Source organism: Pseudarthrobacter ribosi (genome assembly GCF_055412865.1).
Genome location: NZ_JBVAYZ010000023.1, coordinates 1 through 57,671, shown reverse-complemented (window position 1 = coordinate 57,671; position 57,671 = coordinate 1). Strand labels below are relative to the sequence as shown.

42 protein-coding genes and 3 tRNA genes (1 of these 45 running past the window's edge) are annotated in these 57,671 nt (G+C 68.1%); 27 read left to right on the top strand and 18 right to left on the bottom strand.

Annotated features, from left to right (window positions below; translation table 11 throughout):
* Positions 1–1,355 carry the 3' portion of a RecQ family ATP-dependent DNA helicase gene (locus ACZYZ5_RS17800; protein WP_463903519.1) on the top strand. It extends 859 nt beyond the left edge of the window, so the window shows 1,355 of its 2,214 coding nt (coding positions 860–2,214); its start codon lies beyond the left edge, outside the window; the stop codon is at positions 1,353–1,355.
* On the opposite strand, the gene ACZYZ5_RS17795 is transcribed toward ACZYZ5_RS17800, so the two are convergent.
* The 4 genes from ACZYZ5_RS17795 to ACZYZ5_RS17780 all read right to left on the bottom strand — a co-directional run bounded on the left by ACZYZ5_RS17795 (position 1,300) and on the right by ACZYZ5_RS17780 (position 7,075).
* On the bottom strand, positions 1,300–2,775 hold the full coding sequence (locus ACZYZ5_RS17795) for an MFS transporter (RefSeq protein WP_463903517.1): 1,476 nt from the start codon (positions 2,773–2,775) through the stop codon (positions 1,300–1,302). The two genes, ACZYZ5_RS17800 and ACZYZ5_RS17795, sit on opposite strands and share 56 nt — an antisense overlap.
* 24 nt (positions 2,776–2,799) lie before the next feature.
* Positions 2,800–4,455: a phytoene desaturase family protein gene (locus ACZYZ5_RS17790; RefSeq protein WP_463903516.1), complete on the bottom strand. Its 1,656-nt coding sequence runs from the start codon at positions 4,453–4,455 to the stop codon at positions 2,800–2,802.
* A 101-nt stretch (positions 4,456–4,556) separates the two neighbouring features.
* Positions 4,557–4,644 (bottom strand) — tRNA-Ser (locus tag ACZYZ5_RS17785).
* A gap of 142 nt (positions 4,645–4,786) precedes the next feature.
* Positions 4,787–7,075, bottom strand: a complete 2,289-nt coding sequence (locus tag ACZYZ5_RS17780) for a prolyl oligopeptidase family serine peptidase (protein ID WP_463903515.1) — start codon at positions 7,073–7,075, stop codon at positions 4,787–4,789.
* Positions 7,076–7,194: 119 nt separating this feature from the next.
* On the opposite strand from ACZYZ5_RS17780, the gene ACZYZ5_RS17775 reads away from it, so the two are divergent.
* Positions 7,195–9,174 carry an FAD/NAD(P)-binding protein gene (locus ACZYZ5_RS17775; protein ID WP_463903536.1) on the top strand — a complete coding sequence of 660 codons (1,980 nt, stop codon included), beginning with the start codon at positions 7,195–7,197 and terminating at the stop codon, positions 9,172–9,174.
* Between the two features lie 165 nt (positions 9,175–9,339).
* On the opposite strand, the gene ACZYZ5_RS17770 is transcribed toward ACZYZ5_RS17775, so the two are convergent.
* The 3 genes from ACZYZ5_RS17770 to ACZYZ5_RS17760 form a co-directional block, all read right to left on the bottom strand.
* Positions 9,340–13,899 carry an ExeM/NucH family extracellular endonuclease gene (locus ACZYZ5_RS17770; protein ID WP_463903513.1) on the bottom strand — a complete coding sequence of 1,520 codons (4,560 nt, stop codon included), beginning with the start codon at positions 13,897–13,899 and terminating at the stop codon, positions 9,340–9,342.
* Positions 13,900–14,298: 399 nt separating this feature from the next.
* Complete coding sequence (locus ACZYZ5_RS17765) at positions 14,299–15,108, bottom strand: VOC family protein (RefSeq protein ID WP_463903512.1); 810 nt, start codon at positions 15,106–15,108, stop codon at positions 14,299–14,301.
* 202 nt (positions 15,109–15,310) lie between these two features.
* A tRNA-Ser gene (locus ACZYZ5_RS17760) sits at positions 15,311–15,398 on the bottom strand.
* Positions 15,399–15,569: 171 nt separating this feature from the next.
* Here ACZYZ5_RS17760 and ACZYZ5_RS17755 point away from each other — a divergent pair.
* From ACZYZ5_RS17755 to ACZYZ5_RS17725, 7 genes are all read left to right on the top strand, one after another.
* Entirely contained in the window at positions 15,570–16,553 is a 984-nt protein-coding gene (locus tag ACZYZ5_RS17755) for an NAD(P)H-quinone oxidoreductase (RefSeq protein ID WP_463903510.1), read from the top strand.
* A gap of 129 nt (positions 16,554–16,682) precedes the next feature.
* On the top strand, positions 16,683–17,219 hold the full coding sequence (locus ACZYZ5_RS17750; RefSeq protein WP_463903509.1) for a PadR family transcriptional regulator: 537 nt from the start codon (positions 16,683–16,685) through the stop codon (positions 17,217–17,219).
* A 201-nt stretch (positions 17,220–17,420) separates the two neighbouring features.
* Entirely contained in the window at positions 17,421–19,721 is a 2,301-nt protein-coding gene (locus ACZYZ5_RS17745) for a carbon starvation CstA family protein (protein WP_463903508.1), read from the top strand.
* 13 nt (positions 19,722–19,734) lie between these two features.
* Complete coding sequence (locus tag ACZYZ5_RS17740; protein ID WP_463903506.1) at positions 19,735–19,926, top strand: YbdD/YjiX family protein; 192 nt, start codon at positions 19,735–19,737, stop codon at positions 19,924–19,926.
* A gap of 183 nt (positions 19,927–20,109) precedes the next feature.
* Positions 20,110–20,784 carry a bacterial proteasome activator family protein gene (locus ACZYZ5_RS17735; RefSeq protein WP_463903505.1) on the top strand — a complete coding sequence of 225 codons (675 nt, stop codon included), beginning with the start codon at positions 20,110–20,112 and terminating at the stop codon, positions 20,782–20,784.
* Positions 20,785–20,791: 7 nt separating this feature from the next.
* Positions 20,792–21,247, top strand: coding sequence for a hypothetical protein (locus ACZYZ5_RS17730; RefSeq protein WP_463903504.1), 456 nt, complete (start codon positions 20,792–20,794; stop codon positions 21,245–21,247).
* Between the two features lie 105 nt (positions 21,248–21,352).
* A complete protein-coding gene (locus ACZYZ5_RS17725; RefSeq protein WP_463903503.1) occupies positions 21,353–22,198 on the top strand; it encodes an aldo/keto reductase in 846 nt (281 codons plus the stop codon).
* A 104-nt stretch (positions 22,199–22,302) separates the two neighbouring features.
* Here the strand turns inward: ACZYZ5_RS17725 and ACZYZ5_RS17720 are convergent, their stop codons facing one another.
* Together ACZYZ5_RS17720 and ACZYZ5_RS17715 are read right to left on the bottom strand one after the other, a co-directional pair.
* On the bottom strand, positions 22,303–22,482 hold the full coding sequence (locus ACZYZ5_RS17720) for a hypothetical protein (RefSeq protein WP_463903501.1): 180 nt from the start codon (positions 22,480–22,482) through the stop codon (positions 22,303–22,305).
* 39 nt (positions 22,483–22,521) lie between these two features.
* On the bottom strand, positions 22,522–23,502 hold the full coding sequence (locus ACZYZ5_RS17715; protein WP_463903500.1) for a hypothetical protein: 981 nt from the start codon (positions 23,500–23,502) through the stop codon (positions 22,522–22,524).
* 71 nt (positions 23,503–23,573) lie between these two features.
* On the opposite strand from ACZYZ5_RS17715, the gene ACZYZ5_RS17710 reads away from it, so the two are divergent.
* Positions 23,574–26,474, top strand: a complete 2,901-nt coding sequence (locus ACZYZ5_RS17710) for a cation-translocating P-type ATPase (RefSeq protein WP_463903499.1) — start codon at positions 23,574–23,576, stop codon at positions 26,472–26,474.
* A gap of 144 nt (positions 26,475–26,618) precedes the next feature.
* On the opposite strand, the gene ACZYZ5_RS17705 is transcribed toward ACZYZ5_RS17710, so the two are convergent.
* The 4 genes from ACZYZ5_RS17705 to tmk all read right to left on the bottom strand — a co-directional run bounded on the left by ACZYZ5_RS17705 (position 26,619) and on the right by tmk (position 30,263).
* Positions 26,619–26,691, bottom strand: a tRNA-Thr gene (locus ACZYZ5_RS17705).
* A gap of 96 nt (positions 26,692–26,787) precedes the next feature.
* Entirely contained in the window at positions 26,788–28,353 is a 1,566-nt protein-coding gene (locus tag ACZYZ5_RS17700) for an alpha/beta hydrolase (protein ID WP_463903497.1), read from the bottom strand.
* 114 nt (positions 28,354–28,467) lie between these two features.
* Positions 28,468–29,610, bottom strand: a complete 1,143-nt coding sequence (locus ACZYZ5_RS17695; protein ID WP_463903495.1) for a DNA polymerase III subunit delta' — start codon at positions 29,608–29,610, stop codon at positions 28,468–28,470.
* Positions 29,607–30,263 (bottom strand): dTMP kinase, encoded by a 657-nt coding sequence (gene tmk, locus ACZYZ5_RS17690; RefSeq protein WP_463903494.1) that lies wholly within the window; start codon positions 30,261–30,263, stop codon positions 29,607–29,609. The genes ACZYZ5_RS17695 and tmk overlap by 4 nt, the downstream gene beginning before the upstream one ends.
* Before the next feature lie 88 nt (positions 30,264–30,351).
* Between tmk and ACZYZ5_RS17685 the strand changes: the two genes are divergently transcribed.
* Both ACZYZ5_RS17685 and ACZYZ5_RS17680 read left to right on the top strand, forming a co-directional pair.
* Positions 30,352–31,548: a trans-sulfuration enzyme family protein gene (locus tag ACZYZ5_RS17685; RefSeq protein WP_463903493.1), complete on the top strand. Its 1,197-nt coding sequence runs from the start codon at positions 30,352–30,354 to the stop codon at positions 31,546–31,548.
* Positions 31,549–31,557: 9 nt separating this feature from the next.
* The gene (locus tag ACZYZ5_RS17680) at positions 31,558–31,914 is read left to right on the top strand and encodes a DUF2516 family protein (RefSeq protein WP_463903491.1); all 357 of its coding nucleotides are present in this window, start codon (positions 31,558–31,560) and stop codon (positions 31,912–31,914) included.
* 27 nt (positions 31,915–31,941) lie between these two features.
* On the opposite strand, the gene ACZYZ5_RS17675 is transcribed toward ACZYZ5_RS17680, so the two are convergent.
* Positions 31,942–32,775, bottom strand: a complete 834-nt coding sequence (locus ACZYZ5_RS17675; protein WP_463903535.1) for a class I SAM-dependent methyltransferase — start codon at positions 32,773–32,775, stop codon at positions 31,942–31,944.
* A gap of 201 nt (positions 32,776–32,976) precedes the next feature.
* On the opposite strand from ACZYZ5_RS17675, the gene ACZYZ5_RS17670 reads away from it, so the two are divergent.
* A complete protein-coding gene (locus ACZYZ5_RS17670; RefSeq protein ID WP_463903489.1) occupies positions 32,977–33,723 on the top strand; it encodes a phosphoglyceromutase in 747 nt (248 codons plus the stop codon).
* A gap of 125 nt (positions 33,724–33,848) precedes the next feature.
* On the opposite strand, the gene phoU is transcribed toward ACZYZ5_RS17670, so the two are convergent.
* Positions 33,849–34,511: a phosphate signaling complex protein PhoU gene (gene phoU, locus ACZYZ5_RS17665; protein WP_463903487.1), complete on the bottom strand. Its 663-nt coding sequence runs from the start codon at positions 34,509–34,511 to the stop codon at positions 33,849–33,851.
* Positions 34,512–34,718: 207 nt separating this feature from the next.
* On the opposite strand from phoU, the gene ACZYZ5_RS17660 reads away from it, so the two are divergent.
* Positions 34,719–35,975 (top strand): sensor histidine kinase, encoded by a 1,257-nt coding sequence (locus ACZYZ5_RS17660; RefSeq protein ID WP_463903534.1) that lies wholly within the window; start codon positions 34,719–34,721, stop codon positions 35,973–35,975.
* Positions 35,972–36,652: a response regulator gene (locus tag ACZYZ5_RS17655; RefSeq protein WP_463903486.1), complete on the top strand. Its 681-nt coding sequence runs from the start codon at positions 35,972–35,974 to the stop codon at positions 36,650–36,652. Before ACZYZ5_RS17660 ends, ACZYZ5_RS17655 begins: the two co-directional genes overlap by 4 nt.
* A gap of 112 nt (positions 36,653–36,764) precedes the next feature.
* Here ACZYZ5_RS17655 and ACZYZ5_RS17650 read toward each other — a convergent pair whose 3' ends face one another.
* The gene (locus tag ACZYZ5_RS17650; RefSeq protein ID WP_463903484.1) at positions 36,765–37,316 is read right to left on the bottom strand and encodes a hypothetical protein; all 552 of its coding nucleotides are present in this window, start codon (positions 37,314–37,316) and stop codon (positions 36,765–36,767) included.
* A 300-nt stretch (positions 37,317–37,616) separates the two neighbouring features.
* Here ACZYZ5_RS17650 and ACZYZ5_RS17645 point away from each other — a divergent pair, with 300 nt between their 5' ends.
* The 6 genes from ACZYZ5_RS17645 to rlmB all read left to right on the top strand — a co-directional run bounded on the left by ACZYZ5_RS17645 (position 37,617) and on the right by rlmB (position 42,637).
* A complete protein-coding gene (locus ACZYZ5_RS17645; protein ID WP_024367191.1) occupies positions 37,617–38,099 on the top strand; it encodes a CarD family transcriptional regulator in 483 nt (160 codons plus the stop codon).
* Positions 38,100–38,269: 170 nt separating this feature from the next.
* On the top strand, positions 38,270–39,103 hold the full coding sequence (ispD, locus tag ACZYZ5_RS17640) for a 2-C-methyl-D-erythritol 4-phosphate cytidylyltransferase (RefSeq protein ID WP_463903482.1): 834 nt from the start codon (positions 38,270–38,272) through the stop codon (positions 39,101–39,103).
* Between the two features lie 2 nt (positions 39,104–39,105).
* Positions 39,106–39,642: a 2-C-methyl-D-erythritol 2,4-cyclodiphosphate synthase gene (gene ispF / locus ACZYZ5_RS17635; RefSeq protein ID WP_463903480.1), complete on the top strand. Its 537-nt coding sequence runs from the start codon at positions 39,106–39,108 to the stop codon at positions 39,640–39,642.
* Positions 39,643–39,684: 42 nt separating this feature from the next.
* Positions 39,685–40,014, top strand: a complete 330-nt coding sequence (locus ACZYZ5_RS17630) for a hypothetical protein (protein WP_463903478.1) — start codon at positions 39,685–39,687, stop codon at positions 40,012–40,014.
* Positions 40,015–40,069: 55 nt separating this feature from the next.
* A complete protein-coding gene (gene cysS, locus ACZYZ5_RS17625; RefSeq protein ID WP_463903477.1) occupies positions 40,070–41,527 on the top strand; it encodes a cysteine--tRNA ligase in 1,458 nt (485 codons plus the stop codon).
* A 123-nt stretch (positions 41,528–41,650) separates the two neighbouring features.
* Complete coding sequence (rlmB, locus tag ACZYZ5_RS17620) at positions 41,651–42,637, top strand: 23S rRNA (guanosine(2251)-2'-O)-methyltransferase RlmB (RefSeq protein WP_463903475.1); 987 nt, start codon at positions 41,651–41,653, stop codon at positions 42,635–42,637.
* A gap of 330 nt (positions 42,638–42,967) precedes the next feature.
* Here rlmB and ACZYZ5_RS17615 read toward each other — a convergent pair whose 3' ends face one another.
* Complete coding sequence (locus ACZYZ5_RS17615) at positions 42,968–43,771, bottom strand: carbon-nitrogen hydrolase family protein (protein WP_463903473.1); 804 nt, start codon at positions 43,769–43,771, stop codon at positions 42,968–42,970.
* Between the two features lie 116 nt (positions 43,772–43,887).
* Between ACZYZ5_RS17615 and glgX the strand changes: the two genes are divergently transcribed.
* From glgX to ACZYZ5_RS17600, 3 genes are read left to right on the top strand one after another with little or no spacing between them, the layout of a single operon-like run.
* Positions 43,888–46,002: a glycogen debranching protein GlgX gene (gene glgX / locus ACZYZ5_RS17610; RefSeq protein WP_463903472.1), complete on the top strand. Its 2,115-nt coding sequence runs from the start codon at positions 43,888–43,890 to the stop codon at positions 46,000–46,002.
* Between the two features lie 35 nt (positions 46,003–46,037).
* Entirely contained in the window at positions 46,038–46,532 is a 495-nt protein-coding gene (locus ACZYZ5_RS17605) for a guanyl-specific ribonuclease (protein WP_463903470.1), read from the top strand.
* Between the two features lie 7 nt (positions 46,533–46,539).
* The gene (locus ACZYZ5_RS17600) at positions 46,540–46,896 is read left to right on the top strand and encodes a barstar family protein (protein WP_463903469.1); all 357 of its coding nucleotides are present in this window, start codon (positions 46,540–46,542) and stop codon (positions 46,894–46,896) included.
* Positions 46,897–46,969: 73 nt separating this feature from the next.
* Here ACZYZ5_RS17600 and glgP read toward each other — a convergent pair whose 3' ends face one another.
* On the bottom strand, positions 46,970–49,588 hold the full coding sequence (gene glgP / locus ACZYZ5_RS17595; RefSeq protein ID WP_463903468.1) for an alpha-glucan family phosphorylase: 2,619 nt from the start codon (positions 49,586–49,588) through the stop codon (positions 46,970–46,972).
* A 199-nt stretch (positions 49,589–49,787) separates the two neighbouring features.
* On the opposite strand from glgP, the gene ACZYZ5_RS17590 reads away from it, so the two are divergent.
* Genes ACZYZ5_RS17590 through ACZYZ5_RS17580 form a run of 3 tightly spaced genes read left to right on the top strand, consistent with a single transcriptional unit; the run spans position 49,788 to position 57,317 of the window.
* Positions 49,788–51,812, top strand: a complete 2,025-nt coding sequence (locus tag ACZYZ5_RS17590; RefSeq protein WP_463903533.1) for an alpha-1,4-glucan--maltose-1-phosphate maltosyltransferase — start codon at positions 49,788–49,790, stop codon at positions 51,810–51,812.
* Positions 51,809–53,605: a maltose alpha-D-glucosyltransferase gene (treS, locus tag ACZYZ5_RS17585; RefSeq protein ID WP_463903466.1), complete on the top strand. Its 1,797-nt coding sequence runs from the start codon at positions 51,809–51,811 to the stop codon at positions 53,603–53,605. Before ACZYZ5_RS17590 ends, treS begins: the two co-directional genes overlap by 4 nt.
* A 1-nt stretch (position 53,606) precedes the next feature.
* Positions 53,607–57,317, top strand: coding sequence for a 1,4-alpha-glucan branching enzyme (locus ACZYZ5_RS17580; RefSeq protein WP_463903464.1), 3,711 nt, complete (start codon positions 53,607–53,609; stop codon positions 57,315–57,317).
* The last annotated feature ends 354 nt before the right edge of the window (positions 57,318–57,671 follow it).

The following is a 57,671-nucleotide window of genomic DNA, read 5'->3' as shown; positions in this document are numbered from 1 at the left end:
GGCTCCTCGCCGAAGCCGGCCACGAGGTGCTCGCCTACACCGGACGCACCGACCCCGCGGACCGGGAACGCGCCGAGCAGCTGCTCAAGGACAATCAGGTCAAGGCCCTCGTGGCCACGTCCGCCCTTGGCATGGGCTTTGACAAGCCGGATCTCGGGTTCGTCGTGCACCTCGGGGCGCCGTCCTCGCCCGTGGCGTACTACCAGCAGGTCGGCCGTGCCGGCCGTGGAGCCGCCAACGCCGACGTGCTGCTGCTGCCCGGGTCCGAGGACCGGGACATCTGGCAGTACTTCGCCACGGCGTCCATGCCGTCGGAGGAGAAGGCCGGAGCGGTGCTGACCGCCCTCGCCGAAGCCGGGGCCGCCGTGTCCACGGTCGCGCTGGAGGCCCGCGTGGACCTGCGCCGGACCCCGCTGGAGCTGCTGTTGAAGGTCCTGGCGGTCGACGGCGCCGTGGAACGGGTCGGCGGCGGCTGGCGTTCCACCGGCCAGCCGTGGATCTACGACGCCGAGCGGTACGGCCGGATCGCGGAGGCCCGGGTAGACGAGCAGGACTCCATGGTCATCTACCAGGACACCGCCGGGTGCCGGATGGAATACATCACCTCGGTCCTGGATGACGAGACGGCCCGCGCGTGCGGCCGCTGCGACAACTGCGCCGGGCAGTGGTTCCCGGCGGACATTGCCGCCGCGGCCACCGAAGCCGCGGGCCAGACGCTGAGCCGCGCCGGTGTCCCGCTGGAACCCCGGCTGCAGTGGCCCAGCGGCATGGACCGGCTGGGCGTGCCCGTCAAGGGCAAGATCAAGCCCGCGGAAAGCGTCGCCGGCGGCCGCGCGCTGGCCCGGCTCACGGACCTGGGCTGGGGCGGCGCCCTGCGCGAGGCCTTCGCCGCCGGAGCCCCCGACCGCACCGTGGACCCCGGCATGCTGCAGGCCTGCGTCCAGGTGCTGCGCGAGTGGGGCGCCGGCGACCCCCGCACGCCCGGCTGGAGCGGGGCGGGCCGGCCCGCCGCCATCATCAGCGTCCCGTCCCGCGGCAAGCCTGCCCTGGTGGACTCGCTGGCCCGGGGCATCTCGGAGATCGGCCGGATCCCGTACCTGGGGCAGCTGCAGCTTGAGCACGGCGGACCGACCGGCGGGCGCGGCGGCAACAGCGCCTACCGGCTGGCCGGTGTCTGGGACCGCCTCGTGGTGGGGCCGGAACTGGAAGCGGCCCTGGCCGGGATCCAGGGCCAGAGTGTGATGCTGATCGACGATCTGGTCGACAGCCGCTGGACCGTGACTGTCGCCGGCCGGGCCCTCAGGCTCGCCGGCGCCGGCGCGGTGCTGCCGCTGGTGCTTGGCCAGGCCGGCTGACCTCGGCCCCGGCGTGGCGGGGCAGCGTCAGACTGTCCAGGGTGCTCAGGAGCATGACCAGGGCCAGTACCAGGAACGCCGCCCGGTACGGTGCCGCCGGATCCGCGCCGGCCGTCCCCGCTGCGCCCAGCAGGGGGCCTCCAGCCTCGTACACCCGGATCAGCAGGGCCCCGATGGCGATCCCGGCCGCCGTCGCGAGCTGCACGAGGGTGGCGGAGACGGCGTTGGCGGACGGCAGCTGGGCGGGAACGACGTCGGCGTACTGCACCGAGGCGTAGGCCGAGAAACCGATGGACCGGAAGGCTCCGCTGGCCACGAGCAACGCGAAGATCAGCGGCTCCGGGGTGCCGGCGTCGAGCAGGGCGCACAGCGCGAAAGTCACCGCCGAGGCCAGCGACGCGAAGACCAGTACCGGTTTGAAGCCGAAGCGCCGGATGAGCGGGGTCGTGGCGGGCTTGATCCCGATATTGCCCACGAACACCGCCGCGACGAGGACCCCGGCGCGCAGCGGATCCCAGCCGAAGCCGTTCTGGAACATCAGCGGCAGCAGGAACGGCACGGCGCTGATGGTGAGGCGGTAGATGAACCCGCCGGTCGCCGTGGCGCGGAACGTCCGGGCGGAAAAGACCCCGAGGTCGAACAGGGGCGAGCGGGCCCGCCGCATCCACCAGACCGCCGTGACCAGGAACAGCAGCCCGGCGGTGATGCTGACGGCCGCCAGGCCGCCGGCTTCGCGGCCGCCGGCCAGCTCCAGGCCCACCACGACGGACCCCACGCCCAGGGTCGTGAGGGCCAGTCCCAGCCAGTCCAGCCGCCGTGTCCGGTCACCGGCGGTGCCCGGGACCAGCCGCAGCGCCGCGAGGAACGCCGCGAGCCCCAGCGGGAGGTTGATCAGGAAGATCCAGTGCCAGGACAGGAAGGTGGTGAGCGCGCCTCCCACCAGCGGGGCGAGGACCGGCGCCAGCAGCCCGGGCCACACCAGGTAGGCCGTGGCGCGGAGCAGGTCCTTCTTGGCCGTTCCGCGGAGCACCACGAGGGTGCCCACCGGGACCATCATGGCGCCGCCTGCGCCCTGCAGCACCCGGCTCAGGGTCAGCATGGTCAGGTCCTGGCTGAGCGCGCACAGCAGCGAGGCCGCCGTAAACGTCGCTATTGCCAGGCAGAACACCCGCCGCGCGCCGTAACGTTCGGCCAGCCAGCCGCTGAGCGGAATCCCCATCGCCACCGTCAGGAGGTAGGCGGTCATGGTGATGCTGACGTCCGCGGAGGGGACGGAGAAGTCCGCCGCGATGCTGGGGATCGCGGTGGTCAGGACGGTGCCGTCCAGGAACTCCATAAAAAACGTCGCCGCGACGAGCAGGGCCAGGCGTGGACTCCACTGCTCCGCCGGTGTCCCGGCCGGCGGCGCGGGCTTGCTCATGCGCGGGCCGCCGCGGCGCCGGGTTCAGCCCTGCGGGGCACGGCCCGAGCCCCGCGGGCCGGAGCCCGGCGACCCGGACGCCAGCACTGCCATGGCCGCGTTGTGCCCGCCGATGGCGCTGACGGCACCGCCGCGCCGGGCCCCGGAGCCGCAGAGCAGGAGCTGCGGGTCATCCGTCGCGACGCCCCAGCGCTGCGCCGGGGTGTCCAGCGGCGCGTCGTCCTCGACGAAGGGCCAGTCGAGGCCCCCGTGGAAGATGTTGCCCCGCGGCATGCCCACCGCGCGCTCAATGTCAAGGGTGGTTTTGGTTTCGATGCAGGGCTGCCCGTCCGGACCGGCCAGCAGCAGCTCCTCGATGGGCTCGGCCAGGACCGAGTTCAGGGACTTCAGGACCGCGGCCTGCAGTTCCGCCCGGCGCAGGTCATTGTTTTCCGCTGTGATCAGCCGGTCCGGGACGTGCAGGCCGAACACGGTGAGGGTCTGCGCCCCGGAGGCCTGCAGCTCCGCGGACAGGATGGTCGGGTCCGTGAGGGAATGGCAGTAGATCTCGCAGGGCAGCGGGTCCGGGACCGTTCCGGCCGCGGCGGCGAGGTAGGCGGCGTCGAGCTGCGACCAGGTCTCGTTGATGTGGAAGGTCCCGCCGAAGGCCGCCTCCGGGCTCACATTCCGGTCCAGCAGCCGGGGGAGCCGTTTCAGCAGCAGGTTCACCTTGACCTGGGCGCCCTCCCGGAGGTGGTTCGGGTTCCGGGTGGTGTTCGGGGCGGCTCCGCCGGAAGCCCCGGAGCGCCTGAGCCGGTCCAGCACCACCGGGGCCACGTTGGCGAGGACCCAGGACGCGGTGGCCGTGTGCTCTGCCCCGTCGTGCCGGTAGCTGACCACACCTCCCGGGCGGACGGCGGTGACCTCCGCGGACGTGAGGATGGTCGCCCCGGCCTCACGGGCGGCGCGTTCCAGTTCCCCGGACACCGCGCCCATCCCGCCCACGGGAACGTCCCAGTCGCCCGTCCCGCCGCCTACCAAGTGGTACAGGAAACAGATGTTCTGCTGCAGGTCCTCATCGCCGGCCCGGGCAAAGGTGCCGATCAGGGCGTCGGTCAGCACCACGCCGCGGACCAGGTCGTGCTGCAGCGACCGGGCGATGGAATCCCCGAGGGGCCGTTCGATCATGGCGTCCCACGCCTCCGCCGCTCCGGCGCCGGCCGCGAGGGCCCGGGCCTCGGAGCGGGTCGGCAGCGGGGACGTCATGGTCGGCCAGAGCGCCTCGGTGAGGCGGCGGCAGCCGGCGTAGAACTCGGTGAAGGCATGGAATTCGCTGGCAGAAGCCCCGACGGCGGCAAAGGACGCCGCGGTGGCCGCGGCATCCCCGTTGTCGATCAGCAGGGCGCTCCCGCCGTCATGCGGGTCGGGGGTGTAGGACGAATACCGGCGCCGGGCCAGCCGGATGCGCAGGCCCAGGTCGTCGATGACCTGCTGCGGGAGCAGGCTCACGAGGTAGGAATACCGCGAGAGGCGCGCGTCGACGCCGTCGAACGCCTGGGCGGACACGGCGGCACCGCCGGGGTGTTCCAGCTTCTCCAGCAGCAGGACCTTCCGGCCGGCTTTGGACAGATATGCGGCCGCTGCCAGGCCGTTGTGGCCGCCGCCTACGATGATCGCGTCCAACGCGCTGTTGCTCGACATGGGCTTATCCTGCCATCCGGGCCGCCGGAATGGGGTCCGTGTCCGGCAACCGGACACGCCCGGTACGCAAAAGGCCCCGGTCCAGGGACCGGGGCCAAACGCGGAGACGGGGGGATTTGAACCCCCGGTGGAGTTGTGCCCCACACTTCATTAGCAGTGAAGCCCATTCGGCCGCTCTGGCACGTCTCCAATTGCTATTAACTAGCCAACCAAGGATACGCAGAAGGGGCCATGCAGTGCAAAACGAGCAACGCGGAGTCACTTCCGTCCCGTCCCGGGCCGCCGCAGGGGGCTGGGTGACCCCGCGTAGCTCTTCCGGGGGAGGGCCGGCTCAGGCGCCCCGGCCGGCCAGGGCCCGCCAGAGGAAGTGCTGGCTGCGGCTCTGCAGCGCCGCGGCCTGCCGGTTGTCCGACGCGCCGGCATGGCCGCCTTCCAGTGCCTCGTGGAACCAGACGTTGGGGATGCCCATCGCCTGCATGCGGGCGGCCATCTTCCGCGCCTGGACCGGGCCCACGCGGTCGTCCGAGGTGGCCGTCCAGATGAACGTCTCCGGGTAGTCCACCCCGTCCCTGAGCAGGTGGTACGGGGAGAACGTCTTGATGAAGTCCCACTGGTCGGGAACGTCCGGATCGCCGTATTCGGCAATCCAGGAGTACCCGGCGGACAGTTTGGAGTAGCGGCGCATGTCCAGCAGCGGGACCCCGCAGGAGACGGCCCCGAAGAGCTCCGGGTAGCTGGTGAGCATGTTCCCCACCAGCAGGCCCCCGTTGGATCCACCGACACAGCCGAGCCGCTCGCGGGAGGTCACGCCGCGTGAGATCAGGTCTGCGGCCACGGCGGCGAAGTCCTCGTAGGCCCGGTGCCGCTTCTCCTGCAGCGCCGCCCGGTGCCACGAGGGTCCGTATTCGCCGCCGCCGCGGATGTTGGCCACGACGTAGACGCCGCCGCGGGTGTGCGCGGCTTCCCCCTCATGCCCGGCGGATTCCTGGGTGCGGCGTTCCAGCCAGGCGCGGCCGACCGCGCCGCTGTAGGCGGGGGTCCGGGAGACCTCGAAGCCGCCGTAGCCGGACAGCTGTGTGGGGTTCTGGCCGTCGAGCACAACTTCGCGGGACGCCACCTGGAAATACGGCACGCGGGTGCCGTCCTTGGACACGGCAAAGTGCTGCTGGACCTCGTAGGCGTCGTCGTTGAAGAACGACGGCGAGGTCCGGATCACTTCGTGCGTGCTGTCCACACCGCCCCGGGCGGTGCGCCTGAGGGTGCCGCGGGTGAGGGTGCTGGGCGTGGTGAAACCGGTGGCCACGAGCCAGAAGTCGTTCCCCGCGCCGGGAGCCTCCTCGTCGGCTACCGGTGCGGCGCCGTCGGTACCGTCGTCGTCCGTGTCGTCGTCCGAGCCGGTGGCAGTGTCCTCGTCGTCGACGGCGTAGGCGTTGACGTCGTGCAGCGGCGGGCAGGCGTCCAGCACGGTGGAGGCCCAGGCGGTGTCCGTCCCGGGCACCTGCGGATCGAGGACCCGGATCTCCGAGGAGACGTGGCGGAGCAGGTTCAGCAGCAGGAAATCCCGCGTCCAGCTCCAGGACTGCAGGGAAGTGTGGTCATCCGGGGCGAACAGCACGGACAGTTCCCGGCCGCCGGCCAGAAAATCCTCGAAGGGTGCGGCGAGCAGGGATCCTGCCGGGTGGGTCGTTGCGCCGACGGTCCAGTCCTTTTGCGGCCGGAACAGCAGCCAGTCGCGGTGCGAGCTGAGGTTGACGTCCACCGGCACGTCGAGCTGAACCCACCGGCCGTCGCGCAGCACCGAGGTGGTCCTCTCGAAGAAGCTGATCCAGTCCACGGCAAAGGTCCGCTCGAATCCCGGCGTGGAGTCATGCGCCACGAGGGCCATCATGTGGTCCTCGGGGATTTCGAACAGCCGTTCCGCCGTGGCCAGGGTTCCGCCGCGGCGCAGTTTGACGCCGGTCCGGGCGTAGGAGGACGTGGTGGCAGGCAGGCCTTCGGCGGTGGAGGAGACCAGCAGGGTGTCGGCGTCGAGCCAGGAGGCGTTGCCCTTCGCGGTCGGCAGGTCGAAGCCGCCGGCGGCCGGATCCACGAAGCTGCGGGACTCGACGTCGAACTCGCGGTAGCGGTTCGCGTCGCCGCCGTCGGGGGAGAGCGCCAGCAGCGCCAGCCGGTGCGGTTCACCCGCGGCCGGGCGCAGGAAGTTGGCGCCGTGGAAAACCCACTCCTCGCCTTCGGCCGCGGCCAGCGCGTCCACGTCCAGCAGGACGTCCCACTCCGGAGCCCCGCCGCGGTAGCTGTCCCAGCTGGTCCGGCGCCACAGGCCTTTCGGGTTGCCCCGGTCCTTCCAGAAGTTGTAGTACCAGTCGCCGTGCTTGCCCACCATGGCGATCCGGTCGGTGGAGTCCAGCACCTCCAGGATGCTGCCTTCCAGCGCGGTGTACTCCGCGTCCTCCAGCAGCTCCTCGGTCCGGGCGTTCTGCTCCCGGACCCAGGCCAGCTGTTCCTCGCCGTAGATCTCCTCAAGCCAGATGTTCTCGTCAACGGGTTCGGGCGCGGTGTCCGCGGCGTCCGCGGCGGGACGGTCGGACTCGGGCGGGGGAACAGCTTCAGCGGTGGTCATTTTTCCATCCAAGCAACATCGGCGCGCCAGTAGCAAGTCAAGCCGAAGCCCCGCGGAACCCGTCCCGGGGACATCAGGCAGGTCGGGGCGGTGTGCCCGTAGCGGATACGCTGGATGCCGTGGGCATATCGCAGAGCATCCGGACGGCAGTGATTGGCGCCGGCCCCCGGGGCACGAGCGCACTGGAGCGGCTGCTGGCCAACTGGGTGCCCGCCGGACCGGACGCCACCTTGCACATTGATGTCATCGACCCCTATCCCGCGGGTCCGGGACACGTCTGGCAGCCCGGCCAGTCCCGGCTGTACCTGATGAACACGCAGTCGTTCTATCCCACGGTCATCCCCGAGGACCCCGACCTCGCGCGGCCGCTCGCCGGCAACACCTTCGACCGCTGGCGTGAACTGCAGCAGCACCAGCCCCACCCCTCTCTCACCGCCGAGGACCGCGTCGAACTCTCCGGGCTGGGGTCCGCGGACTTCCCCAGCCGGGCCCTGTACGGGCGCTACCTGCGCTCCACCCTGGACGCGCTGCTGTCCCGCCTCCCGGCCGGCGCGACGGTGGACTTCCACGACACGACGGCGACCTCCGTCCGCCATGCCGCCACGCCCGGGCCGGGGAACGACGGCCGCGTGCGGTTCGACGTCGGACTGGCCGACGGCGCGGTCCTCACCGTCGATGCCGTGGTCCTGGCCCTCGGCCACCTGGAAGCGCGGCTCAACCCCGAACAGCGCGACCTCCAGGCGGCGGCGGAGGAATTCGGGCTGCTGTACCTGCCTCCGGCGGCTCCGGCCGACGTCGACTGGGCCCTGGTGCCGGCGGTCAAACCGGTGCTGGTGCGCGGCATGGGCCTGAATTTTTTCGATGCAATGGGCCAGCTGACCGAAGGCCGCGGCGGACAGTTCCTGCCCGGCGAGAACGGCGGACTCAGCTACCTTCCCTCGGGCCGCGAACCGCTCATCATCGCGGCCTCCCGGCGCGGCACGCCGTACCGGGCCAAGGCGACTTTGGCCGGCTACTACCCCGAGGCGGTGACGCTGAGGTACTGCACCGAAAGCGCCGTGGCGAAATTCGCGGAGTCGGGAATCCGGCCTGCCTTCGACCATGACATCTGGCCGCTCTTGCACCGCGACGCCCTCTGGGCCTATTACTCGACGCTGGCGCGCTCGCAGCCCGGCGCCGTCCTGACCCGACCGAAGGAGTTCCTGAAGGCGCTGGACGAGGCCCTGCATCCGCACGCGCACTCCGCCGCGAAATGGGACGATGTGGTCGACGACGTGCTGGAAATTCACGTCCGTCCCGCCCACCGGCTCAATCTGCTGGGACTCGCGGCACCGCTGGCCGGGAGGTCCTTCGCCACCCGCGCGGAACTCGACAACGCCGTCGTCGACTATCTGCTCGACGACGCGCGGCGTTCCGCCCTCGGCGAGGACGACCCGGTGAAGATGACCATCGGCGCCCTGCACCACGGCCGGGCCGTGCTGAAGACAGCCGTCGCGGACGGCGGGATCACCGATGAATCGTGGGTCGCGGGCCTGCGCGGCTGGTTCGAATCCTTCGTGGAAGGCCTGGCCAGCGGTCCGCCCGCGCTGCGGTCCCAACAGCTCGCTGCCCTGGTCAGCGCCGGAGTCGTCCGATTCGTCGGCCCGGACCCGAAGTTCGGCGTGGACCGCCAGGCAGGGACCTTCACGGCGGTCTCACCCTGGGTGGGGAACAGCGCGGAAGACGGTCTCGGGGAAGTCGTACAGGCCGTGGCCATGGTCGAGGCGCTGGCGCCGGCCAACAAGGTCCCGGTCAACGAGTCGCCCCTGCTGGAGCAGCTGCTCGCCGAAGGCCTGGTCCGGCCGCGGCTCATGATGACGGTGGAAGGGACGCCGGTACCGACGTCCGGGCTGGACGTGGCGCCGCATCCGTACCGGCCGCTGGGCGCGAACGGCTCGGTGACCGAGGGCCTGTATGTCCTGGGACTGCAGCTGTCCGCCGTGCAGTGGGGAACCGCCATCGCGGCCGAGGCCCGGCAGAAGAGCGGTCCGGTGTACCGCAGCGGCCAGCGCACCCTGCGGGACGCCGACGAGATTGCCCGGGCCATCCTCGGACGCTAGCTGAGTGCGGCCCGCGCGTGCCCGAAAAATGGGCATGCCCTCCGTCCGCGTCCCCGAAAAATGGGCATGCCCTCCGTCCGGGCTGAGCGTTGGACATATGGGCTATATGTCCAATGCTGCAGCCCGGGGGAGGGCATGCTCACTGGTGCGGGGCTCCGGGGCTAACTAGCCCTTGAGGCAGTGGCGGTAGGCGGCCATTGCTTTGCCGTAGTTTGCCTGGCCCACGAGGTCCGCGGACCGCTTCGGCTTGACCGGGGCGGTGCATGTCGGCGGGACCGGAACGCTGGCTGCGACCAGGACGGCCGTCTTCACCACGGTTCCGGACTCGACGGCGGTGAGCACCAGGGTGCCCGTGCCGGCTGCGGCGCCGGCAGGAACCGCCACCTGAACCGTGGCGGCGCCGGCGGAAACCGGAACCGTGCCCAGGACGGTGACGGTGCCGTCCGCATCCGTGAACTCGGCGCGCAGCGACGTGTTCACCGGGCTGCCGAGTGAGGTGAGGTCCAGCTTGGAGACGGTCAGGGTGATGGCGTCCCCGCCCTTGACCTCGGCGGCCGTGGTGTTCACCACGGCAACGGAGCGGCGGGCGAAGTCCGGCGAGACCGGGCTTTGGGCCTGCAGGTACTTGATCCACGCGTCCCGGTCCACGAGTCCGGAGTCCTTGGTGTTGGTGCCGGACGTGAAGACGCGGAAGTTGTCGCCGCCCGTTGCCAGGAAGCTGAACGTTCCGATCCGGTAGGACTGTGCCGGGTCGATCAGTGCGCCGTTGACCCGGATCGAGGTGATCCGGTCACCGGCGGCGCGGGCGGCGTCGTAGGTGTAATTGACGTTCTGGGACAGGCCGAGCTGCTGGTAGGCGCGGCTGGGAACCGTGCCGTCCGGGTTGGTCTGCCACTGCTGTTCCAGGAGCGTCTTGAACTGCTCGCCGGTCAGCGAGGTGGTCCACAGATTGTTGACGAACGGCAGGACCGCGTTGGCCTCGGCGTAGGTGATGGTCCCGTCCGGCGCGTAGTACAGCTCGTTGCGCAGGCCGCCCGGGTTGACGACGCCGATCTCGGCGCCGCCCAGGTCCGGGGCCCTGAGTGAATCCACCAGGGAATCCGCGACCAGGTTGCCCAGGGTGGACTCGCTGGCTCGGTCATCTCGTGTTGCCGGGGTGGTGGCGCTGGCCGGCGTGAACGCCGTGGTGATGTCCGCACTCACCGAGCCGACCGGCTGGTTGCCGACCACTGCCGCGTCGGCCAGGGCCTTGTCAACGATGGTCTTGACGGCGGCGACCCGCGGGTAGTCGCGGACGAGAACGTCAGCCGGCTGGTCGGCCGAGCTGGTGCGCTTGACGTTGCCGGCCGTGTAGCCGGTGACTGCCATGGTTGCCGTGTCGATGGTCAGCCGGATCTGGCCGATGAACTCGCCGTAGTTTCCGGTCTGGACGATCGGGCGGGTTTTGCCCTCAACGCCGGGAACCGGGGCATTCCACGCGTACTGCTTGTGGGTGTGGCCGTTGAAGATCGCGGCGACATCCGGGGTGACCTCGGTGACCATCCTGGCGAAGGGGCCGCCGGCGGCGACTTCCTGCTCCAGGGTGGAGCCTTCGGGTACACCGGAACCGGCTCCGTCGTGGTTTTCCACAATAATCACGTCGGCCAGGTTGTCCGCCTTGAGCTTCGCGGCGACGCGGTTGATGGCGTCGACGGGGTCGCCGAATTCGAGGTCGGCGATGCCGGCAGGGGTGACCAGCGACGGCGTTTCCTGCGTGACCGTCCCGATCACGGCGACCCTCACGCCGTTCATGTCGAGCACGGTGTACTCCGGCAGGACCGACTCGGTGGTGCCCTTCTGGTAGACGTTGGCGCCCAGATAGGGGAACTTGGCGTTGCTGCCGCCCGCGATGACGCGGTCGCGCAGGTCGGCCCAGCCACCGTCGAACTCGTGGTTGCCCACGGCGGAGGTCCGCAGTTCCAGGGCGTTCAGCACATCGATGGTCGGCTGGTCCCTGGCAACGGCCGACGCGAACAGCGAGGCGCCGATGTTGTCGCCGGCAGAGAGGAATGCCGTGGCGCCGGGGGCCGCCGCGGCCCGCAGCTTCTCGATGGTTCCCGCGAAGAACACGGTGTTGGAATCGATCCGGCCGTGGAAGTCGTTGATGCCCAGGAAGTTCAGCTCCACGCTGGCGGGAGTGGAGGGCAGGTCGAGCCCCACCACCACCGGATCGTGGTCGCTGGCCCGGAACTGGTCCGGAGCGTAGTAGTCGGTCACGTTGTTGTTGTACCGGCTGTACTCCAGGGCCACGGACTCCACGGAGTTGATGTTCCAGATGTCGGCGCCGGTGACGACGGCGTCGGCCCCCGGTGAGGCGAGAATGTGGTCCAGCGAGCCCACCAGGCCACCGAAGAGGTAGGAGTGTTTGGCGGAACCATCGGCGTTCCGGGCCTTTTCGTCCTGGTTGACGTAACCCGCGGCCGTGAAGACGTTGATCGGGTCTTCCTTGGCGTAGGCGTTGAAGTCACCGATCAGGAAGACCTTGTCGGTGCCCTTGGCGGTCTGCAGCTCGTTGGAGAAGGCGAGGAGGGACTGGGCCTGCGCGGTGCGGGCGAGGTTCGAGGCGCCCTGGCCCTGGTCGGTGTCCTCCGGGGTGGCGGCTGAGCCCTTGGACTTGAAGTGGTTGGCGATCGCGATGAACTTCTTGTCATCGGCGGCGCCGACCGGCTTGAAGACCTGGGCCAGCGGCTTGCGGGCATTCGCGAACGCGACGGTGTCGTTGTGGATGATGGAGTCGCCCACCGGCTCCGCTGCGGACTTCTTGAAGATGAAGGCGGTGCGGATCATGTCCTCGTCGGCCAGCGGGGGTGCGTTGGCGGGAGTGCGGACGTAGTCCCAGATCCCCGGCGTGGCGATGTTCAGGGCATCGACCAGCTTGGCCAGGGCGTCGTCACGGTCCTTGCCGAACTGCGCTGAGTTTTCGATTTCCATCAGGGACACGACGTCGGCGCCGGACTTGGTGATGGCGGCGACGATCTTGTCCTGCTGGCGCTGGAGGTTCTCCGCGTTGGCCGCGCCGCGGGCGTCACAGCCGCCGCGGACGGTGATCGGGTTGCCGGCGCGGTCCGTGTAGTACGTGCATCCGGTGAGCTGGTCACCGGTGGTGGGGAAGTAGTTCAGCACGTTGAACGAGGCAATCTTGAGGTTGCCTCCCACGGACGCCGGGGCCTCCGTGCGGGTGGTCGAGCCGAAGCTGGCGGGCTGGACGGCCTCCGCATTGGCGGGGGTCAGGTGGGTCAGCGGCTGGAACTTCCAGGCGCCGTTCGCGAAGTTGAGCACCACGTTGGTCTTGAAGCTCACCGGTGCGCCCACGCGGACGGGGTCCGCCGCGGTCAGGTACGGCAATTCCAGGGCCTGGGTACCGGCGTCCTTGAGGAAGTTGGTGGTGGCGCCGTCGTCGAGCTTGATGCCGCGGGCGGCATTGGCGGCGACGGTGGCGGTGTATTCGGCGGAGCCGTACGGCGCAACGGCGGTGGGCTGCTCCAGCGGGGTGGCGCCTCCGGCCAGACCGATTTCGCCGTACTGGTTCAGCGAGTAGTTGTCAGTGACCGTGACGGGTCCCTGCGGGGTCAGCAGCATGCCTTCGAGCGCTTCGCGGAAGGCCTCCTCGGCCGGGAGGGCAAAGCCGGTGGCCTTGACCTCGGGGACGGCCTCGGTGAGCTTCAACAGGCCCGCGGCGCCGGTGACAGTCACCTGGGTCATGCCGAAGTATTCGCTGACGGCGCCCGTGACCTCGACGTAGTCGCCGATCTGCACGGAACCGGCCGTGGCGGCCGAGAAGACGAAAATGGCGTCCGATGCCGTGTGGTTGGCCGGGGTGAGGTCTCCGCCGGTGCCGGGGGTCTGGATGTAGTAGCCCGCGAAGCCGCCGGTGGGGAATGTCGCGGTGACCTTCCCGCGGGTGCTGACCGAGGTCCCGACGAGCGGGCTCGCGACGCCGTCGCCCTGGATTTCGGCGATGGTCCTGGCTGCCGGGGGAATGACGGGGCCGGGATCGACAGGAGGATCGACCGGGGTCGCTGCACCGTTCGGGGCCTTGGGGGTGATCGTGGCGTTGAGGCTGAAATCGGCGGAGTTGTTGTTGCTGTCAACACCGTTGCTGCGGTTGAGGCTCTTGACGTCTCCGGTGCCGGAAGGGGCCTTGGCCGCCACGGTTTCGAAGGTCAGTGAACTGCCGTAGCCGAGGAGGTCGGCCACATTCGCCGGTTCGACGACGGAGCCGGTGGCGAGATCTGTTACAGCCGTTGCCTGCTTGGCCAGCACGATGGTTCCGCCTGCGACGGCAGGGTTGAAACCGCCGGCGGAGGCGTCAGCGGCGGGCAGGTCCAGCCCGACTGTGCCGTTGCTCCCGCCCTTGAGCAGATAGTGGCCCTTGGCCGCGATGGTACCGGTGAGGGCAACGACAGTGCTCGGGAGGCCGGACCCTGGCGCGTTGCGGTACTGGAGGGACCAGCCGTCCAGCGGGACCGGGGCGTCGGAGGTGTTGTACAGCTCGACGAACTTGTTCTTGAAGGCGGCTCCGGGGCTGCCGCCGCTGAGGTACGCCTCGTTGATGATCACTGGCGAGCTGCCAGCCGCGGCCGGGGAGAACTCCACGGCGAACGCCGGCACGGCCGCCAGCGGGGCTGCGATGAGCCCCGCCGACAGCGCTGTGCCCAGCGCGGTCTTCCAAGGAATGTGTTTCATCCGCTCTAACTCTCATTACGTGCCCGGGTAAGGGCTGGGTGGAAGGTGCCCGCGTGATGCCGCGGACCGCCGGTCCCCGCTCCTGGTCAAGCGGGTCCCGGCACATCAAAACAGGGGTGAATGAACACGGTGTGTCTTGCATGTGCATTCGGCGAGACGTCCCCCAGCGGAACGCGTCACAGCCGTCACGGGCCCCCAACGGTGCGCCCCAGCGACGGAGTTGGTTAAACTTCTGACCTGCGTCAGTTTGAGCCGGCCCGGCGCGGAGGCGGCGGGCATGGCAAAAGAATACCGGCCAGTAACCGCTTTTTGAAGCGGTTGGCCGGTATTCCCGGGGGCAGTTTTACGGAAGGATTTCCCGAAGTTTCTCCTCAGTTGTTCCTCAGGTCAGCGGGACGCTCACGTGCCCTGCGGCCTGGCATCAGCACCTGACTGCGCCGTATCCGCAATGATTTTGAACATGGCGCCGGTGGGGTCGGCCAGCGTGGCCAGCCGTCCGAACGGGCTGTCCTCCGGCCCGTCAATCACCTGGGCGCCCATGGACACTGCGTTTTCGATGGCGGCGTCAGCGTCCGCAACCGCGAAGTAGACCTGCCAGTTGGACGGGACCTCTGCAGGGAGGTAGCCCGCGGCGTCCATAATCCCGGCCTTGGCGGCATCTCCGGCGCCCAGGGTGGTGTAGCGGAAATCAGGCGTGTCACTCATGACTTCGGTGTCCCAGCCGAACACGTCCTGGTAGAACTTCACCGCGGCGCCGTAGTCCTTGGTGTGGAGTTCATGCCACGCGGGGGTGCCGGGTTCAGCCGCGAGCCCGTAGCCCTTCATTTCGCCGGGCTGCCACACGCCGATGGAAGCCCCGGTGGCATCGGCGATCATCGCCATGCGGCCCTGGTCGGGAACGTCCATGGGCTCCAGATAGACCTGTCCGCCGTGCCGGGCCGCAGCCTGCGTGGTGGCCGCCGCGTCCTCCGAGCGCAGGTATGTGCTCCAGATGTCCGGCATGCCCGCCATGGTCTCGTCCTTTTGCATCATGCCGGCAACGGGCTGGCCGTCCTTCGCCGCCATGATGTACCCCCCATACTTCTCCTGGTCGCCCGTCTCGAAGGTCCAGCCAAATAGCTCCCCGTAGAAGGCTTTGGCCTTTCCGGTGTCGGAGGTCATCAGGTCGATCCAGCACGGCGCGCCGTTCGTGTGGTCCGGTGTAGGCATAGTGGGCTCCTTCTGTGCTCTGCGGCCCCGGGTCGTGCTGGCAGGCCGACGGATTCATTGGGGTGGTGGAAACACAGAGAGACTATTCCCGGGCACCGACGGTTTCAATGGGCTCGGCTGATCGGCTCCGCCTCGATAGCCGGCCCGGCACGCAAAAATGCCCCTGGTTCCGCCGTAACAGCGGAACCAGGGGCATTATTCGCGGAAGGTAAGAGATTCGAACTCTTGGTACGGGGTTACCGCACACTGGTTTTCAAGACCAGCTCCATCGGCCGCTCGGACAACCTTCCCTAACGAGTAGTGTTTCATAGGCAGTCGGCAGCAACAAAAAACGCGGTCACGCTCGCGGACACGGGTAACTCCTCCGCCTACGCTGGGAGAAGGCGCTTCGGATATGGTGTGCCGCAGGCGCATCCCTGCAGGGAGCTGCAGCAAGTTTAGTTAGGAATCGGGAGTTCTCCATGAAGGCCGTCTACATTTCAGAGCCGGGCGGACCCGAGGCCCTGGTGGTCCGCGAGGTCCCTTCCCCGGTGCCCGGCGCCGGCGAGGTGCTGATCGACGTCGTCGCCGCGGGTCTCAACCGCGCCGACGTCCAGCAGCGCAAGGGCTACTACCCGCCCCCGCCCGGTGCCTCCGACATTCCCGGCCTGGAAGTCTCGGGCCGGATCGCCGGCTTCGGGCCCGGCGTCACCAAGCCGTTCACCGTGGGGGATAAGGTCGTCGCCCTCCTGGCTGGCGGCGGCTACGCCCAGCAGGTGGCCGTTCCGGCCGGGCAGGTCCTGAAGGTCCCTGACGGCATCGACCTCGTCACCGCCGCCTCCTTGCCGGAAGTGGCCGCGACGGTCTATTCCAACCTGATCATGACGGCGCAGCTGCAGCCGGGCGAGACCGTCCTCATCCACGGGGCAACGGGCGGCATCGGCACGATGGCCATCCAGCTCGCGAAAGCCTTTGGCGCCGTCGTCGCCACCACGGCAGGAACGGCAGAGAAGGTCGGCACCGCCAAGGCCTTCCTTGGTGCCGACATTGCCATCAACTACGCCGAGGAGGACTTCCCGGAGAGCCTGCGTGCGCAGAACGGGGGCAAGGGCGCGGACGTCATCCTCGACGTCGTCGGGGCCAAGTACCTCACGCGGAACGTGGACGCGCTGGCGGACTATGGGCGGCTGGTGGTGATTGGGCTGCAGGGCGGGGCCAAGGGTGAACTGGATCTGGGCAAGCTGCTGAGCAAGCGCGCCGCGATCATCGCGACGGCGTTGCGCCCGCGGCCCGCTGGGGAGAAAGCCGTGATCATGGACGCGGTCCGCGACGCGGTCTGGCCGCTGCTGACCGACGGTAGGATCCGGCCGCTGGTGGCAAAGACCTTCCCGCTGGAGCAGGTCGTTGCCGCGCACAGGTACTTCGACTCCGGTGACCATGTGGGAAAGATCCTGCTGGTTCTGTAAAAGGTATTCCAGTTAAGGCATATCCGAATTGCTTCGGCGTCACGAATGACTGTAGTGTAATTCCATACGCGGTATACACGCGTCTTGGGGCGCGTGTATGCTGTCGTCCCGCTACCCTCCGGGAGCATTATGTCCATCCGTCACAGCCTCCTGGCTCTCCTGCAGGACCGGCCACGCTATGGCTACCAGCTGCGGATCGAATTCGAGGACCGCACCGGATCCACCTGGCCCCTCAATATCGGGCAGGTCTACACGACCCTTGATCGCCTGGAGCGCGACGGCCTTGTCCGCAAGGAGGGCCCCGACGGCGAGGGCCACGTGGTCTACACCATCACCCCCGAGGGACGCGCCGAAGTCCGCACCTGGTTCACCTCACCGGTTCCGCGGACCAGCCCACCCCGGAACGAACTGGCCATCAAGCTCGCCCTCGGGTTGACGCTGCCCGGCGTCGACGTCGGCGCAGCCATCCATGCCCAGCGCGCCGTGTCCATCCGGGCCCTGCAGGACTACACCAAGGCCCGCCGCGATACGGCATCCCAGCACCGGTCCACGGACACCGCCCGGCTGCTGGTGCTGGATTCGCTCATCTTCCAGACCGAGGCCGAGGTGCGGTGGCTTGACCTCTGCGAGGCCCGGCTCATGCAGTTGGCCGGCCCGTCCGTCTGAAGTCCGCCGGTACCCGGGTACCTGCGGGAAGCATCCGGCAGCAGTTACGGTCCCGCCGCTCGGCGCGTTGGCCCGACCGTTCACCGTCTCCGCGGGACCGTCCGGCGCAAAACCGTATCCATGGATCGCCGTCGTTGGTAGGGTGCCTTGGGGCACTTCTGTCAGGTGGATTTGCCCGGTTGGGTTTCTCAAGGAGGAGACATGGGCACAATGCCAGATGGCACGTCTAAAAACTTACTGGTCGAGGACGGCATAACGCCGGACCCGGCCCTGCCGCCCACAGCCGTGGACGAGTCCGTGCGCGAGGCCGAAGAGCGCAAATGGACGCCAACCAAGATCGCAATCTGGGCGGCAATCTCCCTGCTGGGCGCCGTGGCATGGTTCATGCTCGCGATTGTCCGCGGTGAAACGGTCAACGCCATCTGGTTCGTGTTCGCAGCCGTGTGTACTTACCTGATCGGCTACCGCTTCTACTCCAAGGTGATCGAGCGCTTCCTGCTCAAGCCGAACGACCGCCGGGCCACCCCCTCGGAGTACAAGGCCGACGGCAAGGACTACGTCCGGACGGACCGCAACGTCCTGTTCGGCCACCACTTCGCCGCCATCGCCGGCGCCGGACCCCTGGTAGGCCCGATCCTCGCGGCCCAGATGGGCTACCTCCCCGGCACCATCTGGATCATCATCGGTGTCGTGTTCGCCGGAGCAGTCCAGGACTACGTCGTGATGTTCTTCTCCATGCGCCGCGGCGGACGCTCCCTGGGCCAGATGGCCCGCGAGGAACTCGGCGTCATCGGCGGCACCGCCGCGCTGATCGCCACCCTGCTCATCATGGTGATCATTGTCGCCATCCTGGCCCTCGTCGTCGTCAACGCCCTGGCCGAGAGCCCGTGGGGTGTCTTCTCCGTCGGCATGACCATCCCGATCGCCCTCTTCATGGGCATCTACCTGCGCTTCATCCGCCCCGGCAAGATCATGGAAGTGTCGCTGATCGGCTTCGTGCTGCTCATGGCCGCCATCATCGGCGGCGGCCTCGTCGCCGCCACCGAATGGGGCGACGCCCTCTTCACGCTGGACAAGGTCACCATCGCCTGGGCCATCATCATCTACGGCTTCATCGCCGCCATCCTGCCGGTCTGGCTGCTCCTGGCCCCGCGTGACTACCTCTCCACCTTCATGAAGATCGGCGTCATCGTGATGCTGGCCCTGGCCGTCATCGTGGTCCGCCCGGAAATCACCGTCCCGGCCTTCAGCGAATACGCCAGCCGCGACAACGGTCCCGTCTTCCCGGGCTCCCTGTTCCCGTTCCTCTTCGTCACCATCGCCTGCGGCGCGCTCTCGGGATTCCACGCCCTGATCGCCTCCGGCACCACACCGAAGCTGATCGAAAAAGAACGCCAGACCCGCTACATCGGGTACGGGGGCATGCTGATGGAGTCCTTCGTGGCCGTCATGGCCCTCGTCGCGGCGATCTCCATTGACCGCGGGCTCTACTTCGCAATGAACTCCCCGGCAGCCCTCACCGGCGGCACCGTGGAAACCGCGGCCGCCTGGGTCAACAGCCTCGGATTGTCCGGCGTCAACATCAGCCCGAACATGCTCGCCGAGACGGCTGCCAACGTCGGCGAGGACAGCATCGTCTCCCGCACCGGCGGCGCCCCGACACTGGCCGTGGGCCTTGCCCACATCATGCAGCAGTTCATCGGCGGCACCGCCATGATGAGCTTCTGGTACCACTTCGCCATCATGTTCGAGGCGCTGTTCATCCTCACCGCGGTCGACGCCGGCACGCGCGTTGCCCGCTTCATGCTGCAGGACTCGATCGGCAACTTCGTGCCGAAGTTCAAGGAGCACTCCTGGCGTCCCGGCGCCTGGCTCTGCACCCTAGTCATGGTCGGTGCCTGGGGCGCCGTGCTGCTGATGGGCGTCACGGACCCGCTGGGCGGCATTAATACGCTCTTCCCGCTGTTCGGCATCGCCAACCAGCTGCTGGCCGCCATTGCACTGTCCGTCTGCCTGGCCATCGCGGCGAAGAAGGGTTCCTTCAAGTACCTCTGGATCGTGGCGATCCCGATGGCCTTCGCAGCCGTCGTGACCATCACGGCCAGCTACCTGAAGATCTTCTCCTCCACTCCGGCCGTCGGCTACTTCGCCAACAACGCCGCCTTCTCCAAGGCACTCGAGGAGGGCAAAACCTCCTTCGGCACGGCCAAGACCGTCCCGGCGATGGAAGCCGTGATCCGCAACACCGCGATCCAGGGCTGGCTCTCGGTCATCTTCGTGGTGCTCAGCATCATTGTCATCACGGCGGCCCTGCTTGCCACGTCCAAGGCGTTCCGCAATGCCAAGGCCGGCCTGGCCACCACCAGCAACGAGGATCCGGCGCTGCCGTCGCGTGTCTTCGCCCCGGCCGGCCCGGTTCCCACGGCATCCGAGCGGGCGCTCGTGGCCCAGTGGAATCAGCTGCCGGCGGACAACCGGACCGAGAAGTCCGCCCACCACTGATGCGGAGGAACAGATGAACGCTGTAGTTGCAGGTTTCCGGGGCTTCGCCCGGTACCTGGGCGGTGTCATGGGTGCGGATGCGTACACGAAGTATCTGGCGCACCATGCCGAAGCCGGCCAGGGCACCCAGCCGATGACCGAGCGGGAGTTCTGGCGTGACCAGACGGACCGTCAGGATGCCAATCCGCAGGGCCGGTGCTGCTGACCGGTGTCGGCTGAGCGGCGCCGCCGCTCCCTGAGGGCGCTGCCGGGCACATTAGTGCCCGGCAGCGCCCTCTGCCGTTTGTTGCACCGTTTGTTGCGCCGGTTTGTTGCGCTTTCATTGGGTCTGCGTCGGGGCACGGCGGCTGTCCCGCTCCGCGGCCCGGGCTCGTGAGAGTATGAAGCCATGAGCGATCCGCACGACACTCAGCCCGGCGGCGGGACCCCCATGGAGGGTGCCACTCTGGACCCCCGGCCGGCCGGCGACGACGGAAAAACGGCCCAGCCGCCGGAGCCCGGCAAGGGAATACCCGTCCAGCCCGGCGCGCCCGCAGGGGCGCGCCCCAAGACCAGCCAGCTCCAGGACCTCGTGGACGAACCCGCGAAGGTGATGCGGATCGGCACCATGATGAAGCAGCTCCTGGACGAAGTGAAGTCCGCCCCCCTCGACGACGCGGCGCGGGTCCGGCTGGCAGAAATCCATGAGCGCTCCATCAAGGAACTGGAAGACGGCCTGGCGCCGGCACTGGTCGAGGAGCTGGAGCGCATCACCCTTCCTTTCCCCTCGGAAGGAACCCCCTCGGACGCGGAACTGCGGATTGCCCAGGCCCAGCTGGTCGGCTGGCTGGAGGGCCTCTTCCACGGCATCCAGACCGCCCTCGCGGCACAGCATGCGGCCCGGGACCACGCCGTTGCGCAGGCACAGCTCCGCCAGTTGCCGCCCGGAACGGTGATTGCGCCCGGAGTCGTCATCGGCGAGAACGGGGAACCCCAACGCGCCGCGGCACCCGGGCCAGGCGCGGACCACCCGCAGCCTGTCGTCCCCGCGGACCCGGACCGCGGTCCCGGCCAGTACCTGTAAGGCACCCTTGGGATTCTTCAGCGCCGCCCGGCAGGGGCGGAAAGACGACGCCGAACTCGGCAAAGGCCTCTGGCGCCGCGCCCATGACCGGTTCACCCGCGGCCTCGACCGATACCACCAGGTTCTCGCCGGGGTCGAGGACGATGCCCTCTATGACGAACTCCTTGAGATCGCCAACGAACTCACGGCGCTCTCCGGGCGGGTCCGGCAGATCTGCGTGGAGGCCCAGCTGCGTTCACCCAGCGAGGGGCTCGACATTCCCGGGAGCCTGGCCGGAGTCCACCGCGCCCTGTCCACCGCCGGCAATTCCCTGGCGACCACGGCCGAGGCAGCCGCGATGCTCCGGCTCGCCGTCGGCCCCGTCCCGGCCGGCGCGGTTTCGGTGCGGCGCCGCGCCGAATCGGTGCTGGAACAGGTCAACGACGCCGAACGCCGGCTCGCGGAGGCGGCCGCCCTCGACTGAGGGTTCCGAACCGACCCTGACGCGGGGGAAATTCCCGGTTAAGCGCCTAGCTTAGCTGCGCCCTTTAAGCTGGCGGTATGCCGAGGACGTTGGCAGGATGGCGGAATGACTTTTTCCCCGGTACTGACTTTCAATGACGGCAACACGATTCCCCAGCTCGGCTATGGAGTGTGGCAGGTCGAAGACGACGTCGCCGAAAAGGTGGTTGTCCAGGCCTTCGAGGCAGGCTTCCGCCACATCGACACCGCCAAGATCTATGGCAATGAAGCAGGCGTGGGCCGGGCGATCGAGCGCTCAGGCCTCAAGCCGGAGGAAATCTTCATCACCACCAAGCTGTGGAACGCGGACCAGGGCTACGAGTCCACGCTGAAGGCCTTCGAGGAATCCATGGACCGCCTCGGCCTGAAGACCCTGGACATGTACCTGATCCACTGGATGCAGCCCAAGCAGGACAAGTACGTGGACACCTGGAAGGCGCTCATCGAGCTCCAGAAGCAGGGCCGCGTCAAGACCATTGGTGTCTCCAACTTCACCAAGGAGGGTCTGCAGCACCTCATCGACGAGACCGGCGTCGTGCCGGCCATCAACCAGATCGAACTGCACCCCTTCTTCAACCAGTCCGAGCTGCGTGAATTCAACGCCTCCAAGGGCATCCTCACCCAGGCCTGGTCGCCGCTGGGCCAGGGTGGCGAGCTGCTGGAGAGCGCTATCGTCGGCCAGATCGCGGCCAAGCATGACGCCACCCCGGCGCAGGTTGTCATCGCCTGGCACCTGGCCATCGGCAACGTCGTCATCCCCAAGTCCGTGACCGAATCCCGCATCCGCGAGAACTACGCCGCGCTGGACGTCAGCCTGGACGAGACCGACGTGCAGGCCATCAACGGCATGGACAACTCGGCCGAGGGCGCCGGCCGCATCGGCCCTGACCCGGCAGTCTCCGACTTCGCCTAAGCCCCGGCCTCACGGCCGGCCTGCGCCGCGAAGACCGCAGCTGGGGCCTTCACCCGAACCGGGTGGGGGCCCTTTCTGCTGCCCGGTGACCGCGCAGATCCCGGCTAGGCGGCCCTGCGGCCTTCCTGCAACGGCACCGTATCAATGATGGCCCAGCCGTGCTCGTCGGCCACCCGGCGGCTGGCGAAGCGTTCGGCGTCGGAGACGTCGTCGAAGGTCTCGGTGCGGATGCGGCCGCAGTCCGCGTCCAGGTACGTGACTTCAAAGTACTGGTTGGTTTCCATGCATTAAGTGTGGCGCCGGCCTCCGACACTTTCCGGTCATCAGTGCGGTGTGTTGCCCAGCCGCAGCACCCGTTCCCGGGCCAGGTCCTCCGTGCGCCGCGCCTTCGCCGCCGCCCGTGCCGCCTGCTGCGCCCGGGCAGCGGCCAATTCGCGCCGCTTCCTGGCCGCCTTGAGCTCCTGCTCGCGCTCGGCGAGCTGTTCCCGCAGCGTATCCACCGCGTCGGCCAGCTCTGTGGCCAGGGCCGTGGACTCGGCCAGCTCCTCCTCCTGCTGCCGGGATTCCCCTGCGGCCGCTGCGGCGGCATCCTCGGCACCCTTGAGCAGTGCCCGGGCCCGTTCCAGCGCGGAGGGAGTGGACCGCCGCGGTTCCTGCCGGACGGCGCGCAAGCGGGGCTGTTCCGCCGCTTTCCCGGTTACGGTCCCGGTCCTGGCCGCGGTTCCGGTCCGAACCGCTGCCCCGGCTGAACCGGCGGGTACCGGTTCGGCCTCCGTGGGAAGCACCAGGCCGGGCAGCGCCACGGCGCCTGACAGATCCACCACGTCCACGCCGTCGGCTGACAGCCCGTTGAGGAGGCGCCCCGACTGCACGGCGGCCGCGGCCCCCGCATCCGCTGTCGCCGCGCGCAGGGTCGCTTCCACCTCCGCCGCGATCGCGCCGCTGATCTTCCGGCCCTGCTGCTCGGCGACCTCCCTCGCCGCCTTGACCGCGCTGAGCAGGAGCTGACGCCGTTCCTGTCCCAGCCGGCGGAGTTCCGGGGCGTCGAGTGAGGATTGCGCGGCACGCATCGACGTCCCCAGCCCGGCGAGTTCCCGGAGGGTCTCCGGCCGCCGGGCAGCGAGCATGTTCACCGCCCACGCCGCCACGGACGGTTTGGGCAGGGACCGCACCTCCGCGGCGAGGGTCCGCTGGTCCTTCGCGGCAGCCGCGTCTTTGGCGGCTGCTGTCCGTGCTGCGACAAAATCGTCGAACGGGAGGGCATAGAGCCGTGCCGCAACGTCCGCCAGCGTCTGTTCTCCCATGCAAGAATCATAGGAGCCCGGCCCGCGGCTACGCCGCCGCCACCGGGCGGTTCTGACGGATAGAGGCACAATTGAGCGAACCACAAAGCGGTGTCGCGCCCAACACGTCGCCGCACAGTCTTTCCATCCCGGCCTCCGGCGACGCCGCGGGCGCCGACGCCGGTGCCCTCCCATGGCACCTCCGCCGCGCCTCCGAGGCCCTGCACACGCTCGAGGTCAGCCCGGAGACCGGGCTGGACTCGGACGAGGCGGACCGGCGCCTGGCGCTCTACGGCGCCAATGAACTCCGGGCCGCACCTCCGGTGCCGCTGTGGCGGAAGATCGTGCGGCAGTTCCAGGACCCGCTGATTTACCTGCTGCTGGCGGCCATCGCCATCTCAGTCATTGCCTGGGCTGTGGAAGGTGCCGCCGGCGTGCCGGTTGACGCCCTCGTGATCGGGGCCGTGGTCTTGTTCAACGGCGTCCTGGGCTTCGTGCAGGAAAACAAGGCTGAGAGCGCCGTCGCGGCGCTCCGGCTGATGACGGCAGCGAACTCCACAGTGCTGCGGGACGGCCAACTGAAAACCGTGCCGTCCGCGGAACTGGTGCGCGGTGACATCCTGGTCCTCAACGAGGGTGACGCCGTCGGTGCGGACGCCCGGCTGATCACCACAAGTTCCCTGGGCATCGCGGAGTCCTCGCTGACCGGCGAAAGCGCGCCCGTCTTCAAGGACCCCCGGGTCCTCAGCGGTGACGTCCCCCTCGGCGACCGGCTGAACATGGTTTACAAGGCGACGGCCGTGGCACAGGGCGTGGGCCGAGCAGTGGTGACCGGAACCGCGATGGACACCGAGGTCGGCGCGATCGCGGGAATGCTGGCGGCCGCCGAGGACGCCCCCACCCCGCTGCAGCGCGAAATCGCCGGCGTCAGCAAGCTGCTCGGCATCACCGTGATCGCGATCGCCGTCGTCGTGATGGCCACGATCATCATCGTCAACGGGGTGTCGACGCTGAGCGGGCTCGTCACCGTCCTGCTGCTGGGGGTCTCGCTCGCGGTGGCCGCCGTGCCGGAAGGTCTGCCCGCCATCCTGTCCGTGGTGCTCGCCATCGGCGTCCAGAACCTGGCCAAACGCAACGCCGTGGTCAAGGAGCTGCACTCGGTGGAAACCCTTGGCTCCGCCTCGGTCATCGCCTCGGACAAGACCGGAACGCTGACCCGCAACGAGATGACCATCTGCAGGATCACCACAGCCTCCGGCCAGGTCGAGCTCACCGGTGTCGGGTACCGGCCGGAGGGCGGTGTGCTCCATAACGGCCACGAAGTCAGTGATCCGGCGCTGCTCCGGGAGGCACACATGGTGCTGGCCGGGGGCTCCTTCGCCAACAACGCGCAGCTGCTGGAGCATGGCGGTGAATGGGAGATCCAGGGCGACCCGACGGAGGCGGCGTTCCTCGTCGCGGCCCGGAAACTTGAAGGGGTCACGGACAGGACCGGGGAGTTCGAGCGGCTTGGCGAAATTCCCTTCACCTCCGAGCGGAAACTGATGTCCGCCCTGGCCCACCACCGGGAGGCCGGCACGCTGTCCCTCGTCACCAAGGGTGCCCCGGACGTCCTGCTGAAACGCTGCACCGGGCTGCAGCTAGGCGGGGAGGTCGTTCCGATGGACGCGGACCGCCGAGCCCGGGCCCTCGGCGACGTCGAGGAGCTCTCGTCCCAGGCCTTCCGCACGCTCGGCGTGGCCTACCGCCGATACACCGAAGCGGACCGTCACGAAGCGGACATCCTCGACGAGGAGGACGAGAGCACGCTGGTGTACGTCGGCGTCGTCGGAATCCTGGACCCGCCCCGGGCTGAAGCGGCCTCCGCGGTGGCCGAGGCGCGGCGGGCCGGCATCCGCGTCGTGATGATCACCGGGGACCACCCGCTCAGCGCGGCGCGGATCGCACGTGACCTGGGGATCGCGAAACCGGGGGAGCGGGCGGTCACGGGCGCGGAGCTGGACGAACTGGACGAGGACGGGCTGAGGGCGATCACCCGGGACACCTCGGTGTACGCGCGGGTTGCACCGCAGAACAAACTGCAAATCATCACCGCCCTGCAGGCCCAGGGCAACGTGGTGGCAATGACCGGCGACGGCGTCAATGACGCCCCGGCGCTGAAAACCGCGGACATCGGCATCGCCATGGGCGTCACGGGCACCGAGGTCACCAAAGAGGCCTCGAACATGATCCTCGGCGACGACAACTTCGCCACGATCGTCTCCGCGGTGCGCCAGGGCCGGGTCATCTTCGAGAACATCAAAAAGTTCCTGCGCTACCTGCTGTCCTCGAACATGGGCGAGGTGTTCACGGTCTTCCTTGGCGTCGTATTCGCTGGCGCCATGGGCCTGGCCGGAGCGAGCCCCGGCGAAGTCGCGGTGCCGCTGCTGGCGACGCAGATCCTGTGGATCAATCTCGTGACCGACTCCGGCCCGGCCCTGGCGATGGGCGTGGACCCGGAAATTGACGACGTCATGGCGCGCCGGCCCCGTCAACACGGCGACCGGATCCTCGGCACACGGATGTGGCTGGGCATCCTGAGCATCGGCCTGGTAATGGGCGTCGCGTCCCTGCTGACCATCGATATCTTCCTGCCCGGCGGGCTGGTCCCGGGCGGCAGCGACTCACTCGACGTCGCACGGACCGCCGGCTTCACCACCCTCGTGTTCGCCCAGCTGTTCAACGCCTTCAACTCCCGGTCGGAGACGACGTCGGCCTTCCGCCGGCTCTTCGTGAACAAATGGCTCTGGGGCTCGGTGCTGCTGGCGACGGTGCTTCAGGTGGCGGTCGTCGAGCTGCCCTTCCTGCAGCGCGCCTTCGGGACGGCGTCCCTGGATCCCGGCCACTGGGCGGTCTGCGTTGCGATGGCCTCGACCGTGTTGTGGTTCGACGAGCTGCGCAAGATCGTCCTGCGGGCGGGCGAGCGGCACCGTGAGGCGCGGACCGGCGGATGAGGATCCCTCGTGGTGGCGGTCACCTCCAACGCCGATGAAGCGGGGGACGGACCGCAGATCCCAAAGGCCCGCAGAGCGACAGGGCACAATTCAACGAAAACAACAGAACCCCCGGAAATCGTTGATTTCCGGGGGTTCTTCTCGAGCTTCCTGCCAGAATCGAACTGGCGACCTTCTCATTACGAGTGAGACGCTCTACCAACTGAGCTAAGGAAGCAACCGCATGGAATGTCCGGGCGTGGCCCGGGCGCTTCATGCCAGAGACAACTGTAGTAGAGTCCTCAGGCCCGGGTCAAAATGAGGGCCGAGCGCCTCAGCAGACCGTGTTGTCCGCCGGGGACTTGCCATCGACCAGGTAACTGTCTACGGCATTGCCAACGCAGTCGTTGGAGCGGCCGTAGGCCGTGTGGCCCTCGCCCTGCCACGTCAGCAGCGAGGCGTTACCCAGCTGCTTGCGCAGCTCGCTCGCCCATTCCACCGGGGTGGCCGGGTCGCCGGTGGTGCCGATCACCAGGATGTCGGTAGAGCCCTTGTATTCCACCGGTGCCGGGGTGCGGACGTTCTGGTGCGGCCACTCCTTGCAGCTGGTGCCGCCGTAGGCGAAGTACTTGCCGAAGGTGGGCGAATCCAGCCGGAGCTGTTGGTCGTCCGCGCGCATCCCCGCGGTGTCCGTGACCATCGGGTAGTCCAGGCAGTTGATGGCGCTGAATGCAAAGGCGCTGTTCGACGAATAGCTGCCGTCGGGTTCGCGTTCGGCATTGAAGTCGGCCAGCCGCAGGAACGGCGAGGCATCGTTCTTCAGGGCGGCGCCCAGGGCCTGCGTGAGCAACGGCCAGTTGTCGTCGTTGTACAGCGGGACGATCATGCCGGTCACCAGGGTGGACGCAGAGACCATCCTGCCGTCCTTGGCGCGCACCGGGTTCGCCTCCACGGCCGCGATCAGGTCCCGGATCTGCTCGATCCCGTTGTCGACCCCGCCGCTGAGCGGGCAGCCATCGGACTTGAGACAGTTTTCCACGTAGGCGCGGAGGGCTTTTTCAAAGGCCTTGGCCTGACCGCTGGTGAGCTCCTCATAGCTGAGGGAGGGGTCCATCGCGCCGTCCAGGACCATGGCGCCGACATTGTCAGGGAACAGCGAGGCGTACGTCGAACCGAGGAATGTCCCGTAGGAGAACCCCATGTAGTTCAGCTTCGTGTCGTTCAGGGCAGCACGCAGGATGTCGAGGTCCTTGGCGGAGGTCTCGGTGTCGACCTCACCGAGGACGGGACCGGTCTTTTCCTCGCACTTTTCCGCGATCACCTGGTTGTCCGCCAGGGTTTCGGCCAGGCCGGCGTCGGTGTCCAGATCGTAGATCTTCGCGCGGGAGGCGTCGCGCTCCGGATCCGTCAGGCAGGTGACCGGGGCGGAGCGCTTCACACCTCGGGGGTCGAAGCCCACGATGTCAAAGTTGGCGCGGAGCTTCTCCGAGAAGTGCGTGGCTCCGGCGTCCTTGACGAAGTCATAGCCGGAGCCACCGGGTCCGCCCGGGTTGATGAGCAGGCTGCCCTTGCTGTTGCCCTTCGTGGAGAGCTTGATCGCCGCGATCTCGATGCTGTCGCCGTCGGGTTTGCTGTAATCCAGCGGAACCTTGATCTTGGCGCACTGGAGGTCCGACTCGCAGGCGGTCCAGTCAACCTTCTGCGTGTAGTAGCTGCGGAGCTCGGCGGGCGCGGAGGACGCGATCTCAGGATTCGGGGTGCTGGCGCTCTTGGCCCCGCCGTCGCCGGCACCGAACAGGGTGCACGAGGAGAGCACCACGGCCAGGGCCATGGCGCCGGCTGCCCGCATGCCGATCTCAAAAGATCGGGATCTGGCGGGCACTGCTCGTGCAGACTTCATGCGGTTCTCCTTGGAGGATCGGAACGGAGCGGAGGGGCTGGCACTTCACACCGGACAGGTGCTGGGGGCCGGTCTGATGGTCGGTTCACCGGGGACGGGTCACTCTATGATCCCTCAGATGAGGCTTGCGGCCATCGACTCGATGGCCAGCAGCGGGGCGACGTTGGAAGTCGTGATCCGTTTGCGGGCCTTGTTGATGGCGTCCATGCGGGCAAGTGTTGTTTCGGCGGAGGACTGGCGGGCGAACTCCACGAGTTCGCTCCTGAGTTCAACGTTGACCAGCTCGACGGCGTTCCCCATTTGGATGATCAGCACATCCCGGTAGAAGGACAACAGATCGGTCAGGGTGCGGTCGAGGGAGTCGGTTACCGAACGCTTGGCGCGGCGCTTCTGGTCGTCCTCGAGCTGCTTGACCTGCCCGCGCATGGCCGGCGGCAGGGTGCCGCTCTCGGGCGCGCCGAGGGTGGCGAGCAGCGCGGCTTTTTCCGCCGCGTCGCGTTCGTCGTTGGAGCTGTTGGCTTCCTCGGTGGCGATTTTGACGAGTTTTTCCGCCATCAGCACCGCGGCGGTGACGCCCCGGAGGCCCAGCGGGAACCGCACTGTTTCGAGCCGCCGCTCGCGGGCTTCGGGATCCCGTGCCAGCCGGCGGGCGATCCCGACATGGCTTTGCGCTGCCCGGGCCGCGCGTTCGGCGACGGCCGGGTCGACGCCGTCGCGCTTGACCAGCAGGGCCGCGACGTCGGCCGCCGGCGGGAGCCGCAACGCCACCGCCCGGCACCGGGAGCGGATGGTGACCAGGACATCGGCCGGGGAGGGCGCGCACAGCATCCAGATGGTGCGGGGGGTCGGTTCCTCGATTGCCTTGAGCAGCACGTTGGTGGTGCGTTCCGCCATACGGTCCGCGTCCTCCACGACGATGATGCGCCAGCGCGCCGAGGACGGCCGGTTCCCGGCTGTGGAGACCAGCTCGCGGGCCTCGTCGATGGTGATGGTGACCTTCTCGGTGCGCACGAACGCGACGTCGGAGTGGGTTTCCCCCAGGATGGTCCGGCAGGCCGCGCAGTCACCGCAGCCGCGCAGGCTGACGTCGTCCTGATCGCAATTCAAGGCGGCGGCGAAGGCCTTCGCCGCGTTGGACCGCCCGGACCCCGGCGGGCCGGTGAAAAGCCACGCATGGGTCAGGCCGTCACCCTCGGCAGCCTGGCGCAGTTGGGCCACGACGGCGGGCTGGCCCTGGAGGTCGTCCCAAACGCTCATGCGGTCACGCCACGGGGGAGGGCCAGCAGCGACTCGACCCGTTCGAGGATCCGCACCGCCAACTGCTCGACTGGGAGGTGGGCGGGAAGGACGAGATAGTGCTCGGGCCGGGCCGCGGCGAGGGCGAGGAACGCGGTCCGGATCCTGGCATGGAACTCGTCCGCCTCGGATTCCAGCCGGTCCTCGGCCGCATCGCCCGCGGTGCGGCGGCGCCGGCCGACCTCGGGGTCAACGTCGAGCAGTACCGTGAGGTCCGGCAGCAGGCCCGAGGTGGCCCACTCGTTGATGTTGCGGACGGCGTCGGTGCCGAGGCCCCGGCCGGCGCCCTGGTAGGCGACCGACGAATCGATATAGCGGTCGGTGAGGACGATCTCGCCGCGCTCCAGGGCCGGGCGGATGACCTGGCTGGCGTGGGCGGCGCGGGAGGCCGCGAAAATCAGGGCTTCGGTGTGCGCGTCGATGTGGCCGTGGCCGTGGTCCAGGACTAGGGAACGGAGCTTTTCGCCGATCGGAGTGCCGCCCGGCTCCCTGGTCCGCAGCACCTTGAGGCCGCGGGACTCAAGGGCCGACGCCAGCTCGGCTGCCTGCGTTGACTTGCCGGCGCCGTCGCCGCCCTCGAAGGCGATAAACAGTCCGGGGTTATGGGTAGTCACTGCTCTAGCGTACCGACAATCCCTGACAGTCACGTGCCTGCGCGTAACGCCTTGGGTGCCCTGCGGGGACCCCAAGTACCCTGTGACCATGAGTCTTTCCGATGCACAGGCGGCATCCCTTTCCGCCGAAACGGTTGTAGTGGCGGCGGGCCGCCCGCCGCGTGAACGCGACGAACCGGTGAACCCCCCGCTGGTGCTCTCCTCGACCTATTACGGCACGGGACCGCTGGGCGACGGCGACCGCGGCTACGGGCGGTATTCCAACCCCACCTGGGACCCCTTCGAGGAAGCCCTCGGCCAGCTGGAGGGCGCCGAGCTCCCCGGCCTGCTCTATGCGTCCGGCCTCGCCGCCGTCAGCTCCGCGCTGTCCCTGGTTCCTGCCGGTGGTGTACTGGTCATGCCGTCCCACAGCTACGCCGGTTCCCTGGTGATGGCCACGGAACTGGCCGCGAAGGGGTTCCTGGAACTGCGCACGGTGGACATCGCGGACACCGACTCGGTGCTGGCGCAGCTCGCACCGGCGGACGGGCGCCCCGCCAGCATGCTCTGGCTGGAGAGCCCCACCAACCCGATGCTGGGCGTCGCGGACCTCCGCGCTCTCACAACAGCCGCGCACGCGGCGGGCGCCGTCGTCGTCACGGACAACACCTTCTCCACCCCGCTCGTGCAGCAGCCGCTGACGCTGGGTTCCGACGTCGTCCTGCACTCGGTGACCAAGTACCTCTCCGGCCATTCCGACGTCGTGCTGGGCGCCCTGGTGACGTCCGACGCCGGACTGCGCGCCGCGCTGCTGCACCACCGCACTATCCACGGCGGGATCGCGGGGCCCTTCGAGGCCTGGCTGGCGCTGCGCGGGCTGCGCACCCTGGCCCTGCGGGTCGAGCGTTCGCAGGCCTCGGCCGCGGTGCTGGCCGAGCGGCTGAGCACGCACCCCCGGGTCGGCAGCATCCGGTTCCCGGGACTGCCCTCGGACCCCGGCCACGAACGGGCCAAGAGCCAGATGAAGGGCTTCGGCTCGGTGCTGTGCATTGAAATGGCCCCGGTGGACGGCCACAACGGCAGCCTCAGCGGGGCCGATGCCGCAGACCGGATGATCCGGGCCCTAAAGCTGTGGCTGCCCGCTACCTCGCTGGGCGGGGTGGAGTCGCTGATCGAACGGCGGCGCCGGCACACGGCCGAGCCGGCCAGCGTGCCCGACAACCTGGTCCGGATGAGCGTCGGCATCGAAAACGTCGAGGACCTTTGGGCCGATTTGGAGCAGGCCCTGGCCAGCTTGGGCGGCTAGGCTGGGGGCATGGACGGACGAGCGCTTATTTACTATGTCGAGACCGGGATCTACTTTCTCCTGGCCCTCGTAGCCCTGGCCCTTGAGGTGTGGGCATTCTTCGATTGCCTGCGGCACAAGGCAAACGCTTTTGAAGCCGTGTCCAAGCGCACCAAGACTTTCTGGCTGGCCGTCACCGGCGGCGCCATGGCCGTGGGCCTGCTGTCGCTGCTGGGCGGCGGAGGCGGAGGCCTCCTGGGTCCGCTGGGACTGTTCGGACTCGTCGCCGTGACGGCCGCGTCCGTTTACCTCGCCGACGTCCGCCCGGCCGTCAAGGACGCGGGCCGCGGCGGAAGCCGCAACACCGGTCCCTACGGCCCCTGGTGACCTAGCCGGCCCGCTGGGGCCCTGCCTCTAAGGCCCCGGCGCGACGGCGTCCCAGCCGACCGTCAGTTCGCCCAGCCGCCACCGGGCCGGACCATCCTGGATCGGCCAGCCGGCGTCGAGCAGTGCCCGGCACATCGCCGTCCAGCGTTGCCGGTTCCCGAACGACGCCAGCGGCGCGGCCTCCAGCCAGGCCTGGTCCATCGCCTGCAGGAAGGCCTGGATCCGCTCGCCGGGCACGTTGCGGTGGATGAGGGCTTTCGGGAGACGCTCGGCCACCTCCGAGGGCAGCGCAAAACTGCCGAACCGCATCGACAGGCTCAGGCTCAGCGGCCGCTCGGCGTCCAGCGCCACCCACGTGACCCGGCGGCCGATCTCGTCGCAGGTGCCGTCGATGAACAGCCCGCCCGCGGCCAGCCGCCCCTGCACCAGGCGCCAGATGGCCGCGACATCGGCCTCCTCGTACTGCCGGAGCACGTTGAACGCCCGCACCAGGACGGGCCGGCCCGCCACCGGCAGTTCGAAGCCGCCCAGCCGGAAGCTCAGCCCGGGCCGTTCCAGTTCCCGGGCCAGGCGCACGCGCTCGGTATCGATTTCGATTCCGACCACCCGCACGTCGGGGCGGACCGCGGACAGCCGTTCAAAGAGTTCGACCGCGGTGGCCGGGGAAGCTCCGTAACCCAGATCGACGGCGAGGGGATCAGCCGCCGCGCGCAGCCGCCAGGCCTGCGGGCCGGTCAGCCAGCGGTCCAGCCGCCGCATCCGGTTGGGGTTGGTGGTGCCGCGGGTAATGTTGCCCACCGGCCGGCCCGCCCGGGGTCCGCCCTTCGCCACGCCGCGTTTTTCCACGCCGCCTTTTCCCATGACATGGGTCTGCGGGGACGCCACCCGCTCAGCCTTCTGCACCACCAGCCCACCCTATCCTCCATCGCGATCCTCCAAACGCGGGGTCAGTTCGGCCCATGCGGGGGCCCGGGACGGGCGCGGAGTGCCCCCGCGTTGCGGTGTGGCGCGGGCTTTGTAACGCGCCGCACTGCCCGGGGCCGCTCAGCTAGGATGAAAACCATGACTTATAAGCTGATTTTGCTGCGCCACGGCCACAGCGAATGGAACGCCAAGAATCTGTTCACCGGCTGGGTGGACGTTGACCTCAACGACCAGGGCCGGGCCGAGGCGATCCGCGGCGGCGAGCTTCTCGTGGAGCACAACATCCTCCCGGACGTCCTGTACACCTCGCTGCTGAAGCGGGCCATCAACACCGCCAACATGACGCTCGACAAGGCCGACCGCGGCTGGATCCCGGTCAAGCGGGACTGGCGGCTCAACGAGCGCCACTACGGCGCCCTGCAGGGCAAGGACAAGGCGCAGACCCTGGCCGAATACGGCGAGGAGCAGTTCATGAACTGGCGCCGGTCCTACGACACCCCGCCGCCGCCCCTGGACGACAGCTCCGAGTTCTCCCAGGCGCATGATCCGCGCTATGCGGACCTCGGCGACGACCTGCCCCGCACCGAATGTCTCAAGGACGTCCTGGTCCGCCTGCTGCCCTACTGGGAATCGGACATCAAGGAAGACCTCAAGGCCGGCAAAACCGTCCTGGTGACGGCCCACGGCAACTCGCTGCGCGCCCTGGTCAAGCACCTGGACGGCATCAGCGATGAAGCCATCGCCGGACTGAACATCCCCACGGGCATCCCGCTGGTCTACGAACTGGACGAGAATTTCAAGCCGCTGAACGCGGGCGGCACCTACCTCGATCCCGAGGCCGCGGCCGAGGCGATCCAGGCGGTCGCCAACCAGGGCAAGAAGTAGCGCCCCTCCGCGCCATCACGGAACGGACGACGCCGGCCGGTCACCTCGCGAGGTGATCGGCCGGCGTCGTGGTATCTGCTTCCGGAGGAGCTGGCCGGCGGTGCTTTGTCCCGACCCGGGGAGCGCTAGCTGTGCTCGATGCTGTTCGGCTGCCAGGCGCCGGTGACCAGGTAGGTGACCTTCTGCGCCACGGACACGCCGTGGTCCGCGAAACGCTCGAAGTACCGGCTGGCGAGGGCGACGTCGACCGTCGTGGCGGGGGACTCGTGCCAGTCGCTGCGGGCGATCGCCTGGAAGACGCTCAGGTGCAGGTCGTTCACGGCGGAGTTGGCCTTCATGATGTCCCGGGCCACTTCCAGGTCCCGGGTTTCCAGCAGGACAGTGAGCTTCTGCGCGATCAGCAGGTCGTACTCGGCGAAGCTTTTGAAGGTCTCGCGCAGCTGGGAGGGCACCACGGTGGCCGGGTACCGCAGACGGGCCAGCTGGGCGAGGTGGCGGGCGAGGTCGCCCATCCGCTCCAGGGAGGCGCTCATCCGGAGGGACCCCACGATCATCCTCAGGTCGCTGGCCACGGGGCCCTGCAGGGCGAGGATATCGATGGCGCGCTCGTCCAGGCTGTTCTGCAGGAAGTCGATCCGGGCATCGGCCGCGATGACGTCCTCGGCCAGGTCGATGTCGGCGCCGTCGAAGGCCGTCGTGGCTTTGTCGATGGCTTCACTGACCAGCTGTGAGATTTCGACGAGCTGATCCCCCACTTGGGCGAGCTCTTCCTGAAAAACCTTGCGCACGTGTGCGTCCTTTCCTTGGAAATATTGCCGGCCACCACAGTGGCGGGCCCATTTCGGTTCACCTGTCGGCGCTTCAACTGTCCAGTGTTCCAGCGTCCGGTGAACTGTTACGCCCCAATAGATGAACGTTAGCTGAACCGGAGTGGGAATAGCGGGAGATTACAGTTTCCGACGCGGGGCAGAGCATAAGCTGGAGCCGTGGACCCAATGCTTATCGGCGTGATCGCCGGCCTTATCGGCCTGTCGCTTGGCGTCTTCGGCGTGCTCGCCTTCCGGGTCAGTGAGCAGCAGCGCAAGCTCGTGGACGTCGAGTTCGAGGATCCCTCTCTTCCCGAAGGCGCCGCCGAGGTGCTGGCCGCCGTCGGCCGGGCGTTTGTGGTGGTGGATGCGATCGACGGCGTCGTCCGCGCCAGCCCCGCCGCGTACGCCTACGGACTGGTGCGCGGCCATACCCTGGTCCACGAGCAGCTGCTGGAGATGACCGCGAAGGTGCGCCGCGACGGTGTCATCCTCGAACGGCTCCTCGAACTGCCGCGGGGCCCGCTGGGCCAGGGAACCATCGTGGTCCAGGTGCGGGCGGCCGTGATCGCGGAGGAATATATCCTCCTGCTGGCCGACGACCGGACCGAGGTGACCCGCACCGAGGAAGTCCGCAACGACTTCGTCGCCAACGTCTCCCACGAGCTGAAGACGCCGGTCGGCGCCATCTCGCTGCTGTCCGAGGCGCTCGAGTCCTCCGCCGATGACCCGGAAGCGGTGCGCCGCTTCGCCAGGCGCACGCACAAGGAATCCGCCCGCCTGGCGGCCCTGGTGCAGGACATCATCGAACTTTCCCGGCTGCAGGGCTCCAACGTCGCAAAACAGGGCCGGACCGTGGACATCAACACCGTCGTCACCGAAGCGGTTGACCGGTCCCAGCTGCCGGCGGAAAGCAAGAACATCGACCTCGTTGTGGGCGGCCACACGGACGCCATGGTCTACGGCGACCAGGACCAGCTCGTGACGGCGCTACGGAACCTGATCGACAACGCCATCCGCTACTCCCCGGAAAACACCCGGGTCGGCATCGGCCTCCGGGCCAAGGACGGCCTCGTGGCCGTCTCCGTCACGGACCAGGGCGAGGGGCTCAGCCCCGAGGACCAGGAACGCGTCTTCGAGCGCTTCTACCGCGTGGACGCCGCCCGGTCACGCCACACCGGCGGCACCGGCCTGGGCCTGAGCATCGTCAAGCACGTGGTCGCCAACCATGGCGGCGAGGTGACCCTTTGGTCCCAGCCCGGGCAGGGCTCCACCTTCACCATCCGGCTGCCGGAGCTGGAGGGCCAGGACCTCGACGGCGTTGCCGACGCGGGCGAACCCGCGGACCGGGCGGCCGCCCAGGCCGTGGCCAGCGGCCCGTCCCAGCACCCCAGACCAACACGACGGGACGCCGCCGGCGCCCATGAGCAAGGAGCTACCGCTTGAGCAGGATTTTGATTGTCGAGGACGAAGAGTCGTTCAGCGACCCGCTGTCCTACCTACTGGGCAAGGAAGGATTCGAGGTGGAGGTGGTGGATAACGGGATAGACGCCATCACCGAGTTCGACCGCAACGGCGCCGACCTGGTGCTGCTGGACCTGCAGCTGCCCGGCCAGTCGGGCACCGAGGTCTGCCGGCAGCTGAGGCAGCGCTCATCCGTTCCCGTCATCATGCTGACGGCCAAGGACGCGGAGATCGACAAGGTCGTCGGGCTGGAGCTCGGCGCCGATGACTACGTCACCAAGCCCTACTCCTCGCGGGAGCTGGTGGCCCGGGTCCGGGCAGTGCTGCGCCGCCAGGGCGAGCCCGAGGAGCTGGTTCCCAGCACCGTGCAGGCGGGACCGGTCCGGATGGACATCGAACGGCACGTTGTCACGGTCAGCAGCGAACAGGTGTCTCTGCCGCTGAAAGAATTCGAGCTGCTGGAAATGCTGCTGCGGAACTCCGGCCGGGTACTGACCCGCGGGCAGCTGATCGACCGCGTCTGGGGTTCGGACTATGTGGGGGACACCAAGACCCTCGATGTCCACGTCAAACGGCTCCGCAGCAAGATCGAACCCGACCCCTCGGCGCCGCGGCACCTCATCACGGTCCGCGGCCTGGGCTACAAGTTCGAGCCCTGAGCCCGGCGCCATGAGCCCGGCGGACCGTTGGCCCCGAGGGAGCGGAACGCACAGATCATGCAGAAAAGAGGGGCGCCCGGTGACCGGGCGCCCCTCCTTATCTGTTTGGCGGCTAGTGGTTCGCGCTGCTCGTCGGTGACGGGGTCGGCGTGGCCGAGCCGGTCGGCTCGCTGCCGGCCGGCAGGTACTGCTTGTAGTCGGAGATCGTTCCGTCCAGCACCGGCACCTTCGCTGTGGCCTTCTGGTTGGTGCCGTCCTCGCTGATGCTGACCTCGACGAGGGAACCCGGGATGCCGCCGGTGGTGCTCAGGATGGCCTCGTCGGTGGAGTCGTTGAGCAGCGTGTAGGAGTTCTGCTTGACCGGGATCTCGGTCTGGGACCCACCGGCACCGGCGATGGTCAGCGTCACGTCCTCGGAGGAGGAGTTGTACACGGCGCCGAGCACACGGCCGGGCTTGTCCTCACCGGCGGAGATGATCATCATGTTGCGCAGCTGAAGCGCGCCAACGTTGGCCTGCGTTCCGTCCGAGGCCGCGTACTGCGCGGCGGTCGACTGGGGGTTGATGTAGCCGCAGCCTGTTACGGACAGCAGGCCGATGCCCAGAGCAGCCGTTGCCATTGCCAGCTTGCCGCGCTGGCCCCGGTTCGTCGCAGTGAAACCCACGTCTCGCACTCCTTGAGAGTCTTGGAACATTATTCAGCCATAGCCTATCTGCAATCCGTGCCAAACGATGATTCGGGTTGTACACAATCCCGTCGATCCGGCGCCGGCCAGCCGCTGGCGGGGGAAGTCGCGCGACCTTGGCAAAGGCGGGGTCATGCACTAATATCCGCTTTCGTCAAGGGGTCTGACGGGGCCGATTAAGGCCATTTTCCCCGTATTCATGCGGTTCTTGGGTGCGTTCCATGGCAGTCGTATGCCTTAAACGTGATAAACTGGTCTGCGGGAAAGGGGAATGTCCACATGGTTTTTGAGGTCGGCGAGACAGTAGTTTACCCTCACCACGGTGCAGCGAAAATTGAAGAAATCAAGATGCGCACTGTCAAGGGCGAAGAGAAGATGTATCTCAAGCTCAAGGTGGCTCAGGGTGATCTGACCATAGAAGTTCCAGCAGAAAACGTTGACCTAGTTGGGGTCCGGGACGTAGTGGGCAAAGAAGGTCTGGAGCACGTGTTTGAAGTGCTGCGGGCCGAGTTCACTGAAGAACCCACCAACTGGTCACGTCGATACAAGGCAAACCTGGAGAAGCTTGCTTCCGGTGACGTCATCAAGGTGGCAGAGGTCGTCCGCGACCTGTGGCGCCGCGATCACGACCGGGGTCTCTCCGCAGGGGAGAAGCGCATGCTGGCCAAGGCACGCCAGATTCTGATTTCAGAACTGGCGCTGGCTGAAAAGACTGATGAAGAGAAGGCTGCAAGCGTTCTCGACGAGGTCCTGGCTTCCTAAGCAAGTCGAACAGACAAGAATTGAACCCCGGCAGCCTAACGGCTGCCGGGGTTTCTTTTCGCCTTTACGGCGTTGAGCTGTCGGCCCTGGCCGTTCACAACGCCCCGGAAGCACCAGGACTGATAGCTCAGTGGGATGCGCGCGCGGCGCCGGGACGTAGTCTTGTGCGCATGGACTCAGCACCGACCAACACGTCAGCGGCCGGCCCCGTCACCGCAGTCATCGTCGTGGCTGCCGGCTCCGGCCAGCGCCTGGGCTACGGCATGCCAAAAGCCAAGGTTCCGCTTGGGGGAGACAGCATCCTCACGCACGCCCTCAGGGGAGTCGCCGCGGCCGGGATCGCGCAGCAGATCTGCGTCGCCATCCCTCCCGGCGATACGGAACTCCACGCCCTTTGTGAGGCCTTCATAAAGGAGCTCAAGGCGGAGAACCGGCGCACGCCCGCCGCGGGCGAAGCCGTCCAGCTCCCGGTCGTGACGATTGTCGACGGCGGCGCCACGCGCGCAGCATCGGTCCGCGCCGCGCTGGCCGCGCTCCTCCCGGCCACCGAAGCCGTCCTGGTCCACGACGCCGCCCGCGCCCTGACGCCGGAAGCTGTCTTCCACCGGGTGGCGCAGGCCCTGGCGGCCGGCGCCATGGCCGTCATCCCGGTCATGCCCGTGGTGGACACGGTCAAGACGGTGGAAGCGACCACGGGCGACGGCGCCGCCATCGCCCCGGAGCTCGTCACCGGCACCGCGGCCCGGGAGACCCTCCGGGCGGTGCAGACCCCGCAGGGCTTCGAGCTCGCCACCCTCCGACGCGCCCACGAAACGGCGGCGTCCCTCGACGCCACCGAGTCGGCCGCGGTCACCGACGACGCCATGCTGGTGGAACTCCTTGGCATCCCGGTCCACGCGGTGCGCGGCGCCAGCCAATCGCTGAAGATCACCACGCCGCTGGACCTGATCATCGCCGAGGGCCTCCTCGAAGGCCCGCTGGGCGCCCGCTGGGTGGAAGGCTGAGCATGTCCGAGAACCAGAACGCCCCGCTGCCCGTCATCCCGCGGACCGGAATCGGCATCGACGTCCACGCCTACGCCCCCGAGGACGCGCCCCAGCCGCTCTGGCTCGGTGGCCTGTTCTGGGACGGGGAGCGCGGCCTGTCCGGCCACTCCGACGGCGACCCCGTCGCGCATGCAGCCGCCGACGCCCTGTTCTCCGCCTCCGGCACCGGGGACCTCGGCACGCACTTCGGCACCGACCGCCCGGAGTATGCCGGCGCGTCCGGCGTAACCCTGCTGGCCGAGGCTGCGCGGATCATCCGCGCCGCGGGCTTCGAAATCGGGAACATCGCCGTGCAGTTCGTGGCCAACAGGCCAAAGTTCGGCCCCCGCAGGGAGGAGTCCCAGCGGGTCCTGAGCGAAGCCGCGGGCGCCCCGGTCAGTGTCTCGGCCACCACGAGCGACGGCCTGGGCTTCACCGGCCGCGGCGAGGGCATTTCGGCCACGGCGACGGCCCTCGTCTACCGCACCGGCCCGGCGTCTCCGGAGTCCGTCGCCTAGGCTTGACGGAACACCCCTTCCCGCAACACCAGGAGACTCCCTGTGAAAAAGCTGCTGCCCGCCGTCGTCCTGCTGGCCGGACTCCTGCTGACCGGGTGCGCCGCGACACCGAAGATGAGCGTCCCGGAAAGCTGCGCGTTCCTCAACCAGGACACCTTCGTCCCCACCGGCAACCAGCAGCAGCAGGCGGAGCAGATCTCCAAGCATTACCAGGAGGTCGCGGACAAGGTGGCGCCCGAGGTGGCCGACCCGATCCAGAAAATGGCGGACATCATGAAGCAGGTGGCCGGTACCTCACTCGGGGCCAGAAGTGAGGAGCAGACCAAACAGCTCACGGAACAGAACAACAGGATCGGCGAGTACTGCAAGTAGGCCGGGGGAAGCGGCCGCACACCGGGGCCGGAACGCCATCGGCTAATCTGGAGCGGTGACCCTGCGCTTCTATGACACTGCATCCGCCGAAGTCCGCGACTTCGTCCCTCTGGTTCCGGGCAAAGTGAGCCTCTACTATTGCGGCGCCACGGTGCAGGGCATGCCGCACGTCGGGCACATCCGCTCCGCCATCGCCTTCGACCAGCTGACCCGCTGGCTGCAGTACCGGAACTTCCGGGTCACCGTGGTCCGCAACGTCACCGACATCGACGACAAGATCCTCGCGAAGTCCGCCGCCTCCTTCGGGCCCGACTTCGAGGACGAGCCCGGCGCCCTCCGGAATGAGGAATGGTGGGCGCTGGCCTACCGCTATGAGCAGGAATTCCTGAAGGCCTACGACACCCTGGGCGTCTCCCGCCCCACCTACGAACCGCGCGCCACGGGCCACATCCCCGAAATGCACACCCTGATCCAGCAGTTGATCGACCGCGGCCACGCCTACCCGGCCCTCGACGACTCCGGCGACGTCTACTTCGACGTCCGGTCCTGGAGCAAGTACGGCTCGCTGACGCACCAAAAGGTCGACGACATGCAGGGCGCCCCGGACGCGGACCCGCGCGGCAAGAAGGACCCCCGCGACTTCGCGCTCTGGAAGGGCCACAAGGACGGGGAGCCGACGACGGCGAGCTGGGCCTCGCCGTGGGGCGCCGGCCGTCCGGGCTGGCACCTCGAATGCTCCGCGATGGTCACCAAGTACCTCGGCACCGAGTTCGACATCCACGGCGGCGGACTGGACCTCAGGTTCCCGCACCATGAGAACGAGATGGCCCAGTCGCAGGCTGCCGGCCACGGCTTCGCCAACTTCTGGATGCACAACGGCATGGTCACCTACGCCGGCGAGAAAATGTCCAAGTCCATCGGCAACACCGTCAGCCCCGCCGAGATGCTGGAACTGGCCCCGCCGCGCGTGGTCCGCTACTACCTCGGCCAGGCCCAGTACCGTTCGGTACTGGACTACCAGCCGTCCTCGCTGCAGGAGGCCGCCGCCGCGGTGGAACGGATCGACGGTTTCATCAGCCGCGCTGCCCGGGTCCTGGCCTCGGCGGACGGGGACGCTGTCTTCGGCGGCCACGGGGCCGTTCCCGACGCTTTCGCGGCCGCGATGGACGATGACCTCAACGTCCCGCAGGCCCTGGCCGCGCTCCACGAAACCGTCCGCGCCGGCAACACCGCCCTCACCGCCGGGGATCTCGACGCCGCCCGGCAGGCCCTGCTCAGCGTCACCGACATGCTGCGTGTCCTTGGTCTCAACGACACCGCGGGTCCCGCCGTGGACGAACAGAGCACCACCGCCCTCGGCGTCCTCGTCGAAGCGCAGCTCGGGGCCCGCGCCCGGGCCCGCGCCAGCAAGGACTGGGCCGCCTCGGACGCCATCCGCGACACCCTCGCCGCTGCCGGCGTCGTCGTCGAGGACGGCCCGGACGGCGCAAACTGGAGCCTCAAGCGCGGCTGATCCGGCCCGGTTCCCGGCGCTGAGCCGGGGCCCGGCCATGCCCTGCGGTCGAGGATTTAACTCGAGTCAGTAGACTGGAGTTCAGACTTATCAACGAATCGCGTATTTAAAAGGGTGGAACTCATGGCCAACAACGGTCGCCGGTCGGTCAAACTGAAGAAGGGCCCCTCCGTCGGAACCGGCGGTCACGGCCGCAAGGCGCTTGAGGGCAAGGGGCCGACGCCCAAGGCGGAGGACCGCCCGTACCACAAGGCCCACAAGAACAAGCAGCTCGCGGAACGCTCCGCGGCCAAGCGCCCGGGCGCCCCGCGCAACCCCGGTGCCCGTTCCGGCCCCAAGGGCCGCGCCACCGAGGAAGTCGTCACCGGGCGCAACTCCGTCGTGGAGGCGCTGCGCGCCGGCATCCCGGCCAAGGCCCTGCACGTGGCGATCCGCATCGAGATGGATGACCGCGTCAAGGAGTCCCTCAAGCTGGCGGCCGAGCGCGGCATCCCGCTGCTCGAAACCGGCAAGCCCGAGCTGGACCGGATGACCGACGACGCCATCCACCAGGGCCTCGTGCTGCAGATCCCGCCGTACGAATACCAGGACGCCTACGAGCTGGCCGAAGAAACCCTCGCGAGCTGGAAGAAGGGCCACGTCGCCAACGCGCCGCTCTTCGTCGCGCTGGACGGCATCACCGATCCGCGCAACCTCGGGGCGATCATCCGCTCGGTCTCGGCCTTCAGCGGCCACGGCGTCATCGTCCCGGAGCGCCGCTCCGTCGGCGTCACCGCGTCGGCCTGGAAGACCAGCGCGGGAGCCGCCGTCCGCGTCCCCGTGGCACGTGCGGCCAACCTGAACAACACGCTGAAGGCGTTCAAGAACATGGGCATCTATGTTCTGGGGCTCGACGGCGACGGCGACGTGTCGCTGCCCGACCTCGCCCTGGCCACCGAGCCGGTCTGCATCGTCGTGGGTTCCGAGGGCAAGGGCCTCAGCCGCCTGGTTCGCGAAAACTGCGACCAGATCGTCTCCATCCCGATCGACTCCGCGATGGAGTCGCTGAACGCCTCCATGGCCGTGGGTATCTCCCTCTACGAGATCTCCCGCCAGCGCGCCGTCAAGTAACCTTCGCTGGTTGCTGGGTCCGCCGTCGCCGGGGTTTTGCCGTCGCTTAGCGGGAAGCCCCTTCCCAAACTTCGCAAGCTCAGTTCGGGTCCCTCGGGGCTTCCCTTCCTCCCGACGCTCCGCTCGGCCGCGGGCGGCCTCGCTCCGCTCTGGTCGGCGATACGCTCCATAGCAAAACCCCGGCAACGGCTCTGACGCTCCCGCACCTTTGGCTGGAAATCAGGAAACGCTCTCTCACGTCTCGTGAGGGAGCGTTTCGCTTTAAGTCGCGAAAGGCGAGGGAGCGTTGTTTCGAGCGGGCGCCGGTGTCCGCGGACGGTGACCGTCGGTTTAGAACTTGCGGCGGTTGGCGAGGACCGGAAGTTTGGCTCGGGCTTCTTTGACGACGGCGGGGTCCAGGTCTGCGAACAGCAGCCCGGGGGCGCCGTCGAGCTCTTCGAGGACTTCACCCAGCGGGGAGACGACGACGGAGTGCCCGACGCCGGTGGGCGCCGCACCCTTGGGCTCGATTCCCTGACTGGCCGGGTCGCCCTGGCCGCAGGCGAGGACCACAGTAGTGGAATCCAGGGCGCGGGCGCGGGCCAGGAGCTTCCATTGTTCGGCCTTGCCGGGGCCGGATCCCCAAGAGGCGCAGACAATGTTCACCTCGGCTCCGCGGTCTGCGTTCTCGGTGAAGAGACCCGGGAACCGGATGTCGTAGCAGGTCGCCAGGCCGAACGTCACGCCGCCGAACTCGAAGGTGACGGGCTCGGTGCCGGCGTCGACGGTCTCCGATTCCGCGAAGCCGAAGGCATCGAAGAGGTGAATCTTGTCGTAGCTGGCATCGACCCCGCCGCCGGTGACCAGGAGGGTGTTGCGCACCTTGCCGCCGTCGTCCGCTGTCCCCGGGGTGAACATCCCGGCGACGATCACGATCCCGTGTTCCGCCGCGATGCTGCGCACCCGCGATGCCCACGGACCGTCCAGCGGCTCGGCGATGTCCAGCAGCGAGTTTCCGAAGGCGCGCATGGTGGCCTCGGGGAACACCACAAGCTCTGCTCCGCCGGCTTTGGCGCGGGCCGCGTAGTCCTCCACGATGGCCAGATTTCCGGCAAGATCGCGTCCAGTAATGATTTGAGCGAGTGCAATCCGCACTATTACCTCCAGTTTCGGCGCTGGTTCAAGTATGCAACGCAGCTTTTCCGTAAACTGCACTTCGTCAGGAAATCAGAAACCGGGTCTATTTGTTCAGCCCCGCTAAACTTTAAGCAATGGTCATGACCTACGTAGACACAGCTTCCACCGTAGACGCCTCACGGGCGTTTCCGCTGGGAATCAGCGTGCCGGGCACCGGTTCGCCGGCACTGGACGATCCTCGGAGTGCCTTCGCGAATGTGGCGGTCTACGCGCCTGGCGTGTCCACCCTGGAGATCGCCTATCAGGCGCCCGGCGGCAGCTGGCAGCTCAAGACACTGCCGAACGTGACCGACTGCGTGCACCACGGCATCGTCGAAGGCATCCCGGCCGGTTCGCGCTACGGATTCCGGGCGACCCCCGATCACGAGGCGCTCCCGTTGTCCATGCCCTCGACGGATTTCGACAGCAGCGGCGAGCAGCCGTTGCTGCTGGACCCCTACGGCCGGGCCGTGGACGAGCGCGAGGATTTCATCACCAGCGTCCGGATGGACAACGACTTCGACTGGGGCAATGACCGCGGCCCCAGGACTCCGTGGCGCAACACGATCATCTACGAGGCGCACGTCCGCGGCCAGACCAAGCTGCACCCCGACGTCCCCGAGGACCTCCAGGGCACCTACGCCGGGCTGGCGCACCCGGCCATGATCGAGCACCTGATCGCCCTGGGAATCACCGCCGTGCAGCTCCTTCCGGTGCACTTCCACGTGGACGAACCGCACCTGCAGAATCTCGGGATGACAAACTACTGGGGCTACAACACGGCCGCGTTCTTCGCCCCGCACCCCGGCTATGCCACCGAGGCGGCGCAGGCAGCAGGCCCGAAAGCCGTCCAGGACGAGTTCAAAGGCATGGTCAAACTGCTGCACGCCGCCGGCCTCGAGGTCATCCTCGACGTCGTCTACAACCACACCGCCGAGGGCGGCAGGGACGGCCGGACCCTCAGCTTCCGCGGCCTGGGTGAAATGGCCTACTACCGCAACGACGGCCACGGCCGGTACGTGGACACCACCGGCTGCGGCAACTCCCTGAACTTCGGCGAACCCCGCGTGGTGCAGCTGGTGCTGGATTCGCTGCGTTACTGGGTGACCGAATTCCACATCGACGGCTTCCGCTTCGACCTTGCCGTGACGCTGGCCCGCAACGCCGCCAACGAGTTCGATCCCCGGCACCCTCTCCTGGTGGCGATCGGGGCCGACCCGGTGCTGTCCGCCACCAAGCTCATCGCCGAGCCCTGGGATATCGGCTACGGCGGCTGGCAGACCGGCCGTTTCCCGCCCGGCTGGGTGGACTGGAACGACCACTTCCGCGACGCCGTCCGCAGCTTCTGGCTCGCTGACCGCGCGGCGATCGACGCCGGCGGGCAGGGCGGCTCAGTGGCCCGGCTCGCGGACGCGCTCTCCGGCTCCGCGAGCCTGTTTGAGCCGTCCGGCCGGTCCCGGCTCGCGTCGGTCAACCTCGTCACCGCCCATGACGGGTTCACCCTGGCCGACCTCGTGTCCTACGACCGCAAACACAACGAGGCCAACGGTGAACAGAACCGGGACGGCCACGGGGACAACCGCAGCTACAACCACGGCTTCGAGGGCCCCACGGAGGACGAGGACATCCTCGCCCGGCGTGCGCAGTCCAGCCGCAACCTGATGGCGTCGCTGATGATCTCCCAGGGCGTGCCCATGATCACCGCCGGCGACGAGATCGCCCGCACCCAACAGGGCAACAACAACGCCTACTGCCAGGACAACCCCCTTGCCTGGATCGACTGGACCAGCACGCCCGAATCCCACTCGATGCTGCGCACCACCAAGCGGGTGATCCGGCTTCGCAAGGAATTCCTGGCCGGGCAGCCGCATGACTACCCGACCCGCGAAACACAGTCGTACTTCCACTGGTTCGACGAGCGCGGCGAGCCGATGGCCGGGGAGCGCTGGCAGGATCCGGGGCACCGTGTGGTGCAGCTGCTGCTCGGGTCCGACGACGGCCACGTGGACGGACTCGTCGTCGTCAACGGCGACGCCAAGGACATCAAGGTCACGCTGCCGCTGCTCAGCAATGAGGAGGGGACCGGCAACCGGCTCTTCGAGCTCCGCCTGACCACCTCCGGACTCCACGACCGGCGCCAGGGCGTCCGGGTCGCCTCCGGGGAACGGGACGTTGTGCAGGCCAACTCCATCAACATCTACCGCACGTAGCCCGACCCCCGATCCAGGCATAAGGAAAACCACGAATGAAGGTCCAGCGGCTGACGGCCCTGCTTGCCCTGCTGCTCGGATTGGCCGTGCTGGCGTTCGTGCTGGCAGGGGTCCCGGAGACCGGAACGGCCCCGCCCGGCGCCGGCACAACGAGCGCCGGCGCCGCAGGCCCGACAGCGCGGCCGGGCACCGCAGGGCCCGCTGCTCCCGCACCGGCCGCGCCGCCTGCACGGGCCAACCCGTCCGGGCTGCCGGAGGTGAAGGCCTCGGAGCTTCCCGCCGAAGCGCGCCAGACCCTCGCGCTTATCGCCCGGGGCGGCCCGTACCCCTACAGCAGGGACGACGCCACGTTCGGCAATTTCGAGCGCATTCTTCCGCGGAAATCATCCGGCTATTACAGGGAATACACGGTCCGGACCCCGGGTGAATCCGACCGCGGAGCCCGCCGGATCGTGGCCGGACAGGCCGGAGATAAGTACTACACAGCGGACCACTACAACTCGTTCAGATTCATCATCGAAGGCAAGTAAGGAACCCATGAAGATTTACTCCGCAGACACCTGGACTATCGAGGAGCTGCAGGCCCTGGTGGCGGACGCCGGACGGCACGCCGTGCTGATTCCCGCCGCCGATACCAAACGGACGGTTCTCGAAACGTTCGCGGAGACCCTGGACTTCCCGGCGGACTACGGCGTGAACCTGGACGCGCTCAATGACTCCCTGCACGACTTCGCCGACGCCGTCTCCGACGACGGCAAGTCCCCGATCACCTTCATCTGGGAGGTCCCTGCTGCCTTCCGCTCTGACCGTTCGTTCGGTGTCATCTGCGAAATCCTGCAAGACGCCGAACGCTACGCCGGCAGGAACCTGGCCGTCATCGCCGTCTGCCTGTAGTCCCGCCACAGACAACGCGCCGCATCCGGGAATCCGGGGTGCGGCGCTGTTGTCAATCCCGCAGGCGGGGGGCTCAGGCGTTGACGATCAGCCCGAGTTCCGCCTTGGACGCCAGGGCCTCGTGCTTCGGGAGCACCCGGACCGTGTAGCCGAAGGAACCGGACCGGTCGATCACCAGGGTGCCGCTGAAGAGGTGACGGCCCTTGCCGAGGTCTTCCACCGCCTTCAGCTCCGCCACCGTGACTTCGGCCAGTTCGTCGCTGTCCTCCGCCTTGCCGTAGGCGACCTCGACGGAAACATCATCCGGTGTGAGGTCGTGCAGGGCCACGTAGGCGTTGACCTGGAGGATGTCGCCGATCTGCGGGTCCTCCGACACGCCCACCGAGTCCACATGCTCCACCTGGATCTGCGGCCAGGCAGCGCGGACCCGGGAAATCCAGGCCGCGAGGGCCTTGGCCTCGGCAAAATTGTCCGCTCCGGCCCGGCGGCCGGCGACGGCGGCCGGCCGGTACAGGACGTTGACGTAATCCTTGAGCATCCGGTCCGCGGAGACTGCCGGGCCCAGGTGGGACATGGTGTGCTTGATCATCGAGACCCAGTGCGTGGGGACCGCCTGCGGGCCGGACTGCGAAGGCCCGGCAGCGCCGGCGCCGTCGGACACGGTGAGTCCGTAGAAGCGGGGGGCCACCTGCGTCTCGAGCAGCTCGTACAGGGCCGCCGCCTCGATGTCGTCGCGTTCCTCGGGGGCCGCGTCGTTGTTGGCGGTCGGAATCGCCCAGCCGTTCTCGCCGTCGTACATCTCGTCCCACCAGCCGTCCAGGACCGAGAGGTTGAGGGAGCCGTTCAGGGCCGCCTTCATGCCGGACGTGCCGCACGCCTCGAGCGGACGTAGCGGATTGTTCAGCCACACATCGCACCCCGGGAACAGGGTCCGGGCCATGGCGATGTCGTAGTTGGGCAGGAACGCGATCCGGTGCCGCACCGCCGGGTCGTCGGTGAACCGGACGAGGTCCTGGATCATCTTCTTGCCCGCGTCATCGGCCGGGTGGGACTTGCCCGCAATGACCAGCTGGATCGGGTGTGTCTTGTGCAGCAGCAGGGCCTTGAGCCGCTCGGGCTCGCGCAGCATGAGCGTGAGCCGCTTGTAGGTCGGCACACGCCGGGCGAAGCCGATGGTCAGGATGTCCGGGTCCAGCACCGAATCCGTCCACGCGAGCTCGGCGTCGGCCGCCCCGCGCTTCTTCCAGGCGGCCCGCAGGCGGCGCCGGACATCCTCCACGAGCGACACCCGCATCTCGCGGCGGAGGGCCCAGACGTCCTCGTCACTGACGTTGTAGGCGAGGTCCCAGCGGCCCTGTGCCTCCGCCTCGGCGCCGAACTGGTCACGCGCCAGCTGGGACACCCGCGGGTCCACCCAGGTGGGCACGTGCACACCGTTGGTGACCGAGGTGATGGGCACCTCGGAGTGGTCGAAGCCCGGCCACAGCGCGGAGAACATGCCGCGGGACACGACGCCGTGCAGCTTGGCCACGCCGTTGGCGCGCTGGGCCAGGCGCAGGCCCATCACGGCCATGTTGAACACGAACGGGTTGCCGTCCGTGTAGTCCTCGCGGCCCAGGTTCAGGATCTTTGCCACCGGCACGTCCGGAGCCAGCCCGGCGTCGAAGAAGTGCTGGATCTGCGAGACCTCGAAGCGGTCAATGCCGGCCGGGACCGGGGTGTGGGTGGTGAACACGGTGGAGGCGCGGCCGGCGGCCAGCGCCTCGTCCCAGCTCAACGGTTCCGCGGCGGACATCATTTCCTGGATCCGTTCGACGCCCAGGAAGCCGGCATGGCCCTCGTTGGTGTGGAACACCTCCGGGGCGGGGCTGCCGGTGAGCTTCTGGAAGGCGCGCAGGGCCTTGACCCCGCCCATGCCCAGCAGGAGCTCCTGCTGGAGCCGGTGGTCACCGCCGCCGCCGTACAGGCGGTCGGTGATGCCGCGGGCGGCATCGTCGTTGCCCGGAACGTTGGAGTCCAGCAGCAGCAGCGGGACACGCCCGACGTCGGCGCGCCAGACGTGCGCCAGCAGCCGGCGGCCGTGGGGGAGCGGCAGGGAGATCTGGATGGGCCTGCCGTTGCCGTCAGCGGAGGCCTCGCGCAGCAGGGTCAACGGCAGCCCATCCGGATCCAGGACCGGGTAGGTTTCCTGCTGCCACGCGTCGCGGGACAGCGACTGCATGAAATAGCCCGCCTGGTACAGCAGGCCGACGCCGATCAGCGGCACGCCCAGGTCCGAGGCGGCCTTCAGGTGGTCGCCGGCGAGGATGCCGAGGCCGCCGGAGTACTGCGGCAGCACTTCGGTGATGCCGAACTCGGGGGAGAAGTAGGCGATGCACGACGGTGCGTGGTCGCCGAGGCTCTGGTACCACCGGGGCTGTTCGAGGTACCGGTCGAGGTCCTCGGCAGCCGCGTGGACCCGGCGCACGACGTCCAGGTCCGCGGCAAGGCGCTGCAGCTCCTCCCGGCTGACCAGGCCGAGGAAGGACACGGGGTCGTGGTCGCTCTCGGCCCACACCTTCGGGTTCAGGCCCTCGAAAAGCTCCCGCGTCGGCCGGTGCCAGGACCACCGGAGGTTGGTGGCCAGCCGGGCCAGCGGCCGGATCGACTCGGGAAGAACGGTTCGGACGGTAAATCTGCGGATTGCCTTCACCTGCGAAACACTAACGGACAAGTTGGGGGCTCGGAACTGGTTTAAGTCTCTTTTGCATAAATGACGGTCCGCCTGCCGGGAAACGCCGGAAAAAAGTGCGCAGCCTTAGCAATCTGGCCGTTTTGTCGATAACGTCGAGGCTGTGACAACTAACTCGCGAACCAGTGCCGTGTCCAAGCAAAAGCCGAAGGCCCTGATCATGGAGGGCCTTCGCTTTGGCCGTTTTCCAATCACCGCCGTGGAGCCTGCAGTCGAAGGCGGTAAATTCCCCGCCAAGGCCGTTGTAGGGGAAACCCTGGTGGTCGGTGCCACCGCCTTCCGGGAGGGCCACGACCGGCTCGGTGTCAGCGCCGTCCTGCTCGACCCCCGCGGGAAGGAACGCCAGCGCGTCCGCCTCGCCCCGCCCCGCGGCCCGCGCGGCCTGGGCACCGACCGGTGGGAAGGGCTCCTGACCCCGTCCGGCACCGGCAACTGGTCCTTTGTCATCGAGGCCTGGCATGACAGCTACGGCACGTGGCACCACAATGCCGAGGTGAAGGTGGAAGCCGGCATCGACGTCGAGCTGATGCTCGCCGAGGGCGCCGCGCTGCTCGCCGTAGCGTCCGAGGACTCATCCCGCCCGTCCGCCGACCGGCGGACCCTGCGGATGGCCGTCGTCGGGCTCAACGACACCAGCAAGACCGCCGAGGAACGCCTCGCCGCCGGATTCGGCGCTGACGTCGCGGACATCATTGACCGCCAGCCGATCCGCGAGCAGGTCACCGTCTCCGAGCAGTACCCGCTGCTGGTGGAGCGCGAGCTCGCCGGCCGGGGCGCCTGGTACGAGTTCTTCCCTCGGTCCGAGGGCGCCGTCCGCAACCAGGAAACCGGCGAGTGGACCTCCGGCACCTTCCGCACCGCCGCCCGGCGGCTCGACGCCGTCGCGGCCATGGGCTTCGACATCATCTACATGCCGCCGATCCACCCGATCGGCATCCAGCACCGCAAGGGCCCGAACAACACCCTGCTCGCCGGACCGCACGATCCCGGCTCACCGTGGGCCATCGGGGCCAAGGAGGGGGGCCACGACGCCATCCACCCGGACCTGGGCACCTTTGAGGACTTCGATGCCTTCGTAGCGCGGGCCGGTGAGCTGGGGCTGGAAGTGGCCCTGGACCTTGCCCTGCAGGCCGCCCCGGACCACCCCTGGGTCGAAAGCCACCCCGAATGGTTCACCACCCGCGTGGACGGCAGCATTGCCTACGCAGAAAACCCGCCGAAGAAGTACCAGGACATTTTCCCGCTCAACTTCGACAACGATCCCGCGGGCCTGTCCAACGAGATCCTGCGCATTGTCTTCCTCTGGGTGAGCCACGGCGTCAAGATCTTCCGCGTCGACAACCCGCACACCAAGCCGGTGTGGTTCTGGGAATGGCTGACCGCCAAGGTCAACAAGAAGCACCCCGACGTCGTTTTCCTCGCCGAGGCCTTCACCCGCCCGGCCATGATGCACGCGCTGGGCCGCGCCGGCTTCCAGCAGTCCTACACTTACTTCACCTGGCGGAACACCAAGGAGGAGCTGGAGGAATACTTCCAGGAGGTCAGCCACGAATCACCGGCCTACTTCCGGCCGAACTTCTTCGTCAACACCCCGGACATCCTGACCGAGTTCCTGCAGTACGGCGGTCCGCCCGCGTTCAAGATCCGGGCGGCGCTGGCAGCCACCGCGAGTCCCATCTGGGGCGTCTACGCCGGCTTCGAACTCTACGAGCACGTGGCCCGGCCCGGCGCCGAGGAGTACATCGACAACGAGAAGTTTGAGTACAAGGCCCGTGACTGGGACGCGGCGGCCGAATCCGGCCGGACGCTGGCCCCGTACCTGACCCGGCTCAACTCGATCCGCCGCGCCCACCCCGCCCTGGGGGACCTGCAGAACCTGACGGTGCACGAGAGCACGGACAACGCCACCGTCGTCTACTCGAAGCACAAGACCCTCCCCGACGGCACCAAGGACACCCTGATCATCATCGTCAACGTGGATCCGCACGGCATCCGCGAGAGCACGGTGACACTGGATCTGGCGGCGCTGGCGCTCGATCCGGACGACCTCACGCACAATGGCCGGTTCATGGTGGATGATCTGTTGACCGGCGAGAGCTGGGAATGGGGGGAGTACAACTACGTTCGGCTGGACGCCCATGTCGAGCCAGCGCACATTCTTAGCATCCGGAGGCACCACCAGTGAGTTTCAGCCCCTCAAATCCCAACCAGCACTACAGCTCGAAGGGATCCTATGAGTTGAACGCGCCGGGCCTCCAGCACGATCCGCACTGGTACCGCAAAGCGGTCTTCTACGAAGTCCTGGTCCGGGGCTTTGCCGACGGAAACGGCGACGGCTCCGGCGACTTCCACGGGCTGATCGAGAAGCTGGACTACCTCCAGTGGCTCGGTGTCGACTGCCTGTGGCTCCCGCCCTTCTTCCAGTCCCCGCTCCGTGACGGCGGCTACGACATCTCGGACTACAACTCCGTGCTCGACGAGTTCGGCACCATCAGCGATTTCAAGCGGCTCGTCGCGGAAGCCCACGCCCGCGGCGTCCGCGTGATCATTGACCTCCCGCTGAACCACACCTCGGACCAGCACCCCTGGTTCCAGGAGTCCCGCAAGGATCCCGACGGACCGTTCGGAGACTTCTACGTCTGGAGCGACACGGACGAGAAGTACGAAGATGCCCGCATCATCTTCGTGGACACCGAGGAATCCAACTGGACCTTCGACCCGATCCGGCGGCAGTTCTTCTGGCACCGCTTCTTCGGCCACCAGCCGGACCTCAACTTTGAGAACCCCAAGGTCATCGACGCCCTCTTCGACGTTGTGCGGTTCTGGTTGGACCAGGGCATTGACGGTTTCCGCGCGGACGCCATCCCGTACCTCTTCGAGGAAGAGGGCACCAACTGCGAGAACCTGCCGCAGACCCACGAGTTCCTGCGCAAACTGCGCAAGATGGTCGACGAAAGCTACCCGGGCCGCGTGATCATCGCCGAGGCCAACCAGCCGCCGGCTGAAGTGGTGGAGTACTTCGGCACCGATGCGGAACCGGAATGCCACATGGCGTTCCACTTCCCGATCATGCCGCGGCTCTACTACGCGCTGCGGGACCAGAAGGCCGCACCCATCATCGAGACGATGAAGGACACCCCGAACATCCCCGAAGGCGCCCAGTGGGGCACCTTCCTGCGGAACCACGACGAGTTGACGCTGGAAATGGTCACCGCCGACGAGCGCGCGGCCATGCTCGGCTGGTACGCGCCGGACCCGCGTATGCGCGCCAACATCGGGATCCGTCGCCGGCTGGCGCCGCTGCTGGATAACTCCCGCTCGGAAATCGAGCTCATCAACGCCCTGCTGCTGTCCCTGCCAGGCAGCCCGTTCCTGTACTACGGGGACGAGATCGGCATGGGGGACAACATCTGGCTCGAGGACCGCGACGCGGTCCGCACCCCGATGCAATGGAACCCGGACCGGAACGCCGGGTTCTCCAGCGCGGACCCCGGCAAGCTGTACCTACCGGTGATCCAGTCGCTGGTCTACAACTACAGCATGGCCAACGTCGAGGCCGAGGCAGCCCACTCCGGTTCGCTGCTGCGCTGGACGCGCCAGATCCTCAGCGTCCGGAAGAACCACCCCGCCTTCGGGCTGGGCGGATTTGAGCACGTCGAGGCCGACCACGATGTGGTCCTTGCCTACCTCCGCGAACTGCCGGAAGGCAACGCGGCCGGTGAGGACGGCGAAACCATCCTGTGTGCCTTCAACCTGTCCCAGCATCCGGTGGCGACCACGCTGCGCGTGCCGAGGTTCGCGGGACGCGGCCTCCGGGACGTGTTCGGCGGCCAGGCGTTCCCGGGCATCTCCGACGACGGAACCCTGACGCTGACCCTGGGCAGCCACGACTTCTTCTGGCTGCGGATCCGTTCCGCTGCCTCCAACCCGTCATCGCCCTACACCCAGGCCATGCCGATCCTTTCTATCGAAGGCTGACATGACCCGACCCACCCTTACCCCGGCCCTGAGCGGACTGCTCGGCGGTTGGCTTCCGCGCCAGCGCTGGTTCCCCGTCAAGAGCGCCGCGTTCACCTTCGAATCCGCCGGGGGACTGCGCCTTTCCGGCGGTCCCGGCGGCGCACCACCCAGCGCCGAACTCGAGGTGCTGCTGCTGGCCGTGAGCTACCCGACACCGGACGGCTCGCGAACCAACGTCGTGCAGGTCCCGCTCAGCATCCGCCGCGCGCCCCTGCCGGGGGCGGACTCGGCGCTGATCGGGCAGCTATCCGACCCCGCCCCCGACGGTGCGGCGGACGACGCCGCCGCTCCCGGCGCCCTGTGGGTTTACGACGGCGTCCACGACGCCGAGTTCATCGCGGCGTGGCTGGAACTCATGCGCCACGGCGGCACCACCCCGGCCGGGAACGCCACCGGCCACCTCGTGGAGTCCGGCTACGTCCTGCCCCGCGCCACCGGCATGGTCAAGGTCCTCACCGGCGAGCAGTCCAACACTTCGGTGATCGTCGACGACGGCGAGTCGGCCGCGATCCTGAAGTTCTTCCGTGTGCTCTCCGAGGGCCAGAACCCGGAGGTGGAAATCGGCGCCGCCCTGACCGCAGAGCGCACCGTCGAGGTACCGGCCACTCTCGGCTGGGTGACCGGGGAGTGGTCAGAGGCACCCGCCGACGCGCCGGACGCCAGCCCCGCGCAAGGCGAACTGGCCGTGGCACACGAATTCCTCGCCGGCGGGGTGGATGCCTGGCGGCTCGCCGTCACCGCGGCGAGCGGCGGCCGGGATTTCACCCCCGAGGCCCACGCCCTGGGCGCCGCGACTGCCACGGTGCACCGCCGCCTGGCGCATGCCCTGGGCGTCGCGTCCGAATCCGTCCCGGGCAGCGACATCGCGCCCGGCGTAGCCCAGCGGGTGCGGCAGTCCTGGGCGCAGGCCGGGACCGCCGTCGGCCCTTACGGTGAGGCGCTGAACCGGCTCCTGGAGCGCCTCGAGGGCAGCAGTGCCGGGACCCTGCAGCGGATCCACGGTGACCTCCACCTGGGCCAGATCCTGCAGGTTCCGGGCGGCGCCGGGAAGGCGCCGCGCTGGGCCATCCTCGATTTCGAGGGGGAACCCCTTCGGCCGATCTCGGAACGCAATTTCCCGGACGTCCCGCTGCGCGACGTCGTCGGAATGCTGCGGTCCTTTGACTACGCAGCCGGTGCGGCCGTCCGCGAGCACCCGGAGGCGGACGTCCCGGAAAGCTGGGTGGACGACTGCGCCGAGGCATTCCTGGCCGGGTACGCCGAAGTCATCCCCGGCGGCATCGACCGCGATTCCCCGCTCTTCGTCGCGCTGTGGCTCGACAAAGCCCTTTACGAAGTCATCTACGAACTACGCAACAGGCCCGACTGGCTCTCCATTCCGGTCCACGCATCACGTCGTCTCCTCGGTAGTACAGGCTCCGGCGTTCCCGCCGAAGCCGCAGCGGAAGGTATCAAAATGACAGGTTCAGCACATATCGATCGTCCCGGAAGTCCACTGCCCGTGGATGCGGACACCCTGGCGAGGGTCGCCTCCGGGGAACACCACGCGCCGCACTCGGTCCTGGGCGCACACCTCGATGACCACGGCCATGTCACCATCCGCACGGTCAAGCACCTCGCCGAAGCCGTCTCCGTTGTGACCGCGACCGGCACCTTCCCGATGACGCACGAGTCCGGCGGCGTGTGGGTCGCCGTGCTGGAGCCGCTGGAAACCGGCCACGTGCCCGACTACCGCCTGGAAGTCAGCTACGAGGGCCAGGCGCCGGAGCCCACGGACGACCCGTACCGGTACCTGCCCACCATTGGTGAACTCGACCTGCACCTGATCGGCGAAGGCCGCCACGAGCGCCTCTGGGATGTGCTCGGCGCGCACGTTCAGCACTACAAGTCCGCCATGGGCGACGTCGACGGCGTGTCCTTCGCCGTGTGGGCGCCGAACGCCCAGGCAGTCCGCGTCAAGGGCGATTTCAACGGCTGGGACGGCCGTCAGCACTCGATGCGGTCCCTCGGCTCCTCCGGCGTCTGGGAAGTCTTTATCCCCGGCGTTCTAGCAGGGGCGTGCTACAAATTCGAGATCCGGACTAAAGACGGTTACTGGGTGGAGAAGGCGGATCCGATGGCCTTTGGCACCGAGGTCCCGCCGCTGACGGCATCGCGTGTTGTGGAGCCTTCCTACGCGTTCAAGGATGCAGAGTGGATGGATGCCCGCGCCGCCCGGGATCCGCACAACTCGCCGATGAGCGTTTACGAAGTGCACCTTGGCTCCTGGAAGATCGGGCTCAGCTACCGGGAGCTGGCCAAGGAGCTGGTCGAATACGTCAAGTGGCAAGGCTTCTCGCATGTGGAGCTCATGCCGGTGGCGGAGCACCCCTTCGGCGGATCCTGGGGTTACCAGGTCACGTCTTACTTCGCCCCGACATCGCGCTTCGGCCACCCCGACGAATTCCGGTACCTCGTGGATGAACTCCACCAGGCCGGCATCGGTGTGCTGCTGGACTGGGTGCCGGCGCACTTCCCCAAGGACGAGTGGGCGCTGGCCCGGTTCGATGGCGAAGCGCTGTACGAGCACTCCGACCCCAACCTGGGCGAGCACCCGGACTGGGGAACGCTCATCTTTGACTTCGGACGCAGCGAAGTGCGCAACTTCCTGGTCGCGAACGCGCTCTACTGGCTCGACGAATTCCACATCGACGGCCTGCGCGTGGATGCCGTGGCGTCGATGCTCTACCTCGATTACTCCCGCGAGGACGGGCAGTGGCAGCCGAACCGCTTCGGCGGACGGGAAAACCTCGAGGCCATCTCGTTCCTGCAGGAAGTCAACGCCACGGTCTACAAGACGCACCCCGGTGCGGTCATGATCGCCGAGGAATCCACCGCCTTCCCCGGTGTCACGGCGCCCACGAGCCATGGCGGCCTGGGCTTCGGGATCAAGTGGAACATGGGCTGGATGCATGACTCGCTCAAGTACGTGGCCGAGGACCCGTTCAACCGCCGGTGGCACCACGGGACGATCACCTTCTCCATGGTCTACGCCTACACGGAAAACTTCCTGCTGCCGATCAGCCATGACGAGGTTGTGCACGGCAAGGGTTCGATGCTGCGGAAGATGCCGGGGGACCGCTGGCAGCAGCTGGCGAACCTGCGTGCCTTCCTGGGCTACCAGTGGGCCCACCCGGGCAAGAAGCTGATCTTCATGGGCACCGAATTCGGCCAGGAAGCCGAATGGTCCGAGCAGCACGGCCTGGACTGGTGGCTGGCGGAAATTCCTGCCCACCGCGGGATACAGCTCCTGACGAAGGATCTCAACGAGTTGTACAGCGCCACCCCGGCGCTCTACGAGCGGGACAACGACCCCGCCGGCTTCCAGTGGATCAACGGCGGGGACTCCAATCGCAACGTCCTGACCTTCATCCGCCGGGATGCCGCGGGTAACCCGCTCGTGTGCGCCTTCAACTTCTCGGGGGCCCCGCACGTGGACTTCCACCTGGGGGTCCCCTTGGAGGGGCAGTGGCAGGAAGTGCTGAACACCGACGCCGCCGCGTACGGCGGCTCCGGTGTCCTGAACGAGGGCACACTCACCGCCCCGGACCTGGCCATCGACGGCCAGCCGGCCACCCTGATTGTCACGCTGCCCCCGCTGGGTGCCGCGTACTTCAAGCCGGTGGGCTGACGCCGGGCTGCCGCCCCCGTAACGGTCCGGCCCCAGCATCGTCGAAGAGCCCGGAATCCCCGCGATTCCGGGCTTTTTGATGCCCTGCCGCAGCCCCCTTGGGTGGCCCTTTGTCAGCGGGGCAAAGTGGTGGTAGAGTTTATTTCCGCGCTGCTCCCCGGAGTTGAACGGCCACCACGACCCAGATGCCTCACGGCAAGGCTGAGTCGGGACGCCGATTTGACAAGGGTGAAGCGGCCCGGTAAGTTAGTGAAGTTGCTCCGGAGCGATCCATGGCCTTGTGGTTGTGGTGGTGCCGGGTGTGTCTGTTGTTTGAGAACTCAATAGTGTGCCAAGTTTGTTGATACCAATTTA

Excerpts from the sequence above, each read along its gene's own strand:
- ACZYZ5_RS17795 (WP_463903517.1), bottom strand. The coding sequence starts at position 2,775 with ATGAGCAAGCCCGCGCCGCCGGCCGGGACACCGGCGGAGCAGTGGAGT.
- ACZYZ5_RS17790 (WP_463903516.1), bottom strand. The coding sequence starts at position 4,455 with ATGTCGAGCAACAGCGCGTTGGACGCGATCATCGTAGGCGGCGGCCAC.
- ACZYZ5_RS17780 (WP_463903515.1), bottom strand. The coding sequence starts at position 7,075 with ATGACCACCGCTGAAGCTGTTCCCCCGCCCGAGTCCGACCGTCCCGCC.
- ACZYZ5_RS17770 (WP_463903513.1), bottom strand. The coding sequence starts at position 13,899 with ATGAAACACATTCCTTGGAAGACCGCGCTGGGCACAGCGCTGTCGGCG.
- ACZYZ5_RS17765 (WP_463903512.1), bottom strand. The coding sequence starts at position 15,108 with ATGCCTACACCGGACCACACGAACGGCGCGCCGTGCTGGATCGACCTG.
- ACZYZ5_RS17755 (WP_463903510.1), top strand. The coding sequence starts at position 15,570 with ATGAAGGCCGTCTACATTTCAGAGCCGGGCGGACCCGAGGCCCTGGTG.
- ACZYZ5_RS17750 (WP_463903509.1), top strand. The coding sequence starts at position 16,683 with ATGTCCATCCGTCACAGCCTCCTGGCTCTCCTGCAGGACCGGCCACGC.
- ACZYZ5_RS17745 (WP_463903508.1), top strand. The coding sequence starts at position 17,421 with ATGGGCACAATGCCAGATGGCACGTCTAAAAACTTACTGGTCGAGGAC.
- ACZYZ5_RS17740 (WP_463903506.1), top strand. The coding sequence starts at position 19,735 with ATGAACGCTGTAGTTGCAGGTTTCCGGGGCTTCGCCCGGTACCTGGGC.
- ACZYZ5_RS17735 (WP_463903505.1), top strand. The coding sequence starts at position 20,110 with ATGAGCGATCCGCACGACACTCAGCCCGGCGGCGGGACCCCCATGGAG.
- ACZYZ5_RS17725 (WP_463903503.1), top strand. The coding sequence starts at position 21,353 with ATGACTTTTTCCCCGGTACTGACTTTCAATGACGGCAACACGATTCCC.
- ACZYZ5_RS17720 (WP_463903501.1), bottom strand. The coding sequence starts at position 22,482 with ATGGAAACCAACCAGTACTTTGAAGTCACGTACCTGGACGCGGACTGC.
- ACZYZ5_RS17715 (WP_463903500.1), bottom strand. The coding sequence starts at position 23,502 with ATGGGAGAACAGACGCTGGCGGACGTTGCGGCACGGCTCTATGCCCTC.
- ACZYZ5_RS17700 (WP_463903497.1), bottom strand. The coding sequence starts at position 28,353 with ATGAAGTCTGCACGAGCAGTGCCCGCCAGATCCCGATCTTTTGAGATC.
- ACZYZ5_RS17695 (WP_463903495.1), bottom strand. The coding sequence starts at position 29,610 with ATGAGCGTTTGGGACGACCTCCAGGGCCAGCCCGCCGTCGTGGCCCAA.
- ACZYZ5_RS17685 (WP_463903493.1), top strand. The coding sequence starts at position 30,352 with ATGAGTCTTTCCGATGCACAGGCGGCATCCCTTTCCGCCGAAACGGTT.
- ACZYZ5_RS17680 (WP_463903491.1), top strand. The coding sequence starts at position 31,558 with ATGGACGGACGAGCGCTTATTTACTATGTCGAGACCGGGATCTACTTT.
- ACZYZ5_RS17675 (WP_463903535.1), bottom strand. The coding sequence starts at position 32,775 with ATGGGAAAAGGCGGCGTGGAAAAACGCGGCGTGGCGAAGGGCGGACCC.
- ACZYZ5_RS17670 (WP_463903489.1), top strand. The coding sequence starts at position 32,977 with ATGACTTATAAGCTGATTTTGCTGCGCCACGGCCACAGCGAATGGAAC.
- ACZYZ5_RS17660 (WP_463903534.1), top strand. The coding sequence starts at position 34,719 with ATGCTTATCGGCGTGATCGCCGGCCTTATCGGCCTGTCGCTTGGCGTC.
- ACZYZ5_RS17645 (WP_024367191.1), top strand. The coding sequence starts at position 37,617 with ATGGTTTTTGAGGTCGGCGAGACAGTAGTTTACCCTCACCACGGTGCA.
- ispD (WP_463903482.1), top strand. The coding sequence starts at position 38,270 with ATGGACTCAGCACCGACCAACACGTCAGCGGCCGGCCCCGTCACCGCA.
- ispF (WP_463903480.1), top strand. The coding sequence starts at position 39,106 with ATGTCCGAGAACCAGAACGCCCCGCTGCCCGTCATCCCGCGGACCGGA.
- rlmB (WP_463903475.1), top strand. The coding sequence starts at position 41,651 with ATGGCCAACAACGGTCGCCGGTCGGTCAAACTGAAGAAGGGCCCCTCC.
- glgX (WP_463903472.1), top strand. The coding sequence starts at position 43,888 with ATGGTCATGACCTACGTAGACACAGCTTCCACCGTAGACGCCTCACGG.
- ACZYZ5_RS17605 (WP_463903470.1), top strand. The coding sequence starts at position 46,038 with ATGAAGGTCCAGCGGCTGACGGCCCTGCTTGCCCTGCTGCTCGGATTG.
- ACZYZ5_RS17600 (WP_463903469.1), top strand. The coding sequence starts at position 46,540 with ATGAAGATTTACTCCGCAGACACCTGGACTATCGAGGAGCTGCAGGCC.
- ACZYZ5_RS17590 (WP_463903533.1), top strand. The coding sequence starts at position 49,788 with ATGGAGGGCCTTCGCTTTGGCCGTTTTCCAATCACCGCCGTGGAGCCT.
- ACZYZ5_RS17580 (WP_463903464.1), top strand. The coding sequence starts at position 53,607 with ATGACCCGACCCACCCTTACCCCGGCCCTGAGCGGACTGCTCGGCGGT.